Origin of the sequence: Microlunatus panaciterrae, assembly GCF_016907535.1 — a bacterium.
Taxonomy (GTDB): domain Bacteria; phylum Actinomycetota; class Actinomycetes; order Propionibacteriales; family Propionibacteriaceae; genus Microlunatus; species Microlunatus panaciterrae.
This window is the reverse complement of sequence record NZ_JAFBCF010000001.1, coordinates 2173260-2230007: the sequence shown is the minus strand read 5'-3', so window position 1 is coordinate 2230007 and position 56748 is coordinate 2173260. Positions and strand designations below refer to the sequence as shown.

General features: G+C 69.1%; 50 protein-coding genes, 2 tRNA genes and 1 riboswitch (2 of these 53 running past the window's edge). Of the genes, 21 read left to right on the top strand and 31 right to left on the bottom strand.

The features are described 5' to 3' along the window. Window positions 1–517, top strand: the end of a protein-coding gene (locus JOE57_RS10060) for a phosphoenolpyruvate carboxykinase (GTP) (protein WP_204917615.1). It extends 1340 nt beyond the left edge of the window; only the last 517 of its 1857 coding nucleotides appear in the window; its start codon lies off the left edge, out of view; it ends in the stop codon at window positions 515–517. A gap of 451 nt (window positions 518–968) precedes the next feature. On the opposite strand, the gene JOE57_RS10055 is transcribed toward JOE57_RS10060, so the two are convergent. From JOE57_RS10055 to JOE57_RS10035, 5 genes are all read right to left on the bottom strand, one after another. Further along, window positions 969–2300, bottom strand: a complete 1332-nt coding sequence (locus JOE57_RS10055) for an enolase C-terminal domain-like protein (RefSeq protein ID WP_239578911.1) — start codon at window positions 2298–2300, stop codon at window positions 969–971. A 191-nt stretch (window positions 2301–2491) separates the two neighbouring features. Continuing rightward, window positions 2492–2878 (bottom strand): RidA family protein, encoded by a 387-nt coding sequence (locus JOE57_RS10050; RefSeq protein WP_204917613.1) that lies wholly within the window; start codon window positions 2876–2878, stop codon window positions 2492–2494. A gap of 368 nt (window positions 2879–3246) precedes the next feature. Next, window positions 3247–4398: an alpha/beta hydrolase family protein gene (locus JOE57_RS10045; RefSeq protein WP_204917612.1), complete on the bottom strand. Its 1152-nt coding sequence runs from the start codon at window positions 4396–4398 to the stop codon at window positions 3247–3249. Between the two features lie 2 nt (window positions 4399–4400). Continuing rightward, window positions 4401–5330, bottom strand: coding sequence for a D-isomer specific 2-hydroxyacid dehydrogenase family protein (locus tag JOE57_RS10040; protein WP_204917610.1), 930 nt, complete (start codon window positions 5328–5330; stop codon window positions 4401–4403). A gap of 117 nt (window positions 5331–5447) precedes the next feature. Next, window positions 5448–6233, bottom strand: coding sequence for a glucose 1-dehydrogenase (locus JOE57_RS10035; RefSeq protein WP_204917608.1), 786 nt, complete (start codon window positions 6231–6233; stop codon window positions 5448–5450). 220 nt (window positions 6234–6453) lie between these two features. Between JOE57_RS10035 and JOE57_RS10030 the strand changes: the two genes are divergently transcribed. The 3 genes from JOE57_RS10030 to JOE57_RS18955 all read left to right on the top strand — a co-directional run bounded on the left by JOE57_RS10030 (window position 6454) and on the right by JOE57_RS18955 (window position 10632). Beyond that, window positions 6454–8007: an FG-GAP repeat domain-containing protein gene (locus JOE57_RS10030; RefSeq protein WP_204917606.1), complete on the top strand. Its 1554-nt coding sequence runs from the start codon at window positions 6454–6456 to the stop codon at window positions 8005–8007. Between the two features lie 1168 nt (window positions 8008–9175). Further along, window positions 9176–9751: a hypothetical protein gene (locus tag JOE57_RS10025; protein ID WP_204917604.1), complete on the top strand. Its 576-nt coding sequence runs from the start codon at window positions 9176–9178 to the stop codon at window positions 9749–9751. A gap of 593 nt (window positions 9752–10344) precedes the next feature. After that, entirely contained in the window at window positions 10345–10632 is a 288-nt protein-coding gene (locus JOE57_RS18955) for a tyrosine-type recombinase/integrase (protein WP_204917602.1), read from the top strand. A gap of 72 nt (window positions 10633–10704) precedes the next feature. Here the strand turns inward: JOE57_RS18955 and JOE57_RS10015 are convergent. Then, a tRNA-Ser gene (locus JOE57_RS10015) sits at window positions 10705–10798 on the bottom strand. A 198-nt stretch (window positions 10799–10996) separates the two neighbouring features. Here JOE57_RS10015 and JOE57_RS10010 point away from each other — a divergent pair. Further along, the gene (locus JOE57_RS10010) at window positions 10997–12610 is read left to right on the top strand and encodes an LCP family glycopolymer transferase (RefSeq protein ID WP_338041247.1); all 1614 of its coding nucleotides are present in this window, start codon (window positions 10997–10999) and stop codon (window positions 12608–12610) included. Here JOE57_RS10010 and JOE57_RS10005 read toward each other — a convergent pair. From JOE57_RS10005 to JOE57_RS09985, 5 genes are read right to left on the bottom strand one after another with little or no spacing between them, the layout of a single operon-like run. After that, entirely contained in the window at window positions 12607–13059 is a 453-nt protein-coding gene (locus JOE57_RS10005) for a hypothetical protein (RefSeq protein WP_204917601.1), read from the bottom strand. The genes JOE57_RS10010 and JOE57_RS10005 overlap by 4 nt on opposite strands. After that, window positions 13056–14765 (bottom strand): N-acyl-D-amino-acid deacylase family protein, encoded by a 1710-nt coding sequence (locus tag JOE57_RS10000; protein WP_204917600.1) that lies wholly within the window; start codon window positions 14763–14765, stop codon window positions 13056–13058. The genes JOE57_RS10005 and JOE57_RS10000 overlap by 4 nt, the downstream gene beginning before the upstream one ends. A 17-nt stretch (window positions 14766–14782) precedes the next feature. Further along, complete coding sequence (locus tag JOE57_RS09995) at window positions 14783–15724, bottom strand: sugar kinase (RefSeq protein WP_204917599.1); 942 nt, start codon at window positions 15722–15724, stop codon at window positions 14783–14785. Next, window positions 15721–16374 (bottom strand): bifunctional 4-hydroxy-2-oxoglutarate aldolase/2-dehydro-3-deoxy-phosphogluconate aldolase, encoded by a 654-nt coding sequence (locus JOE57_RS09990; RefSeq protein ID WP_204917597.1) that lies wholly within the window; start codon window positions 16372–16374, stop codon window positions 15721–15723. The genes JOE57_RS09995 and JOE57_RS09990 overlap by 4 nt, the downstream gene beginning before the upstream one ends. Before the next feature lie 39 nt (window positions 16375–16413). Further along, a complete protein-coding gene (locus JOE57_RS09985) occupies window positions 16414–17181 on the bottom strand; it encodes an SDR family oxidoreductase (RefSeq protein WP_204917595.1) in 768 nt (255 codons plus the stop codon). A gap of 98 nt (window positions 17182–17279) precedes the next feature. On the opposite strand from JOE57_RS09985, the gene JOE57_RS09980 reads away from it, so the two are divergent. Further along, window positions 17280–18428, top strand: a complete 1149-nt coding sequence (locus tag JOE57_RS09980) for an ArsO family NAD(P)H-dependent flavin-containing monooxygenase (protein ID WP_204917593.1) — start codon at window positions 17280–17282, stop codon at window positions 18426–18428. On the opposite strand, the gene JOE57_RS09975 is transcribed toward JOE57_RS09980, so the two are convergent. Then, window positions 18392–18480, bottom strand: a tRNA-Ser gene (locus JOE57_RS09975). The genes JOE57_RS09980 and JOE57_RS09975 overlap by 37 nt on opposite strands. Window positions 18481–18588: 108 nt before the next feature. Here JOE57_RS09975 and JOE57_RS09970 point away from each other — a divergent pair. Continuing rightward, on the top strand, window positions 18589–19563 hold the full coding sequence (locus JOE57_RS09970; RefSeq protein WP_204917591.1) for a zinc-binding dehydrogenase: 975 nt from the start codon (window positions 18589–18591) through the stop codon (window positions 19561–19563). Window positions 19564–19692: 129 nt separating this feature from the next. Beyond that, window positions 19693–20901: a Gfo/Idh/MocA family protein gene (locus JOE57_RS09965; protein WP_204917589.1), complete on the top strand. Its 1209-nt coding sequence runs from the start codon at window positions 19693–19695 to the stop codon at window positions 20899–20901. A 35-nt stretch (window positions 20902–20936) separates the two neighbouring features. Here the strand turns inward: JOE57_RS09965 and JOE57_RS09960 are convergent, their stop codons facing one another. Both JOE57_RS09960 and JOE57_RS09955 read right to left on the bottom strand, forming a co-directional pair. Beyond that, window positions 20937–22886: an ABC transporter ATP-binding protein gene (locus JOE57_RS09960; protein WP_239578910.1), complete on the bottom strand. Its 1950-nt coding sequence runs from the start codon at window positions 22884–22886 to the stop codon at window positions 20937–20939. Next, complete coding sequence (locus JOE57_RS09955; protein WP_239578909.1) at window positions 22879–24654, bottom strand: ABC transporter transmembrane domain-containing protein; 1776 nt, start codon at window positions 24652–24654, stop codon at window positions 22879–22881. Before JOE57_RS09955 ends, JOE57_RS09960 begins: the two co-directional genes overlap by 8 nt. Before the next feature lie 202 nt (window positions 24655–24856). Here JOE57_RS09955 and JOE57_RS09950 point away from each other — a divergent pair, with 202 nt between their 5' ends. The 3 genes from JOE57_RS09950 (at window position 24857) to JOE57_RS09940 (ending at window position 27464) form a co-directional block, all read left to right on the top strand. Further along, window positions 24857–26134 (top strand): PrsW family glutamic-type intramembrane protease, encoded by a 1278-nt coding sequence (locus tag JOE57_RS09950; protein WP_204917585.1) that lies wholly within the window; start codon window positions 24857–24859, stop codon window positions 26132–26134. Window positions 26135–26182: 48 nt separating this feature from the next. Next, window positions 26183–26773, top strand: coding sequence for a bacterial proteasome activator family protein (locus JOE57_RS09945; protein WP_239578908.1), 591 nt, complete (start codon window positions 26183–26185; stop codon window positions 26771–26773). A gap of 118 nt (window positions 26774–26891) precedes the next feature. Further along, window positions 26892–27464: a WhiB family transcriptional regulator gene (locus JOE57_RS09940; RefSeq protein WP_204917583.1), complete on the top strand. Its 573-nt coding sequence runs from the start codon at window positions 26892–26894 to the stop codon at window positions 27462–27464. Between the two features lie 85 nt (window positions 27465–27549). On the opposite strand, the gene JOE57_RS09935 is transcribed toward JOE57_RS09940, so the two are convergent. Continuing rightward, window positions 27550–28332, bottom strand: a complete 783-nt coding sequence (locus JOE57_RS09935; RefSeq protein ID WP_204917582.1) for an HAD family hydrolase — start codon at window positions 28330–28332, stop codon at window positions 27550–27552. Then, window positions 28329–29603 (bottom strand): serine--tRNA ligase, encoded by a 1275-nt coding sequence (gene serS, locus JOE57_RS09930; protein WP_204917580.1) that lies wholly within the window; start codon window positions 29601–29603, stop codon window positions 28329–28331. Before serS ends, JOE57_RS09935 begins: the two co-directional genes overlap by 4 nt. A gap of 114 nt (window positions 29604–29717) precedes the next feature. On the opposite strand from serS, the gene JOE57_RS09925 reads away from it, so the two are divergent. Continuing rightward, a complete protein-coding gene (locus tag JOE57_RS09925; RefSeq protein ID WP_204917578.1) occupies window positions 29718–31316 on the top strand; it encodes a bifunctional phosphatase PAP2/diacylglycerol kinase family protein in 1599 nt (532 codons plus the stop codon). A gap of 139 nt (window positions 31317–31455) precedes the next feature. Continuing rightward, on the top strand, window positions 31456–32466 hold the full coding sequence (locus JOE57_RS09920; protein WP_204917576.1) for an adenosine deaminase: 1011 nt from the start codon (window positions 31456–31458) through the stop codon (window positions 32464–32466). Here JOE57_RS09920 and mptB read toward each other — a convergent pair. Both mptB and JOE57_RS09910 read right to left on the bottom strand, forming a co-directional pair. After that, window positions 32451–34067 (bottom strand): polyprenol phosphomannose-dependent alpha 1,6 mannosyltransferase MptB, encoded by a 1617-nt coding sequence (mptB, locus tag JOE57_RS09915; RefSeq protein WP_204917574.1) that lies wholly within the window; start codon window positions 34065–34067, stop codon window positions 32451–32453. The two genes, JOE57_RS09920 and mptB, sit on opposite strands and share 16 nt — an antisense overlap. Next, complete coding sequence (locus tag JOE57_RS09910; RefSeq protein WP_204917572.1) at window positions 34064–34855, bottom strand: glycosyltransferase; 792 nt, start codon at window positions 34853–34855, stop codon at window positions 34064–34066. The genes mptB and JOE57_RS09910 overlap by 4 nt, the downstream gene beginning before the upstream one ends. Before the next feature lie 83 nt (window positions 34856–34938). Here JOE57_RS09910 and JOE57_RS09905 point away from each other — a divergent pair, with 83 nt between their 5' ends. Next, window positions 34939–36159 (top strand): arginine deiminase, encoded by a 1221-nt coding sequence (locus tag JOE57_RS09905; RefSeq protein ID WP_204917571.1) that lies wholly within the window; start codon window positions 34939–34941, stop codon window positions 36157–36159. Window positions 36160–36233: 74 nt separating this feature from the next. On the opposite strand, the gene JOE57_RS09900 is transcribed toward JOE57_RS09905, so the two are convergent. From JOE57_RS09900 to aat, 5 genes are all read right to left on the bottom strand, one after another. Further along, window positions 36234–37037: a glycerophosphodiester phosphodiesterase family protein gene (locus tag JOE57_RS09900; RefSeq protein WP_204917569.1), complete on the bottom strand. Its 804-nt coding sequence runs from the start codon at window positions 37035–37037 to the stop codon at window positions 36234–36236. Window positions 37038–37067: 30 nt separating this feature from the next. After that, complete coding sequence (locus JOE57_RS09895) at window positions 37068–38411, bottom strand: purine-cytosine permease family protein (RefSeq protein ID WP_204917567.1); 1344 nt, start codon at window positions 38409–38411, stop codon at window positions 37068–37070. Beyond that, window positions 38402–38523, bottom strand: a riboswitch (TPP riboswitch). (Overlaps the previous gene by 10 nt.) Window positions 38524–38735: 212 nt before the next feature. Then, window positions 38736–39050: a rhodanese-like domain-containing protein gene (locus JOE57_RS09890; RefSeq protein WP_204917565.1), complete on the bottom strand. Its 315-nt coding sequence runs from the start codon at window positions 39048–39050 to the stop codon at window positions 38736–38738. A 40-nt stretch (window positions 39051–39090) separates the two neighbouring features. After that, window positions 39091–39954, bottom strand: coding sequence for an Fpg/Nei family DNA glycosylase (locus JOE57_RS09885; protein WP_204917563.1), 864 nt, complete (start codon window positions 39952–39954; stop codon window positions 39091–39093). Between the two features lie 48 nt (window positions 39955–40002). After that, a complete protein-coding gene (gene aat, locus JOE57_RS09880; protein ID WP_204917561.1) occupies window positions 40003–40689 on the bottom strand; it encodes a leucyl/phenylalanyl-tRNA--protein transferase in 687 nt (228 codons plus the stop codon). Window positions 40690–40846: 157 nt separating this feature from the next. On the opposite strand from aat, the gene JOE57_RS09875 reads away from it, so the two are divergent. Both JOE57_RS09875 and efeU read left to right on the top strand, forming a co-directional pair. Beyond that, on the top strand, window positions 40847–41545 hold the full coding sequence (locus tag JOE57_RS09875; protein ID WP_420827671.1) for a hypothetical protein: 699 nt from the start codon (window positions 40847–40849) through the stop codon (window positions 41543–41545). Between the two features lie 195 nt (window positions 41546–41740). After that, window positions 41741–42616, top strand: a complete 876-nt coding sequence (efeU, locus tag JOE57_RS09870) for an iron uptake transporter permease EfeU (RefSeq protein ID WP_204917559.1) — start codon at window positions 41741–41743, stop codon at window positions 42614–42616. Between the two features lie 102 nt (window positions 42617–42718). Here efeU and JOE57_RS09865 read toward each other — a convergent pair whose 3' ends face one another. Further along, on the bottom strand, window positions 42719–43504 hold the full coding sequence (locus JOE57_RS09865) for an SGNH/GDSL hydrolase family protein (protein WP_338041246.1): 786 nt from the start codon (window positions 43502–43504) through the stop codon (window positions 42719–42721). Window positions 43505–43666: 162 nt separating this feature from the next. Here JOE57_RS09865 and JOE57_RS09860 point away from each other — a divergent pair, with 162 nt between their 5' ends. From JOE57_RS09860 to JOE57_RS09845, 4 genes are all read left to right on the top strand, one after another. Next, the gene (locus tag JOE57_RS09860; RefSeq protein WP_204917555.1) at window positions 43667–44875 is read left to right on the top strand and encodes a hypothetical protein; all 1209 of its coding nucleotides are present in this window, start codon (window positions 43667–43669) and stop codon (window positions 44873–44875) included. Between the two features lie 90 nt (window positions 44876–44965). After that, entirely contained in the window at window positions 44966–45637 is a 672-nt protein-coding gene (gene tenA / locus JOE57_RS09855; RefSeq protein WP_204917553.1) for a thiaminase II, read from the top strand. Then, entirely contained in the window at window positions 45637–46992 is a 1356-nt protein-coding gene (locus tag JOE57_RS09850; RefSeq protein ID WP_204917552.1) for an aminoglycoside phosphotransferase family protein, read from the top strand. Before tenA ends, JOE57_RS09850 begins: the two co-directional genes overlap by 1 nt. A 63-nt stretch (window positions 46993–47055) precedes the next feature. Next, window positions 47056–47265 (top strand): hypothetical protein, encoded by a 210-nt coding sequence (locus JOE57_RS09845; protein ID WP_204917550.1) that lies wholly within the window; start codon window positions 47056–47058, stop codon window positions 47263–47265. A gap of 22 nt (window positions 47266–47287) precedes the next feature. Here JOE57_RS09845 and JOE57_RS09840 read toward each other — a convergent pair whose 3' ends face one another. The 5 genes from JOE57_RS09840 to treS all read right to left on the bottom strand — a co-directional run bounded on the left by JOE57_RS09840 (window position 47288) and on the right by treS (window position 53370). Next, entirely contained in the window at window positions 47288–48067 is a 780-nt protein-coding gene (locus JOE57_RS09840) for an anti-sigma factor (RefSeq protein ID WP_204917548.1), read from the bottom strand. Beyond that, window positions 48064–48687 (bottom strand): ECF RNA polymerase sigma factor SigK, encoded by a 624-nt coding sequence (gene sigK / locus JOE57_RS09835; protein WP_204917547.1) that lies wholly within the window; start codon window positions 48685–48687, stop codon window positions 48064–48066. Before sigK ends, JOE57_RS09840 begins: the two co-directional genes overlap by 4 nt. 37 nt (window positions 48688–48724) lie before the next feature. Beyond that, window positions 48725–49462: a class F sortase gene (locus JOE57_RS09830; RefSeq protein ID WP_204917545.1), complete on the bottom strand. Its 738-nt coding sequence runs from the start codon at window positions 49460–49462 to the stop codon at window positions 48725–48727. Between the two features lie 28 nt (window positions 49463–49490). Beyond that, window positions 49491–50288 carry a superoxide dismutase family protein gene (locus JOE57_RS09825; RefSeq protein ID WP_204917543.1) on the bottom strand — a complete coding sequence of 266 codons (798 nt, stop codon included), beginning with the start codon at window positions 50286–50288 and terminating at the stop codon, window positions 49491–49493. An 838-nt stretch (window positions 50289–51126) separates the two neighbouring features. After that, on the bottom strand, window positions 51127–53370 hold the full coding sequence (treS, locus tag JOE57_RS09820) for a maltose alpha-D-glucosyltransferase (protein WP_204917542.1): 2244 nt from the start codon (window positions 53368–53370) through the stop codon (window positions 51127–51129). A 148-nt stretch (window positions 53371–53518) separates the two neighbouring features. On the opposite strand from treS, the gene JOE57_RS09815 reads away from it, so the two are divergent. Next, window positions 53519–53917 (top strand): hypothetical protein, encoded by a 399-nt coding sequence (locus JOE57_RS09815; protein ID WP_204917540.1) that lies wholly within the window; start codon window positions 53519–53521, stop codon window positions 53915–53917. Window positions 53918–54008: 91 nt separating this feature from the next. Here the strand turns inward: JOE57_RS09815 and JOE57_RS09810 are convergent, their stop codons facing one another. Together JOE57_RS09810 and JOE57_RS09805 are read right to left on the bottom strand one after the other, a co-directional pair. Further along, entirely contained in the window at window positions 54009–55331 is a 1323-nt protein-coding gene (locus JOE57_RS09810; protein ID WP_204917538.1) for a formimidoylglutamate deiminase, read from the bottom strand. After that, a protein-coding gene (locus JOE57_RS09805) for a urocanate hydratase (RefSeq protein WP_204917537.1) crosses the window boundary here: on the bottom strand, window positions 55331–56748 show its 3' portion. 250 nt of this gene lie beyond the right edge of the window; only the last 1418 of its 1668 coding nucleotides appear in the window; its start codon lies off the right edge, out of view; the stop codon is at window positions 55331–55333. The genes JOE57_RS09810 and JOE57_RS09805 overlap by 1 nt, the downstream gene beginning before the upstream one ends.

The window sequence follows — 56748 nt, the reverse complement described above, 5'->3', positions numbered from 1 at the left end:
TGGCGTCTTCCTGGGGGCCACGCTGTCCAGCGAGACCACCGCAGCGGCCACCGGCAAGGTCGGGGTGGTGCGCCGGGATCCGATGGCCATGCTGCCCTTCCTCGGCTACAACGTGGCCGACTACTTCAGCCACTGGCTCGAGCTCGGCAAGCAGCACTCCGGGAGACTGCCGCAGATCTTCTACGTCAACTGGTTCCGCAAGAAAGCCGACGGCACCTTCCTCTGGCCCGGCTTCGGCGAGAACGGCCGGGTGCTCAAATGGGCGATCGAGCGGATGGAGGGAACGGCCGACGCGGTCGACACCCCCGTCGGCCTGGTCCCGGCCGCCGGCTCCCTGGACGTGGCGGGTCTGCACCTCACCCCGGCCGAGGTCGAAGCGGCCGTGGCCTTCGACGCCGACGAATGGCGCACCGAGGTGCCCCTGATCGAGGAGTGGTTCGACCTGATCGGTGAGCGGATCCCGACCGAGCTGCTCACCGAGCTCGACCTCCTCAAGTCACGTCTGGACGAGGATTGAGCCCACGCGGCTCCGACGCCCTGAGCTTGTCGACGGGCGACCCCACGCACCCTGAGCTTGTCGAAGGGCGACCCCACGCACCCTGAGCTTGTCGAAGGGCCGACCACGCGGCCTGGGACCGTCGAAGGGCTGACGATGTAGAACCACAACTCGCGTTCTGTCGAGATCTGGGCTGGGATCGGCTCTTGGGGGCTGCAGAAGTCGCGTTCTGCCGAGTTTTCGACCGGGACCGGCGCCTGGTGAGGGACTTGCACCGACCAACGGCCAGCCCGAGCCTGCAGCCGCACAGCGGCCGGAGGTTCGGATGCAAGAAAACGACCAGTCATCAGGCCCGGGCCGGACGGCTCAGCCTTGCGGCGATGCAACATCCCCAACGAGTGGTCGATTCCTTGCAGGGCACCCCCTTCGTCAGCCTCAGGGCGCGGCCTGCCACCGGCTCACGGCCGCACCTTCAGGGACGCTGGAAGGCGCCGGACTCGAACAGGTCGAGCCACCCCTGCCCTTGCGGGTAGGCCCACTGTTGCACCGAGGCCGGGAACATCTCGGCGCCGTTGCCGGGGGCGGTGGGCGCCCGGTAGCGGCCGTTGACCACACTCACCGGCGACACGAAGTGCTCGTGCAGGTGGTCGACGAACTCGATCACCCGCCCCTCCTGGCTGGTCGAGATGATCGCGTAGTCCACGAAGGAGAAGTGCACCACCAGCTCGCACAGGCCGACGCCACCGGCGTGCGGGCAGACCGGGATGCCGAACTTCTTGGCCAGCAGCATGTTGGCGAGGTTCTCGTTCGGCCCGGCAACCCGGGTCGAGTCGATCTGCATGATGTCGATCGCCTCGGCCTGCAGCAGCTGCTTGAAGATGATCCGGTTCTGTACCGCCTCGCCGGTCGCCACCTTGATCGGAGCGATCTCCCCGCGGATGCGGGCGTGGCCCAGCACATCGTCCGGGCTGGTCGGCTCCTCCACCCAATACACGTCGAAAGGTGCGAGCGCGTTGATCCAGTCGGCCGCCTCGTGCACCTCCCACTTCTGGTTGGCGTCGATCGCGATCGGCACGTCCGGTCCGACGGTTTCGCGGGCGAGCTTCATCCGGCGCACGTCGTCCTCAAGCGAACCACCCACCTTGAGCTTGATCAGCCCGAAGCCTTCGTCGACGGCCTCCCGTGCGAGTCGCTGCATCTTCTCGTCCGAGTAGCCCAGCCACCCGGCGGAGGTGGTGTACGCGGGGAAGCCGTGCTCCTTCAGCTCGGCGATGCGCTCCTCCTTGCCCTGCTGGCCATCGGTGAAGATCGCCAAGGCCTCGTCCTCAGTGATGGCGTCCCGCAGGTGGGAGAAGTCAACCGCCTCGACCAGTTCCTCCGGCGCCATCCGCGCCAACAACTCCCACAGCGGCAGGCCGGCGCGCTTCGCCTTGATGTCCCAGAGCGCGTTGACCACGGCGCCCGCCGCCATGTGCGAGGCACCCTTCTCGGGGCCGATCCAGCGGAACTGCGAGTCGTGTACCAGCCGGTCCGAGACGTAGCCCAGGTGGCCGAGCATGGTCTCCAGGTCTTCGTTCGGCAACAGCCGGACCGCCGACTCGATGGCGGCGGCGACCACCTCGTTGCCCCGGCCGCCCGTGAAGACGAGGGCATGCCCATCCGGTCCTTCATCGGTCTGCAGATGAAGGTAGGCGGCCGAGTAGTCGGGGTCGACGTTGACCGCGTCGGAGCCGTCCAACTCCAACGAGGTCGGGAACCTGACGTCGGTCACGGTCGCGTTGATGATCTGGGACACGTGGGTCATTCCTGTCTGCCTGGGGGTCGGCGTTGAACCATCAGACTAGCCCTGTCGACTCATGCATCCGATGAATCGAGAAATCGTTGCGCTTAATCTCTCACAGGAATCGTCAAATAGCGAGTTTTCATCTGATCTATCTTCGCGTACGTGGGTTCGATCCGGCGATTCATCTGACGAACCCCTGCGGCGGACCGTGCTCAGCTTTCGCCGGAGCGATAGGCCACCACGTCGATCTCGACCAGGATGCCCAGCAGCGTCGAGCCGACCGTGGTCCGGACCGGGTAGGGCTCGGTGAGCACCGTGCGATAGACGGCGTCGTAACCGGCGAAGTCCCGCTCGACGTCCTGCAGGTGCGTAGTGACCTTGACGACGTCGGCGAAGGTCAGACCGTCAGCCGCCAAGATCGCCTGGAGGTTGGCCAGCACCTGCGCCGTCTGCTCCTCGATGGTCTCGCCGACGACCTTGCCGGTCTCCGGATCCTGCGGCCCCATCCCGGCAGTGAAGAGGAACGGACCAGCGGCGATCGCCTGGGAATAGCTGCCGCCGGGCTTGGGCGCCTGGTCGGACTGGAGCACGGTGCGCATGGGAGTACCTCCGGGTGTTGGGGCGGGCCCGATCGGCCCTGGCGTCAGCATCCGACCCTAGTGCCCCTCCCGTCACGCCCTTCGACAGGCTCAGGGCACGTGGGCCGTCTCCCGTGCATCCGCGCTCTGAGCTTGTCGAAAAGCAAACCGGGGAATGTTGCCCTTCGACAGGCTCAGGGCACGTCGACAGCTCCCGTGCAACCACGCTCTGAGCTTGTCGAAGAGCAAACCGCGGGGATGTTGCCCTTCGACAAGCTCAGGGCACGTAGACAGGCTCCCGTGCAACCGCGCTCTGAGCTTGTCGAAGAGCGAACCGGGGGGAATGTTGCCCTTCGCCAGGCTCAGGGCACGCGACAGCACGCCGGACGCTAGCCCAGCCGGTCGGCTGCGAAGCGGAGGTAGTGCTGCCAGTCCTCCGGAAGGATGTCGTGTTCGCCCTCGCGCAGGTGGTAGCCGATGGCAGGCTCGCCAGCAGGACGATCGGCGCCGAACAGGTCGAAGACCGGGGCAGCGGCCAGAGCGGAGAGCCGCTCGCCCTCCGGGTCCGACCAGAGGTCCTCCCTGGCGCTCGCCACGTAGACCAGCCTTGGCGCGATCGCAGCCAGCAGCAGATGCTGATCCACCGGCAGGTCGTCCTCACGGCCGGCGAACTCGGCGAACCGCGGGCAGAACCAGTGCGGGAATCGGCTGGTGATGTCGTGGACGGACTCCCCGAACGGTCGGCGAGACGGTGAGGCGCCGCCGCAGCCGGACTCGTTGCTGACCACCAGCGCGAACCGCTCGTCCTGGGCCGCAGCCCAGAGGGCAGCCTTGCCCAACCGGGAGTGCCCGACCGCGAGGATCCGATCGGGATCCACGCCGGGCTGGTCGCTCAGCACCTCCAGCAGTCTGGACAGAGCCCAGGCCCACACCCCCAGAGTCCCCCAGTCACTGCCCGAGCGGTGCTGCGAGAAGTCGGCCAGCAGCCCCCGGACGCCGTGCGCCGCCCCCTCCGGATGGTCCGGCTCGACGTCGCCGCAGAACGCGGTCGCCGCCCCGAACCCGCTGTCGATGATCATGTCGATCGGCCAACGGTGGGCCAACGAGCCACGCCCGCCGGCGGTCGCAGGGTCGACGGTCGGCTGGCCGCCGGGTGGGTACTGCTCAGCGCGCGCCGGCCGGATCCGGGGATCCGGGTCGACCGTGTGGTTGCCGGAGAAGTTGAGGCCGACGAACACCGGGACCGCGCACTTGGCGCCGGTGGGCAGATAGAGCAGCAGTTGCACGGTCCGCTCTCCGGCCGGGCCGGTGATCACGACATCGACCTCACGGCGTACCGCGCGACCGCCGAGGACGATGTCCTCCCTATGGGTCCTTGCAACGGCCTCGAGCGACAGGTCGGGGGTGTGCCCATAGACGTACTCGGCGAACAGCTCCAGCAGTTCCGGCCGGCGTCGCGCCAGCCACTCCTCGGCAGTGCTGATCGTGGACCCGTCCAGACAGCGGAGGGCCGCCGGTGCCATCGGCTCGTCCGGCGCCATGATCAGTAGCTCTTGTCCGGGTCGACGACACCGGCGAGTGGCGCGCCCTCTCGCAGCAGCCGGACGTTCTCCTCCACCCGGGTGGCCAGCATCGGCTGGATCATCTCGAACGTGTCGGCCGTGTGCGGGGTGATGAGGCAGTTGTCGAGCTCCCACAGCGGATGCCCGTCGGGCAGCGGTTCGGGGTCGGTGACGTCGATCCCGGCGCCGGCGATAGCCCCGGTGCGCAGCGCCGTCACCAGGTCGTCGGTGACGACGATCGGGCCGCGAGCGATGTTGATGAGCCAGGCGGTGGGCTTCATCAGCTCGAACTGCCTGGCGGCGAACATGCCGCGGGTCTGTTCGGTCAGCGCGGCGGCGAGCATCACCACATCGGCGTCGGGCAACGCCTCGTCGAGCTGGGCCAGTGTGAGGGTACGGTCGGCGCCGGGCAGCGGCTGGTCCGTGTTGCGGACCACCGTGACCCGGGTACGGAACGGAGCGATCAACCGCATGAACTCCTGCGCGATCCCGCCCGCACCGACCACGGTGACGTTCAGGTCGTAGAGCATGGTGGCCTTCTGCGCCCCCCAGGAGCGGGCCCGGACCCGCTCCGGCAGGTCGCGCAGCCCGGCCAAGGTCAACGCCAGGGCGTGCTCGGCCACCGGCTCGGCGAAGGAGCCCTTGGCGCAGGTCCAGACGCGGCCATCGTGGAAGTCGACCTTGCCGACGAAACCGTCGACCCCCGCCCCTGGGAGCTGCACCCAGCGTAGGTCCGGCGCCGACAAAGCGGCCTGGATGTCCGCCTCGCCTTCGAACCCGGCCCAGACCAGCCCGTCGGCGACCTCGCCGGGGGCGACCACCACACCCCCGGCTCGCTCGACCGCCTCAGGCAGCACGTGGGCGGCGTTCGGGCCGATCATGATCCGCGGACGGTCGATCGCTGTGGTCATCTGTGGGTCCCTGTCGATCGTGGGTGGTGGTGAGATCACTACCTGGTCAGGCTGGTGTCTGGGACGAAACTACCTAAAGAGCCGAGCTGCGACCCCGGCGGGCGGGCCGTGGCGTTCTCAGTCCGAGCCGCCGATGATCTCGTTCGTCATCACCCGATTGCCGGCCAGCAGACCTCCGTCGACGGGGAGCGTCACCCCGGTGATCCACGCGGCGGCGTCGGAGGCCAGGAACAGCAGCGCTGCGCTGACGTCCTCGGGTCGACCGACCCTGCCGAGCGGGTACCACTTGGCCAGCCGTTCGAACACCTGCGGGTCCGCCGCGGCCCGCTCGTCCCAGTGCGGGGTCGCGATGGTGCCGGGAGCGACCGCGTTGCAGCGGATCCCATCGGGACCGTGCCGTACGGCGATCGACTGCGTCAGGTTGATCAAGCCCGCCTTCGCCGCCGAGTAGACCTCGTTGCCGAAGTACTGCACGCCGTTGACCGACGACATGTTGAGGATCACGCCACTGTGCTGGGCCTGCATCGTGGGCAGCACCGCCTGGATCATCCGCAGCGCGCCACCGAGGTTGACGTCAAGCTCCGCGGTCAGCGTCGCATCGGCCAACTGGCCGAAGTCCTGGTCGGTGCAGACCATCGCATTGTTGATCAACACGTCCAGCCGGCCGTACCGCTCCACCACCCACGCCACCAGGTCGCGGATCTGCTTCCCGTCCCGCACATCCAGCAGCCGTACCGTGCAGAGGGGCTGCCCTTCCGCCGTCTCGCGGGCCCCCGCCTCGTCGATGTCGGTCACGATGACCTGATCACCCCGTGCGGCGAACTCCCGCGCGGTCACCCGGCCGATGCCGGACCCGGCCCCGGTGATCAGAACGACCCTGCTGCCAGCCCTGGTCTCGGTCACGACCCCGACAATAGAGCAGCACTGCCGGCGGGCAGGCAGAACCCCGGCCTGACGGATCAGCCAAGAGCTGCCGCCAGTCGCCGTGGTAACCGGTCGCCTCCCGCTCGGGTGAGCGAGCCGTCGCAGATCTGCTGATCATTGCGCCGCGACTACCGGCGTGCTATCCAGAAAACAGGCGCCCCGGGCGCGGCTGGGCACTGTCCCAGCGGAGAGGAACCTCATGATCACCACGTCCGTCCGCGCCGGATTCGTCACCGTGGCCCTGGTCCTCGGTGGCCTGGCTGCCACGCCTGCGCAGGCCGATGACCTGCCGACCGACGAGTGCCCCGCCGGGTACCGAGCTGACTTCAACGGCGACGGGTTCGCCGACAGCGTCGTCGCAGACCCGTACGCCACGGTCGCCGGTCACACCCAGGCTGGGCGGCTGGTGGTGCTGTACGGCGACGCGGACGGCCGGGTCGGCGAAGGCGCCCGGGAAGTGCTGACCCAGGGTGCGGACGCCATCGGCGGCGGGCCGGAGACCGGTGACCGGTTCGGCTTCGCGCTCTCCGTGGCCGACATCGACTGCGACGGCTTCACCGATGTCGTCGTCGGCACCCCGTACGAGGACCTCGGCAGCACCGTCGACTCAGGCTGGGTCCAGATCGTCTGGGGTGCGGCCAGCGGACTCGGGACCGGCGGGGTGGCGAGAGGCGTCAGCAAGAGGGACTTCGGGGCGCCCATCCGCGCCAATGACCAGTTCGGCTACGCAGTGGACACACAGGAGGACTGGACCGATGGGGCGACTGGTGCGCCGAACGCGTATGTGCTGGCGATCGGTTCACCGGGCAGTGATGTCAACGGCCACGACGATGCCGGCTGGGTCGGTGTTGAGACCGCGGTGGACGGCGGCAGCAACCGGTTCTCGGTGACCCAGGACACCCCGGGCGTTGCCGGCGCAGCGGAGGCTGGCGACCGCTTCGGCGCCGCCGTTGCTGTGGGGCAGTTCCGCGGTGCGACAGGGACCATCGACGTCGCTGTCGGCAGCCCCAACGAGGACGTCGGCTCGGTCACCGATGCGGGTTCGGTGACCATCGTCCAGGACATCTACGACGAACCGACTGGTGCGGCGTACGACCAGAACAGCCCGGGCGTACCGGGAGTTGCGGAAGCCGGTGACCGGTTCGGTCGCAGCCTCGCCGACATCCGGGTCGCCAGCACGAGCCACCTGGCCGTAGGAGTGCCCGGCGAGGACATCGGCTCGGCGAGGAACGCCGGCTCCGTCCAGCTGTTCACAGCGACCGGAGTCCCGCTGAACACTCTCAGCCCGCGCACCGGCCTCACCCAGAACACGGCCGGCGTGAGCGGGGTCGCCGAGTCGGGCGACCTGTTCGGTGACCGGCTCGCTTTCGCCCCGCCCACTACCGGTGACCGGGTCACCCGGCTGGTGGTCGGCGTTCCGGGTGAGGATGCGGCCGCCGCAGACAGTGGTCTGGTGCAGGTCTTCCCCATCACCAACCTGGACGACGAGACGACGTTGCGGCAGGACTCCTCCGGTGTGCCCGGCGCGGTCGACGCGGGAGACCGGTTCGGTGCCAGCCTGGCGGTCGTGACCGGCCCGACAGAGAAGGCCCTGCTCGTTGGAGTGCCGGACGACGTCGACCACCCGGGCGGCATGGTGAACGTCATCCCGTTTAGCGGCGGCTTCGAGCGGCGGGCGTGGGTGCCCGGGCAGGGAGGCGTGCCGGCGGGCGGCAGCCGGTTTGGGGCCACGCTGGCCAGCGCAGGTCGGTAAGGGTCGCCAGAACGCCTCCCCGACCGCGAGTCCGCAACACCCGTGTTCACGATGCCGGGCACAAGGCCAACGAGCAGACCGACCAGGAATGCACACCGCCCGGGCCGTGGGGGCCCGGGCGGTGTCTGTCCTGTTCATGGCGGAGGCGGCGGGATTTGAACCCGCGAGAGGGGATGAACCCTCAACCCGCTTAGCAGGTCGTCACTTCACCGTTCCTCCGTGTCTGGAGCGCCCCCACCCGCGGCCGGCACGGGCAGCCTCCGATTCGGTGAACGGGGGTGCACGGTGTGGAACGAGACCAGAACTGACACCAGACTCTCTGGCTGCAAATGATCGGAGAAGGCTGCGCGCGGCGTCGGGGACCGCTGGGAACCACCCCAGACCCTGGTGCGCACAGCGGACCGTCGCCGGTGCTGCAGCCTGGTCCAGGTAACCGCTGCCTTATCAGGCGAGCCCGACGGGCGTGGGACCTACCGTTTCACGCTCAGGAGAGTCCGGCAGGATCCACGGACGTGGCCCGGTCTACGGCCCGTTGTCAAGCCGTTCGACAAGCAGGAGCTTCTCCTTGCAGAGGGGCAGCGCGAGCACCGTCTGGGCCACGTGTGCGTATGGCGAATCGCTGGCGGACGGTCGTGGACGCGTTGTTCAGTGTGGGCGTTGCTGTACTTCGCTGCTGTACTCGGACCTTCTGATCCGTAGATCCAGGCAGGTCGTCCAGTCACGTCCACTGTCGTGTGGCTTCTCCACGGATTATCCAGCGCGATTCGCTGAGTCCGGCTGCACGGCTGCTGCGTTGCTGTCACCGGTTGCTGTGTTGCTGTGAACCCGGTGCTCGCAAGAGACGCGAGCCGCCGCCAGAATCCTGAGTGCCTACCCGTTTATGTGACCCGGTGGACGAACGTGACTGGATCTCCGGTACTTTCCAGAAACGGCGCGCTCGGCGCTATCGGCGACCTCGCGGCGTCTTGACCCTTCGGTGGTGTCCCGGAATGCTGGTCGGAGGACCTCGACTCCGTCCCCTTGTCGAGGCCCGATGAACGCGATCTTGTCACACCCGACCAGTCTGCTGAGGCTTCCAGCAGTTCCCGGACAGCGCCACGTCAGAGGTGGTCACCTCACTGGCCTCCATGAATGTCTACCGGAGCAGCACTGAAGGGAGGACTCATTCATGAGCACGCGGACCGGTCGCGCCACGAGACCACGTACAGCAGCCGCTCTCGCGCTATCGGCTGGATTGCTGCAACTGGCGGCATGCTCCGGGAATGACGCCACCAGTAACGGCGCAAGTCCCTCGGCCGCAGCGTCGCCAAGTTCGAGCCCCTCGGTCACCGTCAAGACCGTCGGGTTCGACGAAACGTACCGCACCTCCGACGACGTCTCCGTGCAGATCAGTGAGATCAAGGTCGCGAAGCTGGGGCTCTTTCCTACGACGGAGGATCCCGACGCCAAGGAAGGCGACCCCTACATCATCCTCACGACCAAAACAACGAACGGGACCAAGTCGACGTTAGGATTCGCCCTTGCCGCTGTTCTCAAGTACGGGCCTAACAGGACCCAGGCGGCGCAGGTCTTGGTATTACCCGAGGAGGAGCCGATTTTCTACCTTGACCCCAACGAGGCAGGGGAGTACCGCTTCGGCTTCATCATCCCAAGCGAGTTTTACGACCAGGCGGTGATGAAGGTGACGGTATCGATCGACCCTCTTCGCACAGCAGTCTTCTCCGGCTCCATCACACCAACGTAGCCGTGCAAATCCTGCGCCGACCCAGTTCGGGCCCGTCTGCAACCGGGACCGTTCAGCCGGTACCCGTTGCTGCGAAAAGGGACACCGCAAACGCCGCTGGTGAACGGCCCACTAGACCCGGCGGGCCTCCGGCCCGAACACTTTATCCTCAACGGATCTCCTCGAATGCTCGACGCGTAGCGGCCCGCAGCGTAGCGAGGACACGCGAAGCGGCGGCGCGGAGCGCCGCCTTGATGTGGCGAGCGGTCTACCCAATGGTGCGCGGTGGGCCGTGGCCTTGGCCTGGGGCTTGCGGCAGGGTGAAGTTCTCGCGCTGCGTTGGTCGGACGTCGACCTGGACAAGGGCTTCCTGTGGATCGCAAAAGTCGGCTCCGCCCCGTCTATCGCCACGGTTGCGGCAGGCAGTGCGGTCTTACAGCCGGGCGGTGTCCGAATCGCATTCGGGAGAATGATGAGATTGGCCCGACCAAGTCGCAAGCAGGCCGGCGGATGACCGGTGTGCCGGAGGCCCTGGTGGAGATGTTGCGGCAGCATCGGGAGCAGCAGAACCTGGATCGGGAGCGGGCTCGGCAGCTCTGGACTGAGGGCGATTTGTGTTCACGAGCAAGACGGGTGGGCCGCTCAACCCGAACACCGACTACCGCGCGTGGAAGGCATTGACGAAGAGGGCGGGAGTTCGTGACGCTCGGCTGCACGATGCCAGGCACACTGCTGCGACGATCCTTCTGGTCCTTGGTGTCCCCGAGCGGACAGTGATGCAGGTGATGGGTTGGTCCTCGACAGCCATGGCCGCGAGGTATCAGCACGTGACGGATCCGATACGACGTGAGGTTGCCAGCCGCGTAGACAGTCTGTTGTGGGCTCCCGCCGACGACAAATGAGACCGAAAATGAGACCAGAAGCAAACAGCGCCGCCCGAGCCGTGGTGGCCCGGGCGGCGTTTGTCCTGTTCATGGCGGAGGCGGCGGGATTTGAACCCGCGAGAGGGGATGAACCCTCAACCCGCTTAGCAGGCGGGCGCCATAGACCGGACTAGGCGACGCCTCCAGATGGACAGCATTCGGCAGAGCCGAACGCTGGGCAAGACTACCGACTCTGCCCGCCGGTCGGCAAAGTGAGCGCCGCCAGGTGGCTGTCGGCGGCCGAAGTTCGGATGGTACAGGTTGCTTTTCCCACGTACAGTGGAGCCGGCCCAGGGTGCCTGGGCACGGCTGCCAAGCCGACGCCTGCGGCAACGGGAGGAACGTGTCCGAGGAGGAGTGGAGCTGGGATCTCCCAGAGGAGACTCAAGCCGCACTGCCGCCTCCGCGTCCGCGCCGGGTCCCGCCGTCGCGCGGCAAACGGGCCCTCCAGTCAGGTGACGACTTCCGCCGGGCCATGGTGCTGACCGTCGCCGGAACCGTACTTCCCGGGCTGGGCCTGATCGCCGCCAAGCGCCGGGTGGTCGGCACCGTGGTCCTGGGGCTGTTCGGTCTCACCCTGCTGAGCCTCGGGGTGTGGGCGCTGGTCGACCTGAAGAGCCTGCTGTCCATCGCCGTGAGGCCCACCGTCCTGCACACCCTGACCGTACTACTGGTGCTGGCCGCAGTCGTCTGGGTGGGCGTCGTGATCGGCAGCCACCTGGCGCTGCGGCCGGCTCGGCCCACCGCGGCCCAGCGGGTCACCGGTAGCGTCCTGGTCGGCTTCCTCGCCTTCGCCGTCGCGGCCCCGATGGCCGTCGCGGCCCGGTACAGCTATGACCAGGCCGGGCTGGTGTCGACCGTCTTCCAGAGCGGCAAGAAGTCCAAGAGCGCCACCCGCCCCACCTTCGCGCCACCCAGCAACCGCAAGGAGGACCCGTGGAAGGGCAAGCCGCGTGTGAACGTGCTGCTGCTCGGCGGGGACTCCGGCCCGGACCGGACCGGAACCCGCACCGACACCGTCATCCTGGCCAGCATCGACACCTCGACCGGCGATACAACCCTGTTCAGCCTGCCACGCAACACGGCGAGAATGCCGTTCCCGGCCGACTCACCGTTGCACCGCTACTACCCCCACGGCTTCACCGACGGCAACGGTGAGAACGCCGAGTTCTTCCTCAACGCGATCTACCAGAACGTGCCGGCGAACGTCCCGCCGGACGTCCTCGGCAGCACCGACAACCTGGGCGCCGACGCCCTCAAGCTCTCGGTGGGCACCGCGCTCGGCCTCAAGGTGGACTACTACATGTTGATCAACTTGAAGGGCTTCAAGCAGATGATCAACGCGCTCGGGGGCATCCGCCTCAACGTCAACACCTACATCCCGATCGGGGGCAGCATCGACCACGGCGTACTGCCGAGCGGATATCTCAAGCCAGGCAAGAACCAGCTCCTCGACGGCGAGCACGCCCTCTGGTACGCCCGCAGCCGCTGGGGTTCCGACGACTACGCCCGGATGGACCGGCAGCGCTGCGTGATCAACGCCATGATCCAGCAGGCGAACCCGGCGAACGTGCTGGCCCGCTATGAGGCGATCGCCAAGGCCGGCAAGGACATCATCCGCACCGACATCCCGCAGGAGATGCTGCCGATGATGGTCGAGCTCAGCCTCCGGGTGAAGGACGGCAATGTCCGCAGCATCGTGTTCCGGCACGGCAGTCAGGGGTTCTTCAGCAACAGACCCGACTTCGCGCTGATGCGTCAGCGGGTGAAGGCGGCCATCGGCGAGGCTAAGAAGGCCCCGACGCCGAAGCCGTCCAGCGCTCCGACGCAGTCGGCGTCAGGCAGGAGTGCGAAACCGCGCAAGTCGGCCACGACGCCGGCCAGCGAGGACGTGACCGACTCCTGCGCCTGGCGACCCGAGATCGCGGCCACCGCACAACCGCCACAAACCCGCTAGCCCCCCGGGTGGTACCCGCGCGACTCGTCCAACCGGCGCTGAACGGCACGGATGATCGCCAGGAAGTCGGGATCACGCATCCCCGCCAGGCACACGATGGAGTCACCGGACACGTGCGGCAGGCGGTGCACCAGCGTCACCCGGGTGCTCTGGGCGGTCACCTCGGCGATGTCCTTCCACTGCGCGGCGCTCTGGTGCCCGGGGCTCGAGATCCGGTACCCGTCGGCATCCAGCTCCACCCGATAGCGCAGCCGTCGGGTCGAATAGAGGGCCAGCGCAGCCCAGCCCACGCTGAGAACCAGCAACCCGATGCCGACCGGCACGAGCAGCGCCGTCCAGCCGGTCACCAGCTGCATCACGATCAGGACGGCGGCCAGCACAGCGACCACCGAGGACACCAGCAGTGCCCGCAACGGCGGCCGTTGCCGCAGGACGAAGGTGTCGGTCACGAGGGCTCCTCTGAAGGTCGCGGCACCGGGCCGGGTTCCGGCTCGACCGGTCGGCGACCGAGCCCTGCCCCGGTCGGCTGCGCGGCGTGGTGGCGCAGACCGAGCCCAGCCATGATCCCGGTCAGCTCACCGCCGCCCAGCACCTGCCGGCCGTTGACGAAGACGTCGTCGATGCCGTCCGCCAGCGCCCGCGGGCGGTCGTAGCTGGCGTTCGACCGGACCCGTGCCGGGTCAACGACGATCACATCCGCCGCAGCACCCGAGACGAGTGACCCACGACCGGCCAGCCCGAACCGGTCGGCAGGAGCCCGGCCGAAGCGCTGGGCCACCTGGGCCCAGGTGAGGTCGCCCCGATCGACGGTGAACACCGACAGGTAGCGGGCGAAACTGCCCCAACCGCGGGGATGCGGCCGCTGGCCGAGGAAGATCCCGTCCGAACCGCCCATGTGGGCGCGGTGGTTCAGGTGCAGGGCCATCTGGTCGTCGGTCCGTTCCTGCGGAACTCCCATCACCACACCCACCTCCAGCCGCGACGCGGCCATCACCCGTACGCCCAGCTGCGCCGGGCTGAGGTGCTGCCGGCGTGCCGCCTGGCTGAGGCTGAGCCCATGGGCCCAGGCGAACTCGGGGGCGGCGATGTGCGCCAAGGTGATGTTGTCAGCCCATCCGGGCCCCATGTCGGCCCGTGCCGCCATGATCGGGATCCAGTCGGCGATGATCTTGTCCTGGACCTCGGGCTTTGACAGCTGTTCGACCGCTGCCTCGAACCCGTCCTGCATCAGGTCGGGGGGCAGCATCAGCATCCCGAGCATGCTGCAGCCACGCGAGTACGGGTAGGAATCGAAGGTCAGGTCGACCCCGGCCCGCAGGGCCTGCTCGACCAGTCCGGTGATCAACTCCGGCCGGGCGTGGAAGTGCGAGATGTGCGCGCGGACGCGGCTGCCGCGACAGATCTCGACCACCTCGTCCACACCGGCGGCGGCGTTGTCCTCGTAGCCGCCGCGCATGTGGGTGACGTAGACCCCGCCGGCGGCGGCCACCGGTGCGCAGAGCGCGGTCAGCTCGGCCGTGTCCGCGAAGCAGCCGGGCACGTAGTCCAACCCGGTGGACATCCCTACCGCGCCCTCGGCCAGGCCTCGCCGGATGTGGTCCTGCATGGCCGCCAGCTGCGCGGCGTCCGGCCGGCCGCGATGGTCGGCCATCACCAGGTGACGGACCGTTCCGGCCGGGACCAGGTAGGCCACGTTGACCGGTGTGGTCTCGTCATAGCCGGCCAGCAGCTCCGCCACGCCGCCGCCGGTGTAGCCGGGGTGGGCTCCATTGATGGCAGCGAAGTAGTCCCGGGCGTAGCGGCCGTCCCCGGGGGCGAACGAGACCCCGTCCTGGCCGGCGATCACCGAGGTCACCCCCTGGCGCAACAGCGCCAAGGCGACGTCGGAGCTGAAGACCTGGGCGTCGGCGTGCGAGTGCGCGTCGATCAGACCCGGCAGCAGCAGACGGTCGGTGCAGTCGATCACGACGTCGTCCGGTGCCGGGTCGAGCTCGCCGATCCGGCCGATCCGGCCTGGCTGGCCGGAACGGCCGGGGACGATCTCCAGGTCGGCACGACGCCCCTGGTCAGCGATGCCGTCGACGACCGTGCCGCCGGCCAGGATGACGACACAGTCGACGGGGACGAGGTGGGACGGATCAGGGCCTGGGCTCATGCGGACGACGCTATCGCTCACCGGCTGACGGGCTCGGTCGCCTCCAGCAGGTTGAGCTCGTCGCGTCGGGGCAGGCCCTCCCAGTCGCCGGTCACCAGACAGGCGAAGGCGCCTACCCGGACCGCGGTGTCCAACCGGGCGGCCGGTCCCAGACCGGCCAGCAGCTCGGCGACGTAGCCGGCCACGAAGGCGTCCCCGGCACCGACGGTGTCGACCGCGCGGATCGGCACCGCCGGACGCTGATGACAGACCCCGTCGACCAGCGCCAGGGCCCCGTCCCGGCCCCGCTTGATCACCACCTCCGCCGGTCCGAGATCAGCGAGCCGCTGCGCCTGCAGGGACGCTTCGGCGGCACCGACCACCAGCGCTGCCTCGTCCTCGCCGGCGAAGACCACGTCGGCGCGCTCGACGAGCGAACGGAAGACGGCTGCCGCCTGCTCCGGTCCCCAGAGCTTCGCGCGGTAGTTGAGGTCGAACGACACCGTCACCCCCGCAGCGCTGGCGATCTCGACGGCGGCGAAGGTGGCCTCGGCCGCACTGGCCGACAGCCCGGGGGTGATGCCGGTGACGTGCAGCAGCCGCGACCCGCTGACGACGTCGACGGGGATGTCGGCCGGCGACAGGCGTGACCCGGCGCTGCCTGCGCGGTAGTACCAGACCCTGAGCAACTCGTCGGTGCGTCGTTCCTTGATCATCAGGCCGGTCGGCGCCTGCTCGTCGCGGGCGCACACCACCCGGACGCCCTCGGCCCCGATCTCCCGCAGCACCAGGTCGCCGAAGCTGTCGTGCCCGACCCGGCCGACCCAGGTGACCGACGTCCCCAGCCGGGCCAGCGCGATGGCGAAGTTGGACTCGGCCCCGCCGATGCCGAGGCTCATGCCGCGCACATGCGCCAGTGGCCCGGGGGTGTCCGCCTTGATCAGGGCCATCGTCTCCCCGAAGGTCACCACCTCGGTCATGCCGCGGCCGCCTCGTCGACCACCCGGCGCACCTCGGCCGCGCGCGCCGTCAGCGCGGCCAGATCCCCACCGGCGAAGGCGTCCCCCAGCAGCGGGCCGCCCAGACTGACGGCCATCGCACCAGCCCGGATCCATTCGGCCGCGTTCGCGATGCTCACTCCGCCGGACGGGATGACCTCGATCTCGGGGAACGGTCCACGCAGCGCCGAGACGTAGCCACTGCCCACGGTGTTGGCCGGGAACACCTTGACCGCGGTGGCCCCGGCGGACCAGCCGGCGAAGAGCTCGGAGGGCGTCAGCCCGCCGGGGAAGACGGCCACCCCGCGCTCGACCGCCAGCCGGGTGACGGCATCGGCGGTGATCGGCGTCACCAGGAACTGGGCGCCGGCATCCAGCGCCGCCGCTGCCTGGTCCACGTCGGTCACCGTGCCGACCCCCAGCTCGACCGCGTCACCGAAGCGGCGCAGCAGGGCGGGCAGGTGCTCGATCGCCCCAGGTGTGGACAGGGTCAGCTCGATACTGAGCACCCCGCCCGCGCGAAGCGCGTCCACCACCGGTGCGTACTCGTCGGCGTTCCGCGCGCGCAGCACCGCCACCACCCTGGTCCGGGTCAGGGTCGCGCTCGCCGGCACGCGTGCGACATCAGTCATCCTTCTCTCCTTCGGTCGTCTTCATCCGTCGGTCGTCTTTCACCTGGCCAGCCAGCCCCCGTCGACGGGCAGCACCACGCCGTTGACGTACGCCGCGGCCTCCGAGCTGAGGAACACCACCGCACCGGCGAGGTCGTCCCCGGTCCCCCACCGGCCGGCCGGGATCCGGACGGTGAGCTGCTCCCGACGAACCGGGTCAGCGGCCAGGGCCTCGTTCATCTCCGTGTCGATGTAGCCGGGAGCAACGGCGTTGACGTTCACACCCCGACCGGCCCACTCGTTGCACAGCGCCTTGGTGATCTGGGTGACTGCCCCCTTGGAGGCGGCATACGCGGGGACCCGGATGCCGCCCTGGAAGCTCAGCAGCGAGGCCACGTTGACGATTCGGCCCCAGCCCCGCTCCAGCATCGGACGGCCGAACCCCTGGCAGAGCTGGAACACCGCCCGGGTGTTCACCGCGAGCACCCGGTCGAAGTCCTCGAGCGGGAAGTCTTCGGCGTCATGCCTGATCTGGGTGCCGGCGTTGTTGACCAGGATGTCGACCGGGCCCGGACGCAGCGCCTCCTCGATAGCCATCGCGACCGACGACTCGTCGGCGAGCTCGACCGGCACCCGGCGTACGGTCACGCCGCGCCACTCCGCCCTTTCCTCGAGGTGAGCCGCCAGCGGTCCGCGCTGCAGCCCGATCAGGTCCGCGCCGGCGTCGACCAGGCCGAGGGCGATACTCAGGCCGATCCCCCTGGAGGCGCCGGTCACCACCGCAGTTCGGCCGGAGAGGTCGAAGGGGCTGCCGGAGGGGGTCCTCATCGCCGCACCTGCGACGGCCTGGCGGGAAGTGACGGTCGGTGAGTCATTTGCGTCCGACCTTATCCCCGGCTGTCGCCGGCTCGGTAGGCTGATCGACGATGACCGCGACGGTGCACGTCCCGCCACCGGCCCCCGCAGCAACCGTCGACGTCCTCGTCATCGGAGGCGGCCAGGCCGGTCTCGCCGCCGCGTACTACCTGCGTCGCTCCGGACTGACCGCGGGCGCTGAGTACGTCGTGCTCGACGCGGCACCGGCCGCCGGCGGCGCCTGGCAGCACAACTGGCCCTCGCTGCGGCTGTTCTCCCCACCCGAGTACTCCTCGCTGCCCGGCTGGCCGATGCCGCCGTACCCGGAGGACGGCTACCCGCCCGCCAGTCACGTCGTCGACTACCTGACCAGGTATGAGCAGCGCTATGCGCTGCCGGTCCGCCGGCCGGTGCGGGTGCAGTCGGTGCGGCGGGCGGACGGCGACCCCCGCGGCCGCCTCGAGGTCGACACCCCGAGTGGCGCCTGGTCGGCCCGAGCCGTGATCAGTGCCACCGGCACCTGGGGCCGGCCGTTCCTGCCGCGCTATCCGGGGATGGAGCTGTTCGGCGGGCACCAGCTGCACAGCGCCGACTACGTCGGCCCCGACGGGTTCACCGGACGTCGGGTGGTCGTCGTCGGCGGTGGCAACACGGCCGCCCAGCTGCTTGCCGAGATCTCGCTGGTCGCCGACACCACCTGGGTCACGCTACGACCGCCACGGTTCCTGCCGGACGACGTGGACGGCCGGGTGTTGTTCGACGTGGCCACCGCGCGACGCCGGGCCCTCGACGCCGGCGGACCCGACACGGGCGGCGTCGCGGGTCTCGGTGACATCGTGATGGTCCCGACGGTGCGCGCCGCCCGGGATCGAGGGGACCTGGTGCCGCAGCCGATGTTCGAACGGATCACGCCGACCGGCGTTGTCTGGTCCGACGGTCGCGAGCAGCGGGCCGACGTGATCGTCTGGTGCACGGGCTTCCGGCCCGACCTGGCTCACCTGGTGCCGCTCGGTCTGCGCGGGCCTGACGGACGCATCCCGACCGTCGGCACCCGGGCGCGGGATGAGCCGCGTCTCCATCTGCTGGGCTACGGCGACTGGACCGGGCCGGCGTCGGCGACGCTGGTCGGGGTGGGACGGACCGCCCGGGCGGCGGTGGCCGATATCACCGCCCTGTTGTCCGGCGGCGAGGGTGGGATTCGAACCCACGGAGCGGTTTGAGCCGCTCGGGCGCTTTCAAGGCGCCTGCACTAGTCCACTATGCGACCTCGCCAACCCCCGCCGACTGACTGGGGCGTCCCGATCCTAGCGAACCCGCGCCACTCCCGGATCACTGTGGGGAGTTGTCGAGCGGCCGGGCGGATGTGGCACGCTTCAAGATGTGAAGGCCATCACCCTGCAGTCCCCCGGAGACCCATCGGTGCTGACGCTGACCGAGGTGCCGACGCCTGAGGCGGGCCCCGGAGAGATCCTGGTCAAGATCGTCGCCGCCGGGGTGAACAGGGCTGACCTGCTGCAGCGCCAGGGGCATTACCCGCCGCCGCCGGGTGCCTCTCCCCTGCTGGGGATGGAGTGTTCGGGAGTGATCGCCGCGACCGGTGCGGGGGTGACCGGCTGGGCCCCGGGCCAGCCGTGCGTCGCCCTGCTCGCCGGCGGCGGCTACGCCGAGTACGTGACCGTGCCCGCCGGCCAGGTGCTGCCACCGCCTGACGGGATCGACCTGGTCACGGCCGCGGGACTGATCGAGGTGGCCGCCACAGTGAGCTCGAACCTGTCCCTGGCACGACTGGTCAGCGGCGAGACGTTCCTGGTGCACGGTGGGTCCGGGGGCATCGGCTCGTTCGCCATCCAGTACGCCAGGTCGCTCGGCGCCCGGGTGATCGCCACCGCCGGCGCCGCCGACAAGCTGGACTACTGCCACTCGGTCGGGGCCGATCTGGCGGTGTCTTATCGGACCGACTGGGCGGCGCAGGCCTCCGAGTTCACCGCTGGAGCAGGTGTCGACGTGATCCTGGACAACATGGGCGCTTCCTATCTGGAGGCCAACGTCGGGCTGCTGGCCACCGGCGGGCGGCTGGTGGTCATCGGCCTGCAGGGCGGTCGTCGGGGAACGCTGGACCTGGGCACGCTGATGACGAAACGCGCCCAGGTGATGGCCACCACCCTGCGGTCGCGACCGGTGCCGGAGAAGACGGCCATCTGTTCCCAGGTGGCCGAGACGGTCTGGCCGTTGGTCTCCTCCGGAGCGATCCGACCGGCCCCGGAGACCCGGATCCCGCTGGCCGAGGCTGCCCGTGCCCACGCGCTGCTCGAATCGGGCGACAACCTCGGCAAGATCCTGCTCGTCACCGGGTGACCACCGCTTCCCAACCGGGTACCTAGGGCGGACCCGGTTGCCGTGACCAGACTCGGACCGTCAACGATGGACCCAGGACCGCAACGTCAACCCAGATCGACGTCAACGACAAGGAGCACGAACAGCAGCATGACTATCCCCAGCACCCCCGGAAGCGGCAACGACCTTAGGGTCGGCATCATCGGCTTCGGCATGCGGGCCGGTCTGTGGCGGCACGCCCACAAGCCCGGCCAGGGCTCGGTGGTCACCACCGTGTGTGACACCAGCGAACGCGGCCGGGCGGACGCCGCCAAGGCCCTCCCCGACGCCCGCATCACCGACAGCCTCGACGACCTGCTCGCCTCCGGTCTCGACGCCGTGCTGGTGGTGACCCCCGACCACCTGCACGCCCAGGTGGCGGTGCCAGCGCTGCGAGCCGGGATCCCGGTCTTCTGCGAGAAGCCCCTGGCCACCACGATCGAGGACTGTGACGAGGTGCTCCGGGTCGCCTACGAGACCGGCACCAGGCTCTATGTGGGGCACAACATGCGCCACATGCCGGTGGTCACCCAGATGCGCGACCTCATCACCAGCGGCCGGATCGGTGCCGTGAAGGCGATCTGGTGCCGCCACTTCGTCGGTCATGGTGGCGACTTCTACTTCAAGGACTGGCACGCCGACCGTCGCAACTCCACCAGCCTGCTGCTGCAGAAGGGCGCGCACGACCTGGACGTGATCCACTGGCTGGCCGCCGGCTACACCGAGCGCGTCTCGGCGATGGGATCGCTGGCCGTCTACGGCGACGTGACCGACCGTACCGATCGCAGCGACCAGCGGATGACGGAGTGGTACAGCCTCGACAACTGGCCGCCCGCGACGCAGACCGGGCTCAACCCGGTGGTCGACGTGGAGGACATCTCGATGATGACCATGCAACTCGACAACGGGGTGCTGGCCTCCTACCAGCAGTGCCACTTCACGCCGGACTACTGGCGCAACTACACCGTGATCGGTACGGCCGGCCGGATCGAGAATCAGGGCGACGGACCCGGCGAGCAGATCCACATCTGGGACCATCGGCACGCCGGCTGGGCCGAGCCGGACGAGATCATCACCATCGGCGGGGACGACGACGGCGGCCACGGCGGCGCCGACCCGCTGCTGATTGCGGAGTTCCTCCGGTTCGCGGCCGAGGGCGGCGCCACCCAGACCTCACCGATCGCCGCCCGCCAGGCCGTCGCCGCCGGGATCAAGGCCACCGAGTCGCTGCGCGGCAACGGATCGGCCCTGGACATCCCCCCGCTTGAAGAGGACCTGGTGGCCTACTTCGAGGCCGGCCAGCCCGTCCGTACGTCCTAGCCGACGCCGGGACCCCGACCGGAGTGGTCGGGGTCTCAGCTGGTCCAGGCCCGCCAGAGGCTGGCGTACTCGCCGTCGGCCGCCACCAGCTCGTCGTGGCTGCCGAGCTCGGCGATCCGGCCGTCGATCACGACCGCGATCCGGTCGGCATCGTGCGCCGTGTGCAACCGGTGGGCGATGGCCACAACAGCCCGGCCCTCGAGCAGGGCCGCCATCGAGCCCTCCAGATGGCGCGCAGTCCGGGGGTCGATCAGCGAGGTCGCCTCATCCAGCACCAGGGTGTGCGGGTCGGCCACCACCAACCGGGCCAGTGCCACCTGCTGGGCCTGAGCCGGGGTGAGCGAGGTGTTGCCCGAGCCGAGCAGGGTGTCAAGCCCGTTGGGCAGCCTGCTCACCCACTCCCAGGCATCGACGGCCTGCAGCGCGGCCACCACGGTCTCGTCGGCCGACGACTCCCGGGCGAGCACGATGTTGTCCCGGACGGTACCCACGAAGACGTGGTGCTCCTGGGTCACCAGCGCCACCTGGGTCCGCAGCAGGTCCAACGGCAGCTCGGTGACCTCCACCCCGCCGACGGTGACCGAACCGGTCCGGGGCGGGTTGATGCCGGACAGCAGCCGACCCAGGGTCGACTTGCCGGAACCGCTCGGGCCGACGATCGCGAGCCGTTCGCCGGGCTGCAGGGTCAGGTCGACCCCATGCAGCACATCATGTCCCTCGCGGTAGGCGAACCGCAGATCGCGGCCCTCCAGGTTGACCCCGTCCGGCCGGCCGTCACCAGGCTGGCGGTCCTGCGGAACGGCGGCGATGCCGAGCAACCGGGTGGTGGAGGCGATCCCGACCTGAAGCCGGTCGACGTTGGCGATCAGCCGGTCGAGCGGTTCCACCACCGCCTGGATGTAGATCGTCGCCGCGGTGATCTGCCCCAGCGTCACCCAGCCCTCGGCATAGCCGATACCACCCAGCAGCAGGGTCAGCACCAGCGGTGAGTTGTAGGCGAAGTCGAGCACGCCGAACAGCAGGTTCCGCAGCGACATCGTGTAGCGCTCCGCCTGTGCGGACAGCTCGATGTCGTCGTCACCAATGGCGATCCGGCGCTGCTGCAGGTTGAGCGCCTCCACGGTGCGGGCGCCCTCGACCGTCTCCGTCAGAGTGGTGTTGATCGTCGAATAGCTGCCGCCCTCGGTGATGTAGCCCTGCGGAGCCCGCTTCAGGTAGCGCCGGACCGACACCACCAGCAGCGGCGCGGACACCAGCAGGGGCAACGCCAGCAGCGGCGAGTTCAAGATCATCGCCAGCACCGTCAGCACGGTCGTCACCGCGGCGATCACCGCCTCCGGCAACGCATACCGCACACTCTCGCTCATGGTGCCGACGTCGCGTGTCACCCGGGTCACCAGGTCACCCGAGCTGGCGCTCTCCACCCGCCCGAGCGGCAGGCTGAGCACCGTACGGACGATGTACTCGCGGGCAGCGGCGAGCAGGTCCTGGCCGAACACCGACGAGGTCCAGCGAGCCAGGAAGGTGAGCAGAGCCTGCGTCACCACCACAGCGGCGACGGCGAGGGTCAACCCGTTCAGGGTGTCGGCCAACGAGCCGCCCGAGGTGGCAAGGTCGACCAGGGACCCCAGAATGCGCGGCACCACCAGACCGGCCACCGCCGCGAGCGCGTTCAACAGCAGCAGAGCCGTGATCAGCTTCTTGCGGGTGGCGATCAGACCACCGACGAAGGTGGCCACGGCACCGCTGCCCGCCACCGGCAGGCCGCGCTCAGGCGTACGCGACGAGGAGTAGTAGTCACGGGCCCGCTGCTCACGCAGCAGGTGCCGCCGCCGCCAGGCCGCCAGCCGGGCAGGGACGGAGCCCTGGGTCGGCGGCCGCAGCTCTGCCGGGACCCGGGACGCGGGGACCGGCTCGGCGCTCCAGGTCTCGGCGGAGCCGGGCAGCCGGGTATCCACCGCCATCGCTCCGGGTCCGCTAGACATCGATCTCCTCCATGTTCCGCGCGACCACCCTGCGGTAGTCGCGGTTGTTGCGCAGCAGGTCCTCGTGCCGGCCCTGGGCCACGACGTGGCCGTCCTGCAGGAAGGCCACGTCGTCGGCGTAATGCAGCAGCAGCGGGGAGACGCTCATCACGATCGTTGTCCGTCCCCGTCGGTGCGCCGCCAGCCGTTCGGCGATCATGGCCTCGGTGTGGGCGTCGACGGCCGAGGTCGGCTCCACCAGGACCAGGATCTCCGGGTCCGTGGCGAGCGCCCGGGCCAGCACCAGACGCTGCCGCTGGCCACCCGACAGGCCCCGACCGCGTTCGTCGATCCGACCCTGCCAGCCACCCGGCATGGCCTCGAAGACGTCCTCCGCGGCCGCGACGTGCAGGACCTGCTCGGCCTGGCTGCGGGTCAGCACCTGGTGCGGGTCGAGCGCAGACTGCAACGTGCCGGCGAACACCAGGCTGGCCGTGTCACTGACCATGATGTGGCGGCGGACGTCGGCCATCGTCGCCTCGGCGAGATCGACGTCGCCGACCCGTACGCCCCATCGGCCGTGGGCGATCTCCAAGTCGCGGGCAGCGCGGCGGGCGCGGGCCTGCTGACGCTCGGCCCGGGCCTGGCGCGCCGCCCGGCCCTTGATGCCCTCGTCCAGCTCGGCGCTGACGGGGTCGGTGTCCGCCGGCAGGTAGCGGCCCAGCCGGTCGGCCAGCGCAGCCGAGTCGTCGGGGAGCGCCGACACCACCAGGGTCAGCCGACCCGGCGACGCGGCGAAGCCCGACTTCTCGTCCACGATCGGCGCCGCCAACGGCAACGGCTTCGGTTCGCGCTCCTCGCGCCACGGCGGCTGGTGCTCCATCACTGCGATGGTCTTGTGAGCCGAGACCAGGCAACGCACCCACTTCTGGGCCAGCTCGAAGAAGGTCTGGATCGGCCACACCATGAATAGTGCGTACCCGAAGAAGCTGATCAGCTGCCCGACGGTGAGAGTGCCGGCGATCACCTGACGGGCTCCCAGCCAGGTCAGAGCGACCAGGAACAGGCCGGAGAACAACACTCCGATGGCATCCACCAGGGCCTGCCAGGTCCCAGCGGAGACGCCTGCGTGACGCACCTTCTGGGACTGGTCGGCGTAGTTGCGACCGAAGGTGTGCTCACCACCGATGCCGCGGAGGATCCGCAGCCCGGCGACGATGTCGGTGGCCATCGAGGTCAGGTCCGCCGAGCGGGTCCGCTCGGTGGCCTGGCGACGTTGCAGCGGCTTGAGCAGCGGCATCGCCAGCCCGACCAGGATCGGGGCGGCGACCAGCACCACCAACCCGAGCTGGACCGACGTGCTGAGCACGATGGCCGCCACCAGCAGATAGGCCATCAGCGCGGCGGCGGCCCGCGACAGGCACTCCATCAGCGCACCGAACTGGTCGGAGTCGCCGGAGGAGACACTCAAGATCTCGCCGGTCGGCGCCCGCTGCGGCATCACATGCCCCATCTGGGTGGTCTTCCGGGTGACCAGCTTGGTCGTGCGGTACAGCGCGATCAGCCAGCTACGGACCGCGAAGGTGTGCATCACGATGCCGAAGACCCCGCCGACCAGGACGATCAACAGCAGCAGCAGGCACCACTTCAGCAGCGCCTCGGTCGACCCTCCGGTGATGCCCTGATCGACCGCTCGGCCGACCAGGAACGGGCCGACCGATCCGGGCAGGAACCACAGGATGCCGACGAAGGCGCCGGTGATCACGACATCGGCCTGCTGGCGCACCATCCAGACCAGGTAGCGCGCCGGAGAACGGGTGTCAGGGAGGCTGGGGCCGGGTATGGCAGGGCCGCCGCCGGGCGCAGCCGTAGCCGCGGATCGGAAGCGCTGAGGGAATTCCGGAACCACCGGAGGGAAGTCATGCATCAGACTGATAACTGTATGGGCTTTCTTTGTTTCGGCTCCACTCGTTTTCTCCTACGGTTGACCCGTGCAGAACTCGTCCGGGGGCTATCCCCCGCCTCCGCCGCCGCAGGGCACTCCCAGCGGCTCCTGGCCGACGGCCGCTGTGGTGCCCCAGCACCCGTACCCGTCGGCGCCACGTCGCAAGGCCAGGAAGGTCGGTGCCCCGCTGGCGTTGATCATCATCGCGGCGGTCCTGGTGACGGGCCTGGTCGCCTTGGCGACGGCCCAGAACATGGTCTTCTTCGCCATCGGCCTGATCCCCGCCGTGCTCGGTGCCGGACTGGTGATCGGGGCCTACCTGTGGATCGACCGCTGGGAGCCGGAGCCGCCTCGGCTGCTGATCTTCGCGTTCGTGTGGGGCGGCGGGTTCACCGTGGTCTGGGCGCTCATCATCGGGCAGATCCTGTCCGCGGTGGGCTTTCTCAACGGCCCGTTCAGCAGCATCGCCATCCAGGCACCGCTGGTCGAGGAGTTCGGCAAGGGTATGTTCCTGTGGCTGATGCTCACCGGTCTCCGGCGCAAGGAGCTCAACACCCTGACCGACTGCCTGGTGTACGCCGGCATGGTCGGGATCGGCTTCGCCTTCGTCGAGGACCTGCTCTACTTCACCAGCCAGCACTCGCTCGGCGGGGCCATTCTCACCATCGTGATCCGGCTGGCGCTGGGCGTCTTCGCCCACCCCCTGTTCACCTCCATGACGGCGATCGGTGTCTTCCTCTCGCTGCGGCAGAAGTCGGCGGTGGGCAGGTTCGGCTGCCTGCTGCTCGGCTACCTCGGCGCCGTCCTGCTGCACGGCCTCTGGAACGGGTCCACCGCACTGGGTCTGCAGGGTTACCTGATCACCTATGGCGTGGTCATGGTGCCGGTGTTCGTCGGCGCCGTCCTGCTCGCCCGGCGTAGCCGTAGACGGGAGGGCGAGATCGTCCTGGCCCAGCTGCCCGCCATGGTGCAGGCACGGCTGGTGGCCCCGCAGGAGGCCGGCTGGCTTTCCTCGCTCGGCAGCCGAAAGCTCCGATTGCAGGCGGCGAAGAGCGCCGGCGGCAAGGACGGAGCCCGACAGATCGCCCAGTTTGCCGATGCGGTCACCGAGCTGGCCTTCGTCCGCGACCGGCTGGACCACGGGCTGGCGACACCGGCGCTGCTGCAGCAGCACGACGCCCTCGTCCAGACCATCCAGCTCGAACGGGCCCAGGTCGCGCCCCAGCTCAACCAGCTCAGCGCCCAGTCGAGCCCGGTGACCGGAGCTCCGATGCAGCCGACCGATCCGCTGGCCACCTACAACCCGATCCCCGGCGGACCCTGACCACGGTAGCCACCGGTCACTGGCTGCCCCGTCACTAGTATCGGGACCATGACCAGTGAGCAGAACGCACCGGAGAACGAGCAGCCCCAGGGGATCGCGGGAGCGACCGATGACGGCAGGGTCTATGTCGTGACTCCGAACGCGATGGCGGTGGAGGGCCCTCCGGCGGAGGAGTCCGAAGGTGAGGTGGAGGACGGCGCGACCGCGACCTCCGTCACCGACCTGGTCGAACAGCCGGCGAAGGTGATGCGGATCGGCAACATGATCCGTCAGCTGCTGGAGGAGGTGAAGGCGGCACCGCTGGACGACGCGAGCCGGCAACGGCTGCGCGATATCCATTCCGCCTCGATAGCCGAGCTCAAGGACGGTCTGGCCCCGGAGCTGGTCGAGGAGCTGGAGCGGCTGTCGCTCCCGTTCGGCGAAGACGCCACGCCGACCGATGCCGAGCTCCGGATCGCCCAGGCCCAGCTGGTCGGCTGGCTGGAGGGGCTCTTCCACGGCATCCAGACCGCGCTCTTCGCGCAGCAGATGGCCGCCCGTGCCCAGCTCGAGCAGATGCGGCGCGCTCTGCCGCCGGGGGTGATGCCGCCCGGTCAGCAGCTTCCGCATCGGGACGGCAGTGACGGGATGTACCTGTAGCAGGACTGTCCCTGGAGGTGGGGCGGCTGGCGCGGAATCCGGCGCGGCACGGAACCGACCGTGCCACGACATCGTCGTATGCGAGGCCTGTTGACACAACGAGACCTTGGAGACCGCGATGCGAGCAACCCAGACAACGACCAGTGCACCCGTCACCGGATGTGTGGAGTTTGCCTCCCTGTTCCAGGACCCCTTCCTGGAGGAACCCCCGAACACGAGCGCGAGCGCTCCGGACCGCCGTCGCCACCAGCTGCTGACCCAGCGCGCCGAGAGCCTGTGTCACGCCTGCCCGCTGCAGCGCGAGTGCCTCTACGACGCCGTCGTCAAGAATGACGTGTCCGGCTACGTCGCCGGCACCACCCGCAAGGAGCGGATGCAGATGCGCCGCCTGCTGGAGGTCACCGTCGAGCCGGAGGACTTCGACACCCTGGCCGGTGTCACTGGCCGGCACCGTCAGGTTGATCATGACGAGGTCGTTCGACTGCGCAACGCCAACCCGCACGAGAGCCTGGAGATGTTGGCCCAGCGGATGGGTTGCTCGCTGTCAACGGTGAAGCGGCATCTGCGCAAGGCCCGCAGGACCGTCGACGTGACGCCGATCCGCAGGTCCACACCACCGAGCCTGGCGCGGGTGATGGCCGCCTTCCGCACCGTCACCCGGACGCCATCACCGGCACGGCGGGCAGCCTGAGGCCATACTGGAGATGGGCGCCCACCCAGCTGCCGCCCTGGCGTTGGGTGGACGTTCCTGGACCGGGGACTGTGTCGGCGCCGGTTCAGAACCAGCGCAGCAATTCCTTCACCGTGCCTCCCAGGTCGAACCGGTCGGTGACGCTGTCGGCGGCTTCCTTCACCTCCGGCGGGGCGTCACCGATGGCGACCCCGCGGCCGGCCCAGGTGAGCATCTCGATGTCGTTGCGGCCATCGCCCAGCGCCAGCACCTCGGTCTGGTCCACCCCGAGGTCGGCCGCGATGTCGGCCAGGGCGGTCGCCTTGTTCACACCGTCAGGGGCGATGTCGATCCAGGCGCTGTAGCCGACGAAGTAGGTCACCCCGTGCAGGCCCAGATGGTCGGCCAGGGAGACGAAGTCCTCGTCTGAGCGGTTCGGGTCGCGCAGGATCACCCTGGTCACCGGCCTGGCACCGAGCTCCTGCAGATCCTCGATCACCAGCTCGCCGGTGAGGTCTCCGGGTGGGAAGTGGTCGGACAGGCGGTAGCCACGACCGACCTCCTCCACCGCCACCAGGGTGTCGGGGGCGAACTCCATCACCCGTCGGATCACGTCGGCGGGGTCGAAAGTGATCGCCCGGGTGATCTCCTGCGGCGGGTAGCTCACCGTCACGGCGCCGTTGGACGAGATGGCCGGACCCCCGGGCAGTCTCAGGTGGTCGAACACGGGTTGGGTGCCGTGCCAGGCCCGCCCGGTAGCCAGTACGACGTGAACGCCGGCCTCGACCACCCGTTGGACCGCGTCGAAGACGGCCTCGGGCATCCGGCCGGCATGGTCGACGACCGTGCCGTCGATGTCCAAGGCGACGAGCTTCGGCCGCCAGCTCATGCGTCGGGCGTGAGGAACTTGCGACCGCCGAGGTAGGGCCGCAGCACCTCCGGGATCCGGACCGACCCGTCGGCCTGCTGGTGGTTCTCCAGGATCATCACAATGGAGCGGGCGATGGCGCACAGGGTGCCGTTCAGGGTGGCGACCGGAGCTGTGCCGCCCGCGAACCGGCCCCGGATGTTCAGCCGCCGGGCCTGGAACTCGGTGCAGTTCGAGGTCGACGTGATCTCGCGGTAGCGGCCCTGCGTCGGCAACCAGCCATAGCAGTCGAACTTGCGGGCCGCGCTCAGGCCGAGGTCAGCGCTGGCGACGTCGAGGACCTGGAACGGGATGTCCAGCGCGGAAATGAACTCCTTCTCCCACTGGAGCAGTCGCTGGTGCTCGGCGTCGGCTTCGGCAGGGTCACAGAACACGAACATCTCGACCTTGTCGAACCAGTGCACCCGGAAGATGCCTTTGGTGTCCTTGCCGTGCGAGCCCGCTTCGCGACGGTAGCTCGGGCTGTAGCCGGCGTAACGCAGCGGCAAAGTGGTCACGTCCAGGATCTCGTCGCTGTGATAGGCGGCCAGCGGCACCTCCGCCGTACCCACCAGGTACATGTCGTCGTTGGGCAGGTAGTAGACGTCCTGCGCCGCCTGACCGAGGAAGCCGGTGCCCTCCATCGCCCGCGCCTTCACCAGGGCGGGTGGGATCATCGGGCGGAAACCGTTCCCGATCGCCTGCGCCATGGCGAAGTTGATCAGGGCGAGCTCAAGCTCCGCCCCTTGGCCGGTCAGGTAGTAGAAGCGCGACCCGGACACCTTGGCGCCCCGCTCCATGTCGATGGCGCCCAGCCCGCGGCCGATCTCGAGATGGTCCCGCGGCTCGAAGCCCTCGGCTGCGAAGTCGCGGGGCTCCCCGTGCGTCTCCAGCACGGTGAAGTCGTCCTCGCCGCCGATCGGCGCGGCCGGGTCGACCAGATTGGCGATCTGCGCGACCAGTCCGTCGAAGGCGGCGCTGGCCTCGGTCTGGGCCGCCTCGGCCGCCTTCACCGCCGCAGCCAGGTCACGCGTCTGGGCGAGCAGCTCGGCCTTCTCCTCCCCCTGCGCCCGCGACACGAGCTTGCCCAGCTCCTTCTGCTCGGCACGCAGGCGCTCGTAGTCGGCGATCGCGGTCCGCCTGGTCTCGTCGGCCACCACCGCCTCATCGACGAGGGACTCCGACTCGCCACGCGCCCGTTGGGAGGCACGGATACGGTCGGGGTCCTGGCGGAGCAGCTTGGCATCGATCACCCGGCCAGCCTATCGAGACGGTAAACACCGAGCACACCGATTACCGCCCGTCCGACACGGCCGCCGCAGCAGCAGACAGGACGCCCCACTGGTCGATGGGATGATGGAGCCACTATGGCCCGGAAACCACCATCGCTGTTCGCTGTCGCGATCACCTCAGGGGCCATCGTCATCTTCGTCGCCTGGACCCTGATGTTCCTCTTCGTCCCCCGACTGGAGCGATCCGACCTCGCCGACGTGGCGGCGCCACTGGATCCGGCCTCCGGCCCGGCGCAGCTGGCTGCCGCGTTCGCACTGCTGACCTGGCCCGGGGTGGTGTACGCAGGGATGTTGGGGATCGCGCTGTGGGCGATCCGGCATCGACTGCGGAACCTGAGCGCCGCTCTGGTACTGGCTGTGGTGATCGGCTGGGGCGGCGAGATCGGGGTGAAGCTGCTCGTCCGCCGGGATCGACCCGCGCAGGCCCTGGACCTGCTCACCGCCTACGGCTACTCGTACCCGTCGGGTCATCTGGTGGCCATGGTCGCCTTCGTGATCCTGATGGGGGCCACTTTGACGGTCACCCGGCAGAGCCGGCAGGTCCGGCTCGGCTGGGCGTTCGGCGGTTCGGCGATCGTGCTCGCCGTCGGCTTCGACCGCTGGCTGCTGTCGGCGAACTACGTCTCCGACCTGGTCGGCGGTGTCCTGTTCGGCGTCATCGCCGCCTCCCTGGCGCTGATCGCGGCCGACGTCCGTGTCATCCCGCAGTTCATCATCAGCGCCTCGTCCCTGACCAGGGTGCAGCCGCCGGCGCCGGCCGACAGCGGCCAACCATTGCGCTGCGCCGTCATCTACAACCCGGTCAAGGTCACCGACTGGGCCACCTTCCGACGCCATGTCGAATACGAGCTGCGTACCCGCGGGTGGGAGCGCCCGCTCTGGTTGGAGACGACCCAGGACGACCCGGGCCGCGAGATGACGGCCCGTGCGGTGGCGGAGCGGGTAGACCTGGTGCTGGCGGCCGGTGGCGACGGGACCATCCGGGTCGTCTGTTCCGGTCTGGCGGACAGCGGCATCCCGTTCGGCCTGATCCCAGCCGGCACCGGCAACCTGCTGGCCAAGAATGTGGGCATCCCGCTCGACGAGCGGGAGGCGCTCCGGGTCGCGTTCGAAGGGGTCGACCGGCCGATCGACGTGGTCAGGATCGTCGCCGACGACAACGAGGACCAGGCGGACCACTTCATGGTGATGGCCGGCATCGGCATCGACGCGGTGATCATGCAGTCCACCAACACCGAGCTGAAGCGTGCCGTCGGATCGGCGGCCTACTTCGTCGCGGCGGCCCGCAACGCGAACCATCCCGCCCTGCACACCACCATCCAGGTCGACGACCAACCCGTGATCCGCCGCCGGGCCCACGTCCTGGTGATCGGCAACGTCGGTTTCCTGCAGGCCAACATCCCGCTGATCCCGGACGCCAAGCCCGACGACGGCCTGCTGGACGTGCTGGTCGCGTCCCCGCGCGGTCTGCTGGACTGGCTCCGGCTGATCGCCCGGGTGCTGACCCGGCAGCGCCGGACCGACAACCAGCTGGACCGGCTCACCGGCCGCAAGGTCACCATCCGGGTCCAGGAGGGCGACCAGTACCAGCTGGATGGGGACACCGTCGGCCACGCCCACAAGCTCACCGCCGAAGTCCTCCCCGGCGGTCTCATCATCCGTTCCCCCCGCTGACAGGTGGCCCTTCGGCGCAAGAAATCGGCCAGTCATCGGTCTCGGGCGACAACGCTCAGCCTTGTGGCGGTGCACCATCCCCGATGAGTGGTCGATTCCTTGCAGGTCCACCCACCGCGGGTGCAGCACACTGGTGGACATGGCTGTCTCCGCTGACTTCATCGCCGGCCTGCCCAAGGCCGAGCTGCATGTCCACCACGTCGGGTCGGCGTCGCCGAAGATCGTCTCCGCGCTGGCTGCGCGGCATCCAGGCACGGTGCCGAGCGACCCGGCGGAGCTGAACGACTACTTCACGTTCACCGACTTCGCCCACTTCGTGACCGTCTATCTGTCCGTGGTGGACCTGGTCAAGAACGATGAGGACGTACGACTGCTCACCTACGAGGTCGCCACCGAGATGGCTGCGCAGAACATCCGCTACGCCGAGCTCACCGTGACGCCGTACACGTCGGTGGTGCGCGGGATCGCCCCGGAGGCCTTCATGGAGGCCATCGAGGACGCCCGGGTCGCTGCCGAACGCGACCACGGCATCCAGCTGCGGTGGATCTTCGACATCCCCGGCGAGCTCGGACTCGAAGGCGCCGCGGGCACGGCCACCCTCGCGCTCGACCATGGCCCCTCGGCGCTGGTCGGTTTCGGCCTCGGTGGGCCCGAGATCGGGGTGCCCCGCCCGCAGTTCAAACCCTACTTCGACCAGGCCCGGGCCGCGGGTCTGCACAGTGTCCCGCACGCCGGCGAGACCACCGGACCGCAGACGATCTGGGACGCCCTCCGAGAGCTCGGCGCCGAGCGGATCGGGCACGGCACCTCCGCCACGCAGGACCCTGAGCTGCTCCGCTACCTTGCCGAGCACCAGATCCCGCTCGAGGTGTGCCCCACCTCCAACATCGCCACCGGGGCCGTGACGGCGCTGGAACTGCACCCGCTCAGGGACATGGTCGACGCCGGCGTCCTGGTCACCCTGAACAGTGACGACCCGCCGATGTTCGCCACCCACCTGAACGCCGAGTACCAGATCGCCGCCCGGCTGCTCGATCTCGACGAGGCCGGAGTCGTCGCGTTGGCGCAGCAGGCCGTCCGGTCATCGTTCCTGGACGAGACCGGCAAGCAGCGGCTGCTGGCCGAGATGGACGACTACGCCGCCGGCTGACCGGACTCTCGGCGGTCGGTCGGGGCCGCGACCGACCGGCGGCGTGGCCGCCTGAACAGCTCGTCCCGGTCGGGGTGGCGCCACCACAGCACGATGGCGAGCAGCACCCCCATCTGGATGATCGGCGAGATGGTGTCGCGCATCCGCGTCGCAGTGACGTCGAGGGCGGCACCGACCTCGATGGCTCGTCCCGGGACGTACGCCAGCGACAGCGGGGCGATCCGCAGCAGCATGATCCGGTCCAGCTTGGTCGCAGCCAGCACGGCCATCGGGACCCAGGCGATCAGGTCATACCAGGACAACGTGTACATCGAGGTGACCAGCCACGCCACCGACAGCACCAGAGCGGTCCGCAGCGCCACCGTCAACGGGTCGAGGCGGGGGTCCTGGTCGGCGGCCAGGCCGGGCGCGGCCTGCCAGGGCAGCGTCTTGGACAGCATCCAGGCGATCACGAACAACCCGGCGTAGGCCAGCACGCCGACCACGATCTTGGCGACCACCGGGGTGAAGAAGAGGTCGAGGAACCGGTAAACCGGGTTGGCCCAGGAGCCGACCGAGACGTAGCTGCCGTTGCGCAGCACCTGGAAGAACGCCTTCGGCGCCCAGAAGAGGTAGGCGAGCGCCATCGGCAGCGCGGTGCCGAGGCAGAGCAGGAGGGCCTTCTTCGGCTCACGGCGATACGCCCACAACATTGCCAGCCCCCAGAGCCCGATGCTCAGCTTGGCGCAGCCGGCCAGTCCGATGCCGACCCCTGCCAGCAGCGGATGCCGCCTCATCATCATCATCCCGAAGACCGCGAACATCACTGAGAGGGCCTCGTTGTGGGCACCGGCCACCACCGCCCAGATCAGCACCGGGTTGGCGATGCTCAGCAGGGCCGCCCGGGCCTGCCGCTGCGGGTCGTCCGCGGCCATCCAGACGACCCCGGCACACATGATGATGAACGGCAGCACCGCAAACAGCTGAAGCCAGAAGACGATGTCGTGCATGTTCTCGCCGCCGAGGAAGTTGGCCAGCCATTGGGTCCAGGAGGTGATCGGGCCGTAGACGCTGGGGGTGTCCTGCCAGGGCCGTTCGGTCCAGCGCAGGACCGGGTCGAACTGGCCGCGGAACACCTCGGCGGGCGTGATCTCGTACGGGTCGCGGCCGATCGACTGCAGGCGCCCGTACGCGGCGTACATCAACACGTCGGCGGAGGTGAGCGGTGGCACCGCGATCGTCGCCAGGCTCAGCCCGGTGCCCAGGCCGAACAGTCGTTTCCAGCTCGGCAGCCAGCCGTCGGCGAGGGCCCGCAGGCCGACCCACAGGCCGAGGGCGCCGACGATGATCGCCACCCAGATCAGTCCGGAGACCAGCCACTCGTTGGGTTCGACCACGCCGGCCGGCAGATACCACGGTGGCAGCAGGTTATCCCGGGGTCCGAGCGTGAGTGTCACCGCTGACGGTCCCAGCACCCCGGCGAAGACGGTCAGCACGGTGGCTCCGACGATGCCACCGAGCGCCACCCGGTGGTCGCGACTCCAGGTGGTCGGCCGGTAGCGGTCAGCTGTGGGCGTCTGGGTGGGCACCGCAGCACCGGCCGTTCGTCTGGTGTCGGTCATCGTTTGAGCCGCTTGAGCAACCCGGGCACGCCGCCGGAGTCCTTCAGCTCCTTCAGGCTTGCCTGCACCAGACCGCGAGCCGTCAGCGCCCGGGTCACGTCGCGGAGCTGCTTGGCCCGGTGGAACTGGCTCGCCAGGTCGCTGCCCGTCGCGCGGTGGTAGAGGTCCACCTCGATCTCCTTCACCCGAAGGCCGGCCCGGACGATGTCGATCGTCATGCCGACCTCGACCCCGAACCCGGAGGCCAGCGGGCTGGCCAGCTCGAAGGCGCGGCGGGTGAGGCAGCGCTGGCCTGACAGCGGGGCTCGTGGGCTGAAGCCGCAGAGCTCCTCGATGCCGCGGGTCGCGGTCGTCATCACCAGCCCCAGCCCGCCCGGCTCCTCGCCACTGGCGGTCCGCTGCGCCGGCAGCACGGCCACCGTCAGGTCAGCCTCGCCGGTGACGACGGGTTCGATCAGTGGTGCGCAGGCGGCGGCGCTCTCCTCCAGGTCGGCGTCCAGCAGCAGCAGCGCCCTGGCCTCTGGCAGCTTGTCCCGCTGCTCGAGGATGCCGAGCGCGTTGACGGCAGAGTCGATGGCGGCCGCCTTGCCACGGTTTCGGGTGTGGGACACCACCACCGCCCCGGCCGCAGCGGCGTACTGGGCGGTGGCATCACTGCTGCCGTCGTCGCAGACGATCACCACATCCACGTACTTCAGCGAACTGGCCGCCTTGACCGTTGCCGCGATCCGCTGCTCCTCGTCCTTGGCAGGGATGATGCAGGCGACACGGGTCAGGGGTTGATTCACACGGCCAAGGCTATCGGTTAGCCGCCCGGACGGCTCTGCCTCTGCTGACGGCAGCCGCGACCGGGCAGCGATAGTGTCACAGCATGTCGGAGACCCCTGTCGGTGACCCTGTCACCGGCGCCCAGGTCGGAGTGCGGTCGGAGGTCGGGCGGCTCCGCACGGTGATGCTGCACCGGCCGGGCAACGAGCTGCGGCGGCTGACCCCCCGCAACAACGACGCCCTGCTGTTCGACGGCATCCCGTGGGTGGACCGGGCGCAGGCGGAGCATGACGCCTTCGCCGACGTGCTGCACAGTCGCGACGTCGAGGTGCTGTATCTGAGCGAGCTGCTGACCGAGACGCTCACCGACGAGGGCGCCCGGGCCCAGGCGATCGACTTGACCCTGACCGATCTGCGGCTGGGCGACCGGCTGCGGCGATACCTGCGCAGCGCCCTGGCCGGTCTGGACGAGACCGCCCTGGCCGCTGTGCTGATGTCCGGGCTGCGCAACGACGAGGTGCGCGGTGGCCAGGGTCTGGTGACCACCCTGATGGCCGAGGACGACTTCATCATCGACCCGCTGCCGAACCTGCTGTTCACCCGCGACTCCAGCGTCTGGATCGCTGATCGGGTCACCATCACCTCGCTGGCCATGCCGGCCCGGACGCGCGAGACGCAGCTCACCGAGCTGATCTACAGCTTCCACCCTCGCTTCGCCGGGGTGGAGCACCTGCACGGCTGGGAGGCCGAGCACCTCGAAGGCGGTGATGTTCTGGCGCTGGCCGACGGCGTGCTCGCAGTCGGCGTCGGCGAGCGGACCACCGCCGCCGGGGCGGAGCGGCTGTCGCGTACGGTGCTCGAGCTCGGTCTGGCGCACACCATCCTCGCGGTACCGATCGACCAGGATCGGGCCACCATGCACCTGGACACCATCTGCACCATGGTGGACACCGACGCACTGGTGATGTATCCCAATGTCGCGCACCGGCTGACCGCCTTCCCGGTGACGCTCGGTGATGATCACGAGCTGCGGGTCGGCGCCCCGAAGCATTTCCTGGAGGCGGCTGCCGAGGCGATGGGCATCGAACGGCTGCGCCTGATCGATACCGGGCTGGACCCGGTCACCGCCGAACGCGAGCAGTGGGACGACGGCAACAACACCCTCGCGCTGGCGCCCAAGGTCGCAGTCGCCTACGAGCGGAACGTCGAGACCAATGAGCAGCTGGAGGCGGCCGGCATCGAGGTGATCGCGATCGCCGGTGCCGAACTCGGCTCCGGCCGTGGTGGCCCTCGCTGCATGTCCTGTCCGATCGCCCGCGACTGACGCACCCCCACACGCGCCCTGAGCCTGTCGAAGGGCACTCTTCGACAGGCTCAGAGCGCGTCAGCCGGGAGGGGCTAGTGGAGGGAGTGGCCGAGCACCTGCAGCACGCGATCCGGGTAGTCGGTGGTGAAGCCATCGACGCCGAGCTCGAGGCAGAACTCGATGTCGGCGAGCTCGTTGGTGGTCCAGACGTGGATCTCGTTGCCGTGATCATGGATCCGCTTGACCAGGTCGGGATCCTCCTTGACCAGATCAAGCCCGGGTCCGAGCACGGTGACGCCGTCGGGCAGCTCGCCGCTCACCCACTCTGTGTTGCCGTACTCGATCAGGAAGGTGCGCTCCAGCTCGGGCAGCAGTTCGCCGGCCCGTCGGATCGCCGGCTCGGAGAAGCTGATCACGCGTACCGGTGAGCCGGCGGTGTCCCAGCCGCACTCCGCCAGGATCTTGGCGAGCCGGTCCTCAATCTCCAGACCGCGCGGGTTGGGGTGTTTGGTCTCCACCGCCAGGGTCACCGGAGCGCCCTCGATGCGCGCCTGCTGGACCAGGTCGAAGAGCTCGGTCAGTGTCATGATCGTCCGCTGGTCCGGTCGGGGATCGGGGATCCGCCAGGACCCGAAGTCGACCTGGCGCAGGTCGGCCAGCGTTCGCTCGAACACCTGCCCGCTCGCGTTCGAGGTGCGATCGATGGTCGCGTCGTGCAGCAGGATCAGCGAGTCGTCGGCGCAGAACTGGGTGTCGCACTCCAGCCCCAGCTCGACCCCCTCGGTTCTGGCCCACTCGATGGCCTCCCGATAGGCCGCTGGGGTCATCTCGGGATGCCGGCCGGAGAATCCGCGGTGAGCGTAGATCTTGTGCTTCAGTCTGGTCGCCGACGTCACCGGACCAGTGTCACACGCTCGACGCGATGATCAACTTCGGGTACGCACCGCACGGCCGGCGTAGCCCAAGATCAACATCGCCAGGCCGCCGACACCGATCGCCGCCACCGACGAACCCAGCCAGGTCGGTGCGCTGAAGCCGATCATCTTCGCCAGGCCGGCCCAGAAGTCTGCCCAGCCCGGCACGTCACCGGGGTACACCAGCTGGTAGGCGACGAAGCCGCAGGCCCAGGCGATCACCGGCGTGGCGCGCAGCCGCGACCTTGCGGAGACGTCCCAGCGCTGCCGGCTGACCAGGTAGAAGTCGACGGTCGCCACCGCGAACAGCGGTACGAAGACCGATCCGATCAGGAACAGGAAGGACTGGTAGCGGCTGAAGTCGAGCAGGCCTGCGAGCAGGGTGGCGATGATGCCGACAGCGACCGCGACGTAGCGGCGGTCGAGCCGTGGCAACAGGTTCTGCACCGACATGGTGGTGGAGTAGACGTTGGCGAACGCCTCGTCGACCTCGTCCACCAGCAGGATGCCGAGAGCGACGGCTCCGGCCGGCAGCGCCACCAGCGCGCCGATCACATCGCTGGCTCCCAGGTTGGCGACGGCGAACACGCCGAGCGTGTAGTAGGCGACGGCCGCCAGACCGTAGCCCAGAGACGAGCCCCAGAAGGCCGCCGATGAGGTCCGGGAGTGCCGGCTGTAGTCAGCCGCCAACGGGGCGAAGGAGACGACACCGGCGACCGCGAGGTCAACGGCGGGCCAGAAGCCGAGCACACCGTCCTGCGGGATCGCCTGCCTGGGCCGCAGCAGCACCTCGACGAAGAGGAACACCGAGGCGGCCAGCACCAACCACACCATCACCTTGCGGAGGAGCCGCACGCTGCCGAGTGGGCGGACCGCCATCACCGTTGCTGCCGCCCCGGCCAGCAGCACGAATGGCCAGCGCCACGCCTGGCCGATCACGGCCACCGCGGCAGTGGAGATGACGATGATCTCCATGGTCGCCCAACCGATGTTCTGACCGATGTTGAGAATGGTCGGCACGATCGATCCGCGGCGGCCGAACAGCCCGCGCAGGGCCACCATTGCCGGAGCCCCGGTGACGGTCCCGAAGACGGCCGAGGCGCCGAGCAGGACGGCCCCCAGTACACAGCCGACCACGATGGCGCCGATGCCTTCAGCCACCGACCCGGTGGTGGTGGCCACCAGCGCCCCGGTGAGCGGACCGAAGAGGCTGATCCCGAAGTTGCCCCAGGTCGCCAGTTGGTCGAGGAAACCCAGCGGCCGCGGCGGCTCGGTGGTGAGGACCAGCGGGGCCTCGACCGGACCAGTGTGTGGTGCGTCGTCGGTGGTGAGCGGCGACTTGGACGAAACGGACATCTGACACTCCCTACGCCGGCATTACCCGGTCAGGTTCGGTCGGTCGGCGGACCCGCGTAGGCACTCCGCCCTCTCAGCCCACCATGTGGTGTGAGCTCCCGAAGGTTGACCAGCACAGCGTAGCCCCTACGTGGGTGACAGGGGCTCCGAGCATGCCCGATGGACGCGCTCTGAGGCTGTCGAAGAGCCACAGCGGCACCCGATGTACGCGCTCTGAGCCTGTCGAAGAGCCTCAGGGAAATGCCCTTCGACAAGCTCAGGGCACGGAAGCGAACTCAGGGCACGAAAAGGAAGGCTCAGGGCGCGGAAGGGGCGCGGAGGGGCTCAGCTGGAGAGCGGGAGGCCCTCGGCGGCCCAGGCCTGGACACCACCGTCGAGGTTGACCGCCTCCTTGCCCTGGGCCAGCAGGAAAGCGGTCGCGCGCGCCGACCGCCCACCGACGGCACAGATGCAGACCACCTGGTCGTCGATCTCGCCGAGCCGCGCCACCAGCTGGTCGAGCGGGATATGGGTGGAACCTTCGATCCTGCCCTGGGCCCACTCGGCCTCGGTGCGAACGTCCAGCAGCATCCAGCCGCCAGCCTTCTTTGCTGCCAGGTCGTGCGCCGTGACGCGGGGAACCGCCGTGTTGCCAAACATGCGCCCATCCTCGCCCAGCCCACAGACGGCCGGTGCGCGGCTATTTCAGCAGGCGAGACAGCCGCCGGTCGGCCAGCTTCTTGCCGCCGGTCTGACAGGTGGGGCAGTACTGCAGGGCCGAGTCGGCGAACGAGACCTCGGCGATCGTGTCACCGCAGACGTCACACTTCTCGCCCTTGCGCCCGTGCACTCGCAGCCCCGACTTCTTCTCCCCCTTCAGGTCGGCCGCGGCCAGTCCCTTCGCGCGCTCGATGGCCCCGGCCAGCTCCTCCTTGATGGCGGCGAACAGGGTGGCCCGCTCCTGCTCGGTGAGACCGTTGGACGGCTTGAACGGGGACAGCTTGGCGACGTGCAGAATCTCGTCGGAGTAGGCGTTGCCGATCCCGGCGATGACCCGCTGGTCCTTCAATACCCCCTTGATCTGGGCGCGGCCCGCCCTGGCCAGCAGTTGATCCAGCGTGTCAGCGGTGAAGTCGTCCGCCAACGGGTCCGGCCCCAGCGTCGCGATGTGCGGAACATCCTGCGGATCGTGCGCGACATGGATGGCCAGCTTTCGCTGGGTCCCGGCCTCGGTCAGGTCGAAGCCGGACGAGTCCTCCAGCACCAGCCGGAAGGCCAGCGGACCCTTGCCGGGTCGGGCCGGCGTGTCCGGGATGTTCTCCCGCCAGCGCAACCACCCGGCTCGTGCCAGGTGGAAGATCAGATGGAGACCCTGGGCGTTGATGTCGATGAACTTCCCGTGCCGCGTCACCGACTCGATCTCAATCCCGGCCAGCGCCGACAGCGGCGGGTCGTAGGTCTTCAGCGCGCTGAAGGCGGTCAACTCCGCTCGGGCGATCGCCTTGCCGACGCAGTGGTCGGTCAGGAAGCGGGCCAGCGACTCCACCTCGGGCATCTCGGGCATGTGCACCATTGTGCCCGCTGACGCTGACAGCCAGAAGAGGCGCGAACTTCAGCTCTGTTCGCTCGGGTGCCAGTCGGGCGGCGGCAGTTGCAGGGCCCGATGGAGCCGCTGCAGGTACTCCTCTCGATCCATCTCCACCACCCCCAGCGACTCCAGATGGGGGGTCTGCCACTGCACATCGAGCAGCCGGCCGGCCGGGCCCGCCCCGCGCAGCAGATCCACCAGTCCGACCAGCGCCACTTTGGAGGCGTCCCGCCCGATCTCCGGGTCGTGAAACATGGACTCACCCGCGAACAGCCCACCCAGGCTCACGCCGTACAGACCGCCGGCCAGCCGACCGTCCATGGTCCAGCTTTCCACCGAGTGCACGACGCCGGCCCGGTGCAGCTCGCCGTAGACCCGCTTGATGTCCTGGTTGATCCAGCCACCGTCCCGCCGCGGGTTCGCGCAGCGCCGCAGCACCTCGTCGAAGGCGGTGTCCACCCGGACCTGGTACCGGGCCGTCATCTTCCGCAGCGAGCGCGTCACCCGAAGCCCGTCGAGCGGCAACACCCCTCGACGCAGCGGCGAATACCACCCCATCAGGCCGCGGTGGGCCGGCATCGGAAATACGCCGGAGCGGTAGGCGGCCAGCACCATCGCCCGGTCGAATTCGGTGGACACGGCGATCAGGTCGTCCCGCCGCCAGTGGGCCGGCGGACCGAACGGTGAGCTCACCTCGGACGGCTCCTCCATAGCGCGATTGTGCCGGTCGGCGGATCGGCAGCGCATCTCAGGGGCAGGCTCGGGGAACCACCAGGGTCGCCGCCGCTGCGGCGGCGGCGTACCGGCACGTACGCTGGAGAACAGCGCCTGCCCCGGACCGGCGCACTGGCTGTACCTGGGAGGATCGATGGCGTCGGCTCGAATGGTCGGAAAGGTGATCGCGCGAGGGCTGGGTCCGGTGGCGGCAGCGATGGCTCCGCAGGCTGCTGGTGGCGCACTGCGGCGGGTGCTCGAGGTCGCGATCGACGGTGTCGGCCGACTGCCCAGCGCCAAGCAGGTGGCGGCGCGTCAGCTGGAGCGGCATGAGGGCTCGGTGGAGTCGGCCATCGAAGCGGTCATCGACGCGCACATCCGGCTCGGCTCGGCCCAGGGTTTCATCACCAACCTCGGCGGCCTGGCGACCCTGGCAGTGACGATGCCGGCCAATGTCGCCGGCGTTGCGGTGGTCCAGGTGCGGATGGTGGCCGCCATCGCCCACCTCCGGGGCTATGACATCAACGACGACCGGGTCCGGACCGCGCTGGTGATGTGTCTGCTGGGCGGCGAGCAGATCGCCAAGGGCATCTCGAACGGGGCCCTGCCCACCTCACCGATGGCGGTGGCCACCGCCCCCGTGTTCGACCCGGGACTGGACCGCCGGGTCGCCGAGGCAGTCGTGTCGGGCTTGATGTCCCGTGTCGGTGGCAAGAACATCGCCCTGGTCATCACCCGGCGGGTGCCCATCCTGGGTGGCGGAATCGGGGCCGCGATGGACGGGATCGCCACCTACCAGATCGGCAAGTACGCCAAGAGCGAGCTGGCGAGACGGCGTGCCCTGCAGCCGTAGCACCCGCGCTATCGAGTCCGAGTGTGAGTTGCGCCACGATCCGGTGATAGTTGCGGTCATTTCCGGTTGAACGCCTTGCACCCCAGGAAAGGGCGGGCTAACTTAGGAGAGCCTCACCTTTCCGGTCCTTCGACAGGCTCAGGGCGCTGAACAGGCGGGGACGCAACGAGAAGGTCCCCGACAAGAAGGTGCATCGTGCTCGCCAACTATCTGATCGGCCTGCGAGAGGGTTTGGAAGCCGCTCTCGTCGTCAGCATCCTCGTTGCCTATCTGGTGAAATCAAACCGCAGGCACCTGCTGCCGAGGATCTGGGCCGGGGTGGGCATCGCGATCGGGATCTCCCTCGCCTTCGGCGCGGCACTGACGTTCGGTCCCCAGGGGCTCTCGTTCACGGCACAGGAGCTGATCGGCGGCCTCTTGTCCATCGTCGCGGTCGGTTTCGTCACCTGGATGATCTTCTGGATGGCGCGCGCCGCTCGGACGATCTCCGGTGAACTGCGCAGCCGCCTCGACAAGGCGGCCGACGCGGGACGCTGGTCGCTGGTGCTGGTCGCTCTGTTCGCGGTCGGCCGCGAAGGGCTGGAGACCGCCCTGTTCCTGTGGGCTGCCACCATGGCGACCGCCCGCGAGACCGGCGCCACCCTCACCCCGCTGATCGGCGCGCTCGCCGGGCTGTTGACGGCGACAGTGCTGGGCTACCTGATCTACCGCGGTGCACTGAAGATCAACCTGAGCCGGTTCTTCACCTGGACCGGAGCCTTCCTCATCGTCGTCGCGGCGGGGGTGCTCGCCTACGGCGTGCATGACCTGCAGGAGGCCCGGTTCCTGCCCGGGCTGAACACCGTCGCCTTCGACGTCTCCCGCTACGTCCCGCCCACCTCCTGGTATGGCACGTTGCTGAAGGGGGTCTTCAACTTCTCGCCCGTCACCACCACGCTCGAGCTCATCGCCTGGTGGGCCTACTTCCTGCCGGTCATGGGGCTGTTCCTGTTCAAGATGCATGGCCGCTCCCAGCCCCCCAAGCCGACCCCGGCTCCGGCGGTACCGGCCAGCACGGGTGGCCGCCGGTAGCCCGTCACCACCTCCTCCCGGACGGGGCTGGTCGCCCTGCTGCAGGCCTGGACCCAGGCAGCCGTCCGGCCAGGGCTCTTCGCGTAGCCGAATTGAGCCCAGTCAGCTGTCTGGTCGCGACACGATGGTGGGCACCGGCCGCTTGGCCACCACCCCGGCGCTGTGCGGGATGCCCCGGATGCTCCGACCCAGCCAGGGCGCCAGATAGGAGACGACCCAGGCGATGTCGCTGGCGGCTCGACGGACCGCCAACCCGAGGCCGGTCTGGGCCGGCAGTGGTTCGGCCCACGACTCGTCCGTCCCGTCCAGGCCGAGCCGCCAGGCGAGGGCGGCGCCGATCCGCTCGTGCCCCAGCGAGTTGACGTGCAGCCGATCGTCGAACCAGAGCCGGCGATCCTGCCCAATGGCATAGCGGTCGAAGTCCATCACCAGCACCCCATGACGCTCCGCCTCGGCGCGGATGACCGTGTTCAACCGGAACATGCGCTGCCGCAGATGCCGCCCGAGGGGGTTGACGCTCGAAGGGTCGGGCATCGTGAAGGTCAGCACCGTCACGTCGCGAGCCCGCGCTGCACCGAACATCGACGTCAGCTCGGCCCGAACCCGCTCGAAGTCCGGCCGGGGCCCGATCACATCGTTGACCCCGCCGACGATGGTCATCAGATCCGGATCGAGCGACAGGGCCTGGTCGAGCTGGGTGGCACGGATCGCCCCCACCCGCAAGCCCCTCACCGCCAGGTTGGCGTACTCCACCGGCTCGTCCTGGGCGCGGGCGACGTGTTCGGCCAGCCGGTCCGCCCACCCCCGATAGCCCCCGGCGCCGTCCGGATCCTCCATGCCCTCGGTGGTGGAGTCGCCGATCGCCACATACCGCCGAAATCTCCTCACCCGACGATTGTCCATCCCCACGACAAGAAGTACAGCCAGCACCATCTGCCAGGGGCACCACGGACGACCGGCTACGGGCGACCGGGCGATACACGGGGGTGTGGCCGGGCCGCGGCGGGTGCCAGACTGGTGCTGACCACCGGTGATGGGAGGTGGTGAGGGATGGCACCAGTGGCGGCCGAGGTCAGCGCGTTCTCCGACTTCGTCCGCGGCCGCCGCCAGGAGCTCTTCGGCTGTGCCGTGCTCGTCTTCGGCGACGCGCTCGTGGCCGAGCAGGTCGTCCAGGCCAGCCTCGCTCGGGCCTTTCTCCGTCGCCGCCAGACCGAGAGCGGCTGGCACGCGCTGCTGGGTGACCTGCTGCGGCAGGATCCCGCCCGGATCGAGTGCCCCTGGGTGCGCCGGCCCAGGTTCGAGCTGGTCGACGGCCCCGGTACCGGGCCGGCACTGGCCGCGCCCATCCTGGCTGACCTGGCCCGGCTTGAACCGCTCCCCCGGCAGGCGCTCGTCCTCGACCGGTACCTTCGGCTGCGTCACGACGAGATCTCGGCGATCCTGGACGCCGATCCGGACCGGGTGCGAGGCTGGGTCGCACAGGCGCGCTGGACACTGACCCTGCTCGATCACCGCTGGGCAGATGAAGACCGGCTGACCGACGCGCTGACCTCGGCAGTGCCGGCGCCACCCGACTCAGAGGTGGCCGACGACGTGGCGCACGGTCGGCTGCTGCGTCGGCGGCGGTCTGAGCGACGGGCGCTGGGCCTGCTGGCGGTGGTGATCCTGTTCGTTCTGGTCGCGGTGCAGCTCGGCCGGCTCGGCACCGACGTGAGCCATGAATCGACGACTTCGACCACGACCCGGTCGTCCTCGGCGCTGCCCTGCGAGCCGTCGCAGGCACGGTGTCAGATCGAGCTGACCGAGCGGTGGCGAGGCCGGACCATGGCGATCGTGCGGTCCTACCTGGATCCGGACGGCGCGTACTTCACGGGGTTCAGCTATCGGCCGCAGGTCCCGTACTCCGCGCCCGGTCTGTGGAACGGCCGGGGCGGCGCACTCGGGCTGGACGTGATCAGGATGGAAGGCGGCGCGACCAGCGTGCTGGTGCAGATCGCCACCGACGAGCGGCACGCCTGGCTGTGCGGGCAGCGCACCAGGCAGACCTGTGTCAGCACCCGGGCGATGAGCGGAGACCTCTACAGCGTGACACCGTCGGTCGGTCCCGGCAGCGGGGTGGAGGTGCAGTACTCACCGGATGGACGCCAGGTGATCACGGTGATCGCCGTCGACGCCCCGCAGGGCAGGCGGCTGCCGATCGACCGCAGCCGACTGATCGACCTGGTGCAGGACAGTCGGCTCCGCCTTCCGCTCACCTAGTCCTCCGCCCATCCGGAACGCGCCGTCGGCTGCCATCTCCCGGATCGGGAACCGCCGCGGACCGCACAGCGACCCTGATAGACAGGTGACATGTCGTCCAGCAGCTTCTCGGCCGAACTGTGGCAGTCCGGCGCACCGGTGTATGTGCAGATCCTGCGGCATCCGTTCCTGGCCGGGCTGGCCGACGGGACGCTCAGCCGGGCGGCCTTCAGCTACTTCCTCATCCAGGACAGCCACTACCTGCGGGCGTACTCGCGGGCGCTCGCCCTGGTCGCGGCCCGGTCGCCGGCCGAGGACACCGTCCGGATGTTCGCCCAGCACGCCTCGGAGGCCATCGAGGTCGAGCGCGAACTGCACGGCGGGCTGCTCGCCCAGCTCGGGCTAGGTGCCGACGCCGTCGACGACGCGGGACCTGGCCCGACGACGACGGCCTACATGTCCTACCTGACCGCCGTCTGCGCCACCGGGTCGTACGCCGAGGCGGTCGCCACGGTGCTGCCGTGCTACTGGATCTATCGCGATGTCGGTCGGGAGCTGCTCCGCCGCTCCTCCCCCGACCCGCTCTACCGGACCTGGATCGAGACGTACGGGTCGGCCGAGTTCGACGCCGTCGTCGAGGCCGTCCTCACCGTCACCGACGCCCTCGGGGACCAGGTCGGCCCAGCCGAGCGGCAACGCTGCCACCAGCACTTCGCCGCCACCACCCGCTACGAGTGGATGTTCTGGGACGCCGCCCATCGACAGCTGTCCTGGCCGGTCTGATGAGCAGCGCGACCGTCCCCCAGCGGGAGTTCGTCGTCGCCCTGACTCGGGCCGGACGGGTGCTGACCGCGATCGACGGTGACCGCCACCTGTTGCCGCGCCTCGGCGGCTCTGAGCGCTGGCCCGGAGTGGCCGCACTGCAGCGCTGCTGCGGCGATCCGGCTGCGGTGGTGATCTCGCCGGTCCATCAGATCCCGACCGAACCGATGAGGTCGCTGTACGTCCTGGCCGGCGGCAGAGACGACCCTGGCACCGGTGCGGCCTGGCTCCGTCCCGATGACCCCTCGCTGGCCGAGCCGGCGGAGCTGCTCGAGACCCTGCGTCAGACGATGGCCGAGTCCAGCGGCTCGATCGACCCTCCGCCTGACCGACCGGACTGGTTCCGGCACGACTGGCTGAACGAGGCGGACTGCTGGATCGACCTGCAACTCCAGCGGCTCGGCCGGCGGCGTAGCGGCCCCAGCCAGGTGATCAAGATCTGGAGCCTGTCGGCTGTGATCCGGACGCCGACCGAAGGCGGAGCGGAGGGCATCGAGGCAGCGGTGTACTTCAAGGCCACCTGCGACTGGTTCCGGGCAGAGCCGAGAATCACCGGCGCGCTCGCCAGGTTCGCCGCCGAACACCTGCCGCCGGTGTTGGAGGTCCACCCGGATCGGCCCTGGATGCTGATGGACCCGCTGCCCGGGGTGGACACGGTGAACGCGCTCGGGGGCGCCGAGCCTGCCGTCGAGGCGTTGGCCCAGCTCCAGCTGGCTTCGCTTGACCACCGGGCCGAGCTGGAGGCAGCCGGGTGTCCCGACCGGTCACGGCTGCCCACGATCGAGGGTCTGCACCGGATCGTCCACCACAGCATCGAGGCCGACCAGCTGACACCGGAGGAGCTGGCGGCGGCCGCGGCCGCCGAACCGTGGTTGGCCGGTCAGGTGTCGGAGCTGTACGACTGCGGCCTGCCGACCACCATCGCCCACGGCGACCTGCACCTGGGCAATGTCGCCTTCGACAACGGCAAGGTGGTGCTCTACGACTGGACCGACGCCTGCTTCAGCCATCCGTTCCTCGATGCCGCGCACCTGGTTCGCGATCTGGACCCGGTGCTGACCGAGGCCGTCCTGGCCAGGTTCGCCGCGATCTGGCGGCGGGCCCGCCCAGCGGCCGACATCGACCGTGCCCTGGAGCTCGCCCCGCTGGTCAACCGGGTGTTCCAGGCCATCTCGTACGAGGGCATCTACCGGGCTCAGGAGGAGGCGGCGCGGTGGGAGCTGGGCGGGATCGTGGCCAGCAGCCTGCGTCAGTTCGGCGCCCTGTATGACCGGCTCGGAGGGTCCGCCTCCTCCGCCAGCCCGCCGCGATCCTGAGATGATGCGCAGAATGCCCAGGATCGTTAGGCTTTTCGCCGCCGGCGAGACATGATCGAGTGGATGCCGAAGAGAGGTGAGGACGTGGGCAGACCCTTCTGTTTCGCCGTCCTCGGTCTCGTCCTCGGCGCCGGAATCGGCATCGTCATCTTCGCCCTGACCGCTCAGGTGTGGTGGTTCGGCCTCTTCATGCTGGGCCTGGTGGTCGGTGCTCTGATCGACCAGAACCGCGGCATCGGCCACCATCGCCGGGTCGGCGAGCGGCGGGGGTAGATTGGATCCGTCGGCTGAGCGGTCAGAGCTTCGCTGCGGCGAGGATCTCGCTGGTGGGCTGGGACGACCCCTTCTCCGGTTCCACCGTGATCGCCACGGCCTCGGCGTCGCGTACATGATCGAGCCACGCCCGCACTCCTCGCCCGCCACTGAACAGACCGCTGCCGACCGGCTTGCCGTCGTGGATGGTCCACAGTTGATAAGTCTTGCCGGCCCCCGCCGTGGGCACGGCGGCGGCCGTGAACAGGCCACGACCCTGCTGCTGCGACACCACGTACGAGCCGCGTGACCCATCGGGCATGGTGACCGCGTAGACCTTCAGATCCGGTGCCGACATCAGTTCCGACTCGGCGACGACCTGGGCCTGCTGCTGTTGGTGCTGCTGGTTCAACGCGTACACCCAGCCACCCAACGCGACGACCATGACCATGGCCGCCGCCACAACCATCCGCAGCAGCCGGTTTGAGCGGCGTTGGCGGGCCGCGGCCAGCTCGTCCACCGGCGGCGGAGCCGGCTGGACGACGGTGGTCGCCTCGTGCGGGGCGGGGAGGTCGGGCCGCGCCACCGGCTCTTCCGGAGGCAGCGGACGGACCTGCGCGATGGCCCCAAGGACGGAGGCTCTCAGCTCAGGGGGTGGCGCCTTCCTGGTCAGGTTGGTCAGCTCAGCCAGAGTCTCGGTGAACTCCGACACCTCCCGTGTGCAGGTCTCGCAGACAGCCAGGTGCTGCTCGAACTCGGTCCGTTCCTCGTCGTCCAGGGCGTGGGCAACGTAGGAGCCGACAGCGCTGTGAATGTCGCTCATGCCTCCACCCCCAATGCATCTCGTAATCCGATGAGTCCGTCTCTGATTCTAGTTTTCACTGTGCCCAGTGGCAGATCGAGCAGCCGGGCCACCTGGCTCTGGGTATAGCCACCGAAGTAGGCCAGGGTCAGCGCCTCACGTTGGATGGCCGTCAGCGAGGACATGCCCCGTCGAACCCGCTCCACGTCGAGATTCTGCTCCACGCCGTCCCAGACCTGGTCGACCTCCGGATCCACCGAACGTCGGCCATACCGGTCGTCGCGGGCCGTCTCGCTGGTGACGGCACGTACCCGGTCGACGGCCCGACGATGGGCCATGGTGGTCATCCAGGCGAGCACGCTGCCCTTCTCCGGGCTGTAGCGGGCTGACTGCCGCCAGACCTCGACATACACCTCCTGGGTCACCTCGGCCGCATGGTCGGGTGATCGCAGGACCCGCAGGATGACCCCGTACACCCGGTCGCTGGTCAGGTCGTAGAGCTCGGCGAACGCCGCTTCCTGACCACGGGCGGCTCGACCGATCAGGTCGGCCAACTTCGCGGCCTCGGCATTGCGATGGATGGGCTCTGCCTCCGACGAGGAGGACTGCTCCTCTCCTGTCGGCACTGCTCGGAGGTTCATGGTGCTGACCTTCTCACAAATCTCATCGGCCCCAGTCTCATCGGGTCACTCCGACCAGGCTGGCCCAGACGATCACGTTCGCCTCGTAGCGGTGCTGCCGCGTGTCGTAGCGACCACCACAGGTGATCAGCACCAACTCCGGCTTGGCGGAGGGTCGGTAGACCTCTCTGGTCGGGAACACGTCCTTGCCGAACGTCGACCGTCGTTGGACGGCGAACGTCACCCTGCTGCCATCGGCCCGATCCACGCTGATCCGGTCGCCTCGCTGCAGCTCGCCGAGTCGGAAGAAGACCGTCGGCTCGCGGTTCCAGGTCACGTGGCCCGCCAGCACCGCCACCCCAGGCGCACCTGGGGTGTGGGCCCCGGTGAACCAGCCCACCTGGTCGGGGTTCTTGGGCGTCTCCATCTCACCTGCGGCTGTCAGGCCCAGGTCGACGATCGAGCTGTCGACTCTCGCCGCCGGGATGGAGATCCGTCGGGGCACCGACTCCGGCAGCACCACCGTCGACTCCTGCCGTCGGCTGCTCGGAGTCGGTGTCGCTGTCGCTGTCGCCGGAAGGGTTGTGGACTCCGCCGACCCCGTCGATCCGTGCCCCGACGCTGTCCTGAGCCTGTCGAAGGTGCCTGTCGAAGGGCTGGTGGACGCGATGTCCGGGGCCGCCGGTGGCGCTGACCGCTGGTCGGCCAGGGCGACCCCGACAAGGGTCACCCCGACCAGACCGAGCAGCCCTCCGGCGACGCCCGTCCCGAGCCTCACAAGTCGCCGGGAGATCATCTCAACGCACTCCTTTGCCTGACCGACGTCAGTCGGCTTGAGGTGCAAGTCGTCGACGCATCAGCAGGGCCGCACCGGCCCCGAGCAGCGCCACCGAGCCGAGGGCGATCAGGCCGCCGTCCTCCACGCCTGAGGTGGACTCGCCGCCGGTCTCGACGCCACCGGCGGGCATCACCATGCCGCAGGTCGAGCCGTCCGTGGCCTCAGCCGGGATGCCCTTCACGCCCAGGGACTTGGCGAAGGTCGACTCACCCGACCCGTCCAGGTCGTACTTGTCATTGCCGTTGGCGTCCACACCGTGCTGGACGATGTGCAGGTTGTGCAGCCCGTCGAGCGTGCCCGCGGGCAGCTGGTCGGCGCTGATGGTGCGGGTGTAGTCCAGCACACCGTTCTTGTCGGCCACCGGGAACCGGTCGACCGCGAGGCCGCTGTCCGGCGAGGTGTCGCCCTTCGTCGTCAGCGAGATGTGGATGTTGCCGTACATCTTCAGGCCCTCCTCCACGCTGATGAAGCCGCTGCCGTCCTTGTCCGCCGAGTCGTTCGGGCAGAAGAAGTGGGTGCCCGAGGTGTCGCCATGGATGTGCTGGGCGTGCGGCATCCCCGGCGTCATGCCCGTGGTGTGGATGTGCACCTTCAGGCCGCCGCTCGAGGTCGGCGTCAGCGTCGCCGTACCGTGCGCGTCACTGCCCTTGAGCGGGTCGAGCCGGATCTTGACTGGATGAGGACCGTCGTGCGCCGATGCGGGTGCTGTCGCGCCGATGAAGGTCAGCGGCAGCGCCAGCAGGGCGCCGGCGGCGACTCGCCGCCGAAGTGATGAACCAGACATGTGTACCCCTCCTTGGGTGTGTTCCTGCCAGGTATTCGGCGCCCACCCATCCCCGGATTGGTCGGCATCGGCCCTTCGCGAGGCGCAGGACAGCGTCAGGGCGCGGATGGCCGCCGCCTGCTGAACAGGGCAACACACGAATCAGCGCGTCATCGCTGAGCGACGGTGTCACCTGAGCGTGGAACTCCGCCGGGTCCATCCCCGACGTGCCGATTCGTGTGTTCAGCCCGCGCCCCGAGTGCTGGTCCGTCGAAAACTCGGCAGAACGCGAGTTCTGAGTGACCGCAGCGGATCCCGAGCAAGAACTCAACAGAACGCGCCTTCTGTAGCCCAAAAGCGCCCAATCCCGGCCCAAATGTCGACAGAACGCGAGTTCCAGCAGACGTCCTCGGCGGAGTGCTCCCACCCTCCAACGCCTCACCCACTCCACCGCCAGTGACGCCAAGGGAAGCATCACGCTCAGAGCCCGGAGCGAGCTCTGAGCGGCTGGCCCTCCCACAGGCTCAGGCAGCGCCAGGGCACGGTCAGCGCGAGACAGCCCTTCGACAGCCTCAGGGCAGGGTCGGGGCGGGAGATAGCCCTTCGACAGCCTCAGGGCGCGGTCAGCGCGAGAAAGCGGGGGTCGAGGGCCACGTCAGGGTGTGGTCGGGCGTTCCGAGTGAGCGGAGCGCTAGCGGAGCGAGCGAGGTGGGCGGGACGTGGCCCTCGACCCCCGCGGCGGCGCAACTCAACCCCTCGACCCCCGCGGCGCAGCCCCAGCCTCGACCCAGGCAGACGCAACAGACCCCGACCCAAGGCGGGCGCGGGTCCGGCCCGGGACCCGCGTGCAAGCAAACAGCTACCTGCGTACGGCTTGCGGCTCCTCCTCCGGCGGCGGCACGACCAGCAGCGACAATCCCTCGTGCGCCTCGAGCGAGACCGCGAAGCTGTGCAGGTTGTCGATCTCGGCGATCGGGTCGTCGGTGAACATGTCGATCACCACACCGCCGGGCTCCAGGTATTCGGAGATGACACTGCCCGAGATCGCCTCGGCGGAGAAGTTGAGCACGGTGACCTGGATCTGGTGGAAACCCTCCCGGCCTGGCTGCTCGGCCAGCTCGTGCACCATCACCAGCATGCCGGGATGGGAGACCTGGGGCACGTCCACCTGGTTGCTGGTGGCGATCCCGTAGCGCTTGCGGACCTCCAGGATGTCGCGCAGCCGGCAGGCGAAGGAGTTCTCGTCCTCGAGCTGGCTCGGCAGCGAACCGTACAGGCTCACCCCGCGCGGCATCTTGGACAGTGACTCGTGCGCGTCGGGTCGGTAGTCCAGCAGGTCGTAGGCGGCTCGGTGGATCCAGCGGGTGTCTCCGGTCGACAGCAGCCACGACACCTGCTTGCGCTCGAGTGTCAGCATCCCGCACAGGTCCCAGCCGGACAGCGCGAAGACCCCGGGCTGGAGGGCGTTGAACATCGCCAGCAGCAGGTGGGCCCGCTTCACCTTCTCGATCTGCTCCGTGTCCAACTCGGACACGTCGTCGTAGCCGAGAGAGGCGGTGATGATGCTGGCGGTGGTCGAGGCGATGCCGTTGGTGGTGAAGGTCGCGTTGTACGGCGCCGCCGGCCCGGTCAGCCTGTCGATCAGATCCGACCGGACGGTGGTCGCCAGTCGGTCACCGGTGAACTCCTCGCCCCGGAAGGAGAAGCTCTCGTCCTTGTGCAGAGTGGCGAAGTGCACCAGCTCGTAGGTCATCTCGTCGTGGTTCTGCAGGGCGTGCACCAGCGAGACCGGCGGCACCCCGAGCTGCAGCGACGCGTTCAGCGTCAGCCGTAGGAACTCGGTGTCGCCGGTCGCCATCGCGTGGTGGTAGGCGGGGCGGTTGACGAAGTCGTACGACAGGTCCGCGCCGCGCTCGGAGGTCGCCTTGATGTCGTCAATGGTCAGGTTGAGCTCCTGAAAGGTGAACCCACCGACCTTGCGAACCATGCTCGCGATCAGCTGGTTGGCGGCCTCGGACAGTGGGTGGCCCTCCGACCAGGCCGGCGCACCCTCCGAGGTCTTCTCCACGCCGAGGAAGCCATTCGCGTCCAGCCGCAGCGCCCCGGTACCGAGGTCGCCCAGCGAATGCAGGGCGTCGCCGATGACCAGCCGCATGCCGGCGAACGTCGGATCGAGCCAGTTGATGGAGGGCTGGCCCTCCTTGAAGTAGTGCAGATAGACCCAGCGCCGCTCGACGCCGTCGGGGCCGACCACCGCATGGGTGGCGCTCCAGTTGGTGTCCTTGATCCCGGGGTCGTGGAAGATCACACGCTGCAGCTGGCCGATGATGTAGCCGGCCTTCTCCAGCTGATCCTCTGCCTCCGCATCCAGGTTGGCCGAGTCCCGCCCCCGCGGAACCTTCGGCAGCAGGTGCCAGTCCTCCGGCAGGATCTCGACCATGTGGTAGATGCCCGGGTAGTCGTCGACCTTCATCTCGGCGAGCCGGAAGTCGGCTCCCTTCCCGGTGTGGCCGGGGACGATGTCGTCGATCACCGTGCCCCCGTGCGCACCAGCCACCTCGCACAACGTCCGGAACTCGTCCTCGGTGCCGAACGCGTCGTCGATCTGCGTACTGATCCGGTCGAAGTGCCCGTCAACGCTCGGGGTGGCGTCCCAGCCGCTGAGGCCGCCGGCCCGCTTGACGGGCCCGGTGTGCAGGGCGTCGATGCCGATGGCCTCGAACGCTTGCCACAGTTCCTCATCGCCCAGGGTGCCGAGGAACGACTTGCCTGGCTTGGTGATCAGCGAGATCGGGTACGCGGTGAACCAGACGGACGCCTTGTCGATCGCGGCGCGTGGGTCCGGGTTGGCGAACGGGTTCTGCCACATGCTGCCGACGCCGGAGAACTGCGCGGAGATCACCCGTGCGTCGGCCAGCATCGACTCCTCCGTCAGCCAGTCGACGTAGGCAGGGTTGCTGCCGACCGGCTTGCCGGATCGGGCCACCTTGGGCCGGAGCGGGAACAGACCCCGGAGCCGTGCCCGAGGCCGCAGCCTCGACGGTCGCGCGGGATAGAACTGCTCGTCGTAGTTGATCTCCGTCAACTCGTCGGGCGTCGCCATCCCTGCATCCTGGTCAGCAGCTCTGTCGTTCACCGAATCTCCTCGTCCGACTCGCAGTTTCGTCCTCCGGTGAGGCTATCGCCGCACCCGACTGCGACGATAGCGGCCGGGGGGCCTGGCCAACGGCAGGCGGGCCATACTGAGGACCATGGTGGTGAACCGAACCGTCGCCCGTCGCCCTCCCCTGCTGGTGCTGGTCCAGACCGAGGCGACGGTGCTGATGTCGCTGGCGATCGGCCAGGCCGGCCTGGCGTCGGGTTTTCTGACGGGCCACAAGTCACTCAAGGGGATCCACGAGGTCAACGCCTACCTGATCGCCGCACTGACCGTTGTCACCCTCGTCTCGGTCGTGCTCTACCGGCGGACAGGTGGCCCGCGGTGGCCTGTCACCGTCGCCGGCCTGCTGATGGCGGTGGAACTGGCGCAGATCGGCCTCGGCCAGCTCGACGTCGCCGGCCCGCACATCTTCCTCGGGATCCTGTTCGTCGTCGCCGCCACCTTGTTCACCTCGTACCTCTTCCGGCCCGGCTTCCAAGCCGCGCCCTGACCCAGGTCGAAGGGCTGCTCTCGCGCGTACGGCAGGGTGTGGCTGTGAATTCGGTCAATGCGCCGCCACACCCTGCCATTCGGCACTCAGGTCATCCCGGCCGCAGCATCTCCAATGCGTCGCGGAGCAACGGGGCGACCGGGCCGAGCCGGTGGACACCATTGCGCACCACCGTCTCGCCGCCGACCACCACTTGATCAACATCAGCGGAGGTCGCAGCGAAGATGATCTCCTCCGGGGCGGACCCGGTCGTCCGTACGGTATCTGTGCGTACGACCACGAAGTCGGCCAGGGCACCGGCGACGATCCGGCCGCCCTCGGGCCATCCCAGGCTGCGGTAGCCGGCCGCGGTGGCCGCCTCGATCAGCTGCGCCGGGCTGAACCGGCCGCGTTCGTTGCTGACCAGCCGCTCGTGCATCTCCAGCCCGCGCAGCTCCTCGAAGGGATCCACCATGCTGTGCTGGTCGGACCCGAGGACCAACGGACTACCGGACCGGAGCAGTCGGCGCGCCGGTCCTATGCCGTCGGCCAGATCACGTTCGGTGGTCGGGCAGAAGCAGACACTCGTCCCTGACCGCCCGAGCAGCCCGACGTCCGACCCGCTGAGCTGCGTCGCATGAACGGCCGTGCAGTCGGGCCCGAGCAGGCCGGACCGGTGCACCAGCTCGGTCGGGCTGCACCCGTAGAACTCCAGCGCAGCCTCGTTCTCGGCGCGTTGCTCACTCAGATGCAGATGCAGCGGTCGCTCGCGGGCCACTGCCGCAACGGCCTCGAGGGATTCCCTGGGCACTGCCCGAACCGAGTGCACGGCGGCTCCGATCCGCAGCAGCTGTGTCGGCTGCAGAGCACTCACCCGTTCAGCCCAGCCGCTGACATCGGTGTCGGTGAACCGGCGCTGAACACCCTCCGCCGGACGATGCCCGGACCCGGTCAGGCCCCCGGCGAAGTAGCAACTGTCCAGCAGGGTGAGCCGCAGGCCGGCCTCTGCCGCCGCCTGGATGAGGGCCCGACCCATGGCGTTCGGATCGGCGTAGCGGCGCCCATCCGGGCCGTGGTGCAGGTAGTGAAACTCGCCCACCGCGGTGTACCCGGCCAGGGTCATCTCGGCGTAGGCGGCCCGAGCCAGCGCCAGGTAGGAGTGCGGATCGAGGCGAGCCGCGACGGCGTACATCTCCTCCCGCCACCTCCAGAAGCTGCCGCCACCCCGGTTGGTGCGGCCGCGCAGGGCTCGGTGGAACACGTGGCTGTGCGCGTCGGCCAGGCCGGGCAGCACCAGACCGGCCAGCCGATGATCACCTCTGCGCGGCTCGGTGCCGGTCTCCACCGAGGAGAGACGATCGTCGACGATGGTCAACCGCACATCCGTCGCCACCCCGGCCGGCAGTTGAGCCAACGGCGCCCAGAAGGAGGACATCAGAGGTCAGCGGTGCCCTCGGTGAGCGGGATCCGGACACCACGTTCGGCCGCGACCTGCTGCGCCCGCTGGTAGCCGGCATCGACGTGCCTGATCACGCCCATCCCCGGATCGTTGGTGAGCACCCTGGCCAGCTTCTCCGCCGCCAGCGGCGTGCCGTCGGCCAGCGAAACCTGTCCGGCGTGAATGGACCGGCCGATCCCGACCCCGCCGCCATGGTGGATCGACACCCAGGAGGCGCCGGAGGCGGTGTTGATCATGGCGTTGAGCAGGGGCCAGTCGGCGATCGCGTCCGATCCGTCCAGCATGCCCTCGGTCTCCCGGTAGGGGCTGGCGACCGAGCCGCAGTCCAGATGGTCGCGCCCGATGACGATCGGCGCGGACAGCTCTCCCGAGGCGACCATCTCGTTGAACCGTAGTCCCGCCCGGTCGCGCTCACCGTAGCCGAGCCAGCAGATCCGGGCCGGCAACCCCTGGAAGGCGACCTTCTCCCGGGCGCCACGGATCCACTTGTGCAGCCGGTCGTTGTCGGGGAAGAGCTCCATCACCGCCCTGTCGGTGGCGGCGATGTCGCTCGACTCGCCCGACAGAGCGACCCAGCGGAACGGGCCCTTGCCCTCGCAGAACAACGGCCGGATGTAGGCGGGGACGAAGCCGGGGAAGGCGAACGCCCGCTCATACCCGCCGAGTCGGGCCTCCTGCCGGATCGAGTTGCCGTAGTCGAAGACCTCTGCCCCGGCGTCGAGGAAGCCGACCATCGCTTCCACGTGCCGGGCCATCGAGGCTCTGGCCCGATCGGTGAACTCCTCCGGCTTGCGCTCGGCGTAGTCGTGCCAGTCAGCTATCGAGACACCGATCGGCAGGTACGACAGCGGGTCGTGGGCGCTGGTCTGGTCGGTCACGATGTCAACGTCCACCCCACGCCGCAGCAGCTCAGGCAGCACCTCGGCGCAGTTGCCGACGACCCCGACCGACCAGGCGCGGCGTTCTGCCTTCGCCTGCAGCGCCTTCTGCACGGCATGGTCGAGATCGTCGGCGATCTCATCGAGGTAGCCGAGCCGCAGCCGGCGGTCGAGTCGGGTCAGGTCCACATCGACGATCAGACAGGCACCGCCGTTCATGGTCACCGCCAACGGCTGCGCCCCGCCCATGCCGCCACAGCCGCCGGTCAGCGTGAGCGTGCCGGCCAGCGTCGCCTTGAACCGCTTCTCGGCCACCGCGGCGAACGTCTCGTACGTCCCCTGCACGATCCCCTGGGTGCCGATGTAGATCCACGACCCGGCCGTCATCTGTCCATACATCGTCAGGCCCAGATGCTCCAGCCGGCGGAACTCGGGCCAGGTCGCCCAGTCGCCGACCAGGTTGGAGTTGGCCAGGATCACCCGTGGTGCCCACTCATGGGTGCGCATCACGCCGA

What these genes read in the sequence shown, in the direction of transcription:
- JOE57_RS10040 (WP_204917610.1), bottom strand. Translation starts at nt 5,330, where the DNA reads ATGACCACAGCGATCGACCGTCCGCGGATCATGATCGGCCCGAACGCC.
- JOE57_RS09945 (WP_239578908.1), top strand. Translation starts at nt 26,183, where the DNA reads ATGACCAGTGAGCAGAACGCACCGGAGAACGAGCAGCCCCAGGGGATC.
- aat (WP_204917561.1), bottom strand. Translation starts at nt 40,689, where the DNA reads ATGGAGGAGCCGTCCGAGGTGAGCTCACCGTTCGGTCCGCCGGCCCAC.
- JOE57_RS09935 (WP_204917582.1), bottom strand. Translation starts at nt 28,332, where the DNA reads ATGAGCTGGCGGCCGAAGCTCGTCGCCTTGGACATCGACGGCACGGTC.
- JOE57_RS09890 (WP_204917565.1), bottom strand. Translation starts at nt 39,050, where the DNA reads ATGTTTGGCAACACGGCGGTTCCCCGCGTCACGGCGCACGACCTGGCA.
- JOE57_RS09940 (WP_204917583.1), top strand. Translation starts at nt 26,892, where the DNA reads ATGCGAGCAACCCAGACAACGACCAGTGCACCCGTCACCGGATGTGTG.
- tenA (WP_204917553.1), top strand. Translation starts at nt 44,966, where the DNA reads ATGTCGTCCAGCAGCTTCTCGGCCGAACTGTGGCAGTCCGGCGCACCG.
- JOE57_RS09810 (WP_204917538.1), bottom strand. Translation starts at nt 55,331, where the DNA reads ATGTCCTCCTTCTGGGCGCCGTTGGCTCAACTGCCGGCCGGGGTGGCG.
- JOE57_RS10000 (WP_204917600.1), bottom strand. Translation starts at nt 14,765, where the DNA reads ATGAGCCCAGGCCCTGATCCGTCCCACCTCGTCCCCGTCGACTGTGTC.
- treS (WP_204917542.1), bottom strand. Translation starts at nt 53,370, where the DNA reads ATGGCGACGCCCGACGAGTTGACGGAGATCAACTACGACGAGCAGTTC.
- JOE57_RS09850 (WP_204917552.1), top strand. Translation starts at nt 45,637, where the DNA reads ATGAGCAGCGCGACCGTCCCCCAGCGGGAGTTCGTCGTCGCCCTGACT.
- JOE57_RS09885 (WP_204917563.1), bottom strand. Translation starts at nt 39,954, where the DNA reads ATGCCCGAGATGCCCGAGGTGGAGTCGCTGGCCCGCTTCCTGACCGAC.
- JOE57_RS10030 (WP_204917606.1), top strand. Translation starts at nt 6,454, where the DNA reads ATGATCACCACGTCCGTCCGCGCCGGATTCGTCACCGTGGCCCTGGTC.
- JOE57_RS10055 (WP_239578911.1), bottom strand. Translation starts at nt 2,300, where the DNA reads ATGACCCACGTGTCCCAGATCATCAACGCGACCGTGACCGACGTCAGG.
- JOE57_RS09960 (WP_239578910.1), bottom strand. Translation starts at nt 22,886, where the DNA reads ATGTCTAGCGGACCCGGAGCGATGGCGGTGGATACCCGGCTGCCCGGC.
- sigK (WP_204917547.1), bottom strand. Translation starts at nt 48,687, where the DNA reads ATGAACCTCCGAGCAGTGCCGACAGGAGAGGAGCAGTCCTCCTCGTCG.
- JOE57_RS09955 (WP_239578909.1), bottom strand. Translation starts at nt 24,654, where the DNA reads ATGGTGCGCCAGCAGGCCGATGTCGTGATCACCGGCGCCTTCGTCGGC.
- JOE57_RS10025 (WP_204917604.1), top strand. Translation starts at nt 9,176, where the DNA reads ATGAGCACGCGGACCGGTCGCGCCACGAGACCACGTACAGCAGCCGCT.
- JOE57_RS09990 (WP_204917597.1), bottom strand. Translation starts at nt 16,374, where the DNA reads ATGACTGATGTCGCACGCGTGCCGGCGAGCGCGACCCTGACCCGGACC.
- JOE57_RS09925 (WP_204917578.1), top strand. Translation starts at nt 29,718, where the DNA reads ATGGCCCGGAAACCACCATCGCTGTTCGCTGTCGCGATCACCTCAGGG.
- JOE57_RS09830 (WP_204917545.1), bottom strand. Translation starts at nt 49,462, where the DNA reads ATGATCTCCCGGCGACTTGTGAGGCTCGGGACGGGCGTCGCCGGAGGG.
- mptB (WP_204917574.1), bottom strand. Translation starts at nt 34,067, where the DNA reads ATGACCGACACCAGACGAACGGCCGGTGCTGCGGTGCCCACCCAGACG.
- JOE57_RS10050 (WP_204917613.1), bottom strand. Translation starts at nt 2,878, where the DNA reads ATGCGCACCGTGCTCCAGTCCGACCAGGCGCCCAAGCCCGGCGGCAGC.
- JOE57_RS09815 (WP_204917540.1), top strand. Translation starts at nt 53,519, where the DNA reads ATGGTGGTGAACCGAACCGTCGCCCGTCGCCCTCCCCTGCTGGTGCTG.
- JOE57_RS09840 (WP_204917548.1), bottom strand. Translation starts at nt 48,067, where the DNA reads ATGAGCGACATTCACAGCGCTGTCGGCTCCTACGTTGCCCACGCCCTG.
- JOE57_RS09985 (WP_204917595.1), bottom strand. Translation starts at nt 17,181, where the DNA reads ATGAGGACCCCCTCCGGCAGCCCCTTCGACCTCTCCGGCCGAACTGCG.
- JOE57_RS10045 (WP_204917612.1), bottom strand. Translation starts at nt 4,398, where the DNA reads ATGGCGCCGGACGAGCCGATGGCACCGGCGGCCCTCCGCTGTCTGGAC.
- JOE57_RS09895 (WP_204917567.1), bottom strand. Translation starts at nt 38,411, where the DNA reads ATGTCCGTTTCGTCCAAGTCGCCGCTCACCACCGACGACGCACCACAC.
- JOE57_RS09920 (WP_204917576.1), top strand. Translation starts at nt 31,456, where the DNA reads ATGGCTGTCTCCGCTGACTTCATCGCCGGCCTGCCCAAGGCCGAGCTG.
- JOE57_RS09905 (WP_204917571.1), top strand. Translation starts at nt 34,939, where the DNA reads ATGTCGGAGACCCCTGTCGGTGACCCTGTCACCGGCGCCCAGGTCGGA.
- JOE57_RS09845 (WP_204917550.1), top strand. Translation starts at nt 47,056, where the DNA reads ATGCCGAAGAGAGGTGAGGACGTGGGCAGACCCTTCTGTTTCGCCGTC.
- JOE57_RS09825 (WP_204917543.1), bottom strand. Translation starts at nt 50,288, where the DNA reads ATGTCTGGTTCATCACTTCGGCGGCGAGTCGCCGCCGGCGCCCTGCTG.
- JOE57_RS09965 (WP_204917589.1), top strand. Translation starts at nt 19,693, where the DNA reads ATGACTATCCCCAGCACCCCCGGAAGCGGCAACGACCTTAGGGTCGGC.
- JOE57_RS09860 (WP_204917555.1), top strand. Translation starts at nt 43,667, where the DNA reads ATGGCACCAGTGGCGGCCGAGGTCAGCGCGTTCTCCGACTTCGTCCGC.
- JOE57_RS09995 (WP_204917599.1), bottom strand. Translation starts at nt 15,724, where the DNA reads ATGACCGAGGTGGTGACCTTCGGGGAGACGATGGCCCTGATCAAGGCG.
- JOE57_RS09980 (WP_204917593.1), top strand. Translation starts at nt 17,280, where the DNA reads ATGACCGCGACGGTGCACGTCCCGCCACCGGCCCCCGCAGCAACCGTC.
- JOE57_RS09875 (WP_420827671.1), top strand. Translation starts at nt 40,847, where the DNA reads ATGGCGTCGGCTCGAATGGTCGGAAAGGTGATCGCGCGAGGGCTGGGT.